Annotated in this window: 55 protein-coding genes and 5 pseudogenes (1 of these 60 running past the window's edge); 38 read left to right on the top strand and 22 right to left on the bottom strand. The window is 52.7% G+C overall.

All coding sequences use genetic code 11. The features are described 5' to 3' along the window. From JMI88_RS03245 to JMI88_RS03230, 4 genes and pseudogenes are all read left to right on the top strand, one after another. Nucleotides 1–106, top strand: partial view of a PAS domain S-box protein gene (locus tag JMI88_RS03245; RefSeq protein ID WP_201360301.1) — the 3' end only. 2138 nt of this gene lie to the left of the window's left edge; 106 of the gene's 2244 nt are visible here — the last part of the coding sequence; the start codon falls outside the window, past its left edge; it ends in the stop codon at nucleotides 104–106. A gap of 9 nt (nucleotides 107–115) precedes the next feature. Continuing rightward, entirely contained in the window at nucleotides 116–511 is a 396-nt protein-coding gene (locus JMI88_RS03240) for a response regulator (protein WP_201360300.1), read from the top strand. Between the two features lie 62 nt (nucleotides 512–573). Then, on the top strand, nucleotides 574–816 hold the full coding sequence (locus tag JMI88_RS03235; protein WP_201360299.1) for a DUF417 family protein: 243 nt from the start codon (nucleotides 574–576) through the stop codon (nucleotides 814–816). A 262-nt stretch (nucleotides 817–1078) separates the two neighbouring features. After that, nucleotides 1079–1900 (top strand): annotated as a pseudogene (locus JMI88_RS03230) (IS6 family transposase). A 134-nt stretch (nucleotides 1901–2034) separates the two neighbouring features. Here JMI88_RS03230 and JMI88_RS03225 read toward each other — a convergent pair. After that, nucleotides 2035–4695: a PAS domain-containing sensor histidine kinase gene (locus JMI88_RS03225; RefSeq protein WP_236022801.1), complete on the bottom strand. Its 2661-nt coding sequence runs from the start codon at nucleotides 4693–4695 to the stop codon at nucleotides 2035–2037. Between the two features lie 228 nt (nucleotides 4696–4923). On the opposite strand from JMI88_RS03225, the gene JMI88_RS03220 reads away from it, so the two are divergent. From JMI88_RS03220 to JMI88_RS03210, 3 genes are read left to right on the top strand one after another with little or no spacing between them, the layout of a single operon-like run. Continuing rightward, nucleotides 4924–5064, top strand: a complete 141-nt coding sequence (locus JMI88_RS03220) for a hypothetical protein (RefSeq protein ID WP_201360297.1) — start codon at nucleotides 4924–4926, stop codon at nucleotides 5062–5064. A 5-nt stretch (nucleotides 5065–5069) separates the two neighbouring features. Further along, entirely contained in the window at nucleotides 5070–5321 is a 252-nt protein-coding gene (locus JMI88_RS03215) for a hypothetical protein (RefSeq protein WP_201360296.1), read from the top strand. Beyond that, nucleotides 5284–5739: a transposase gene (locus JMI88_RS03210; protein ID WP_201360295.1), complete on the top strand. Its 456-nt coding sequence runs from the start codon at nucleotides 5284–5286 to the stop codon at nucleotides 5737–5739. The genes JMI88_RS03215 and JMI88_RS03210 overlap by 38 nt, the downstream gene beginning before the upstream one ends. Here the strand turns inward: JMI88_RS03210 and JMI88_RS03205 are convergent. After that, complete coding sequence (locus JMI88_RS03205; RefSeq protein ID WP_201360294.1) at nucleotides 5656–6594, bottom strand: NADP-dependent oxidoreductase; 939 nt, start codon at nucleotides 6592–6594, stop codon at nucleotides 5656–5658. The two genes, JMI88_RS03210 and JMI88_RS03205, sit on opposite strands and share 84 nt — an antisense overlap. Before the next feature lie 370 nt (nucleotides 6595–6964). Between JMI88_RS03205 and JMI88_RS03200 the strand changes: the two are divergent. After that, nucleotides 6965–7774 (top strand): annotated as a pseudogene (locus JMI88_RS03200) (IS6 family transposase). Between the two features lie 65 nt (nucleotides 7775–7839). Here the strand turns inward: JMI88_RS03200 and JMI88_RS03195 are convergent. Beyond that, nucleotides 7840–9273: a sensor histidine kinase gene (locus JMI88_RS03195; RefSeq protein WP_236022800.1), complete on the bottom strand. Its 1434-nt coding sequence runs from the start codon at nucleotides 9271–9273 to the stop codon at nucleotides 7840–7842. 337 nt (nucleotides 9274–9610) lie between these two features. Between JMI88_RS03195 and JMI88_RS03190 the strand changes: the two genes are divergently transcribed. From JMI88_RS03190 to JMI88_RS03165, 7 genes are all read left to right on the top strand, one after another. Then, nucleotides 9611–11089, top strand: coding sequence for an ABC transporter permease (locus tag JMI88_RS03190; protein WP_201360293.1), 1479 nt, complete (start codon nucleotides 9611–9613; stop codon nucleotides 11087–11089). 26 nt (nucleotides 11090–11115) lie between these two features. Beyond that, complete coding sequence (locus tag JMI88_RS03185) at nucleotides 11116–11883, top strand: ABC transporter ATP-binding protein (RefSeq protein WP_201360292.1); 768 nt, start codon at nucleotides 11116–11118, stop codon at nucleotides 11881–11883. A gap of 182 nt (nucleotides 11884–12065) precedes the next feature. Further along, nucleotides 12066–13532: a S41 family peptidase gene (locus JMI88_RS03180; protein ID WP_201360291.1), complete on the top strand. Its 1467-nt coding sequence runs from the start codon at nucleotides 12066–12068 to the stop codon at nucleotides 13530–13532. Nucleotides 13533–14143: 611 nt separating this feature from the next. Then, entirely contained in the window at nucleotides 14144–15070 is a 927-nt protein-coding gene (locus JMI88_RS39270; RefSeq protein ID WP_236022799.1) for a hypothetical protein, read from the top strand. After that, nucleotides 15048–16169 carry a hypothetical protein gene (locus tag JMI88_RS39265; protein WP_236022798.1) on the top strand — a complete coding sequence of 374 codons (1122 nt, stop codon included), beginning with the start codon at nucleotides 15048–15050 and terminating at the stop codon, nucleotides 16167–16169. Before JMI88_RS39270 ends, JMI88_RS39265 begins: the two co-directional genes overlap by 23 nt. Nucleotides 16170–16366: 197 nt before the next feature. Next, a protein-coding gene (locus JMI88_RS03170) for an ISNCY family transposase (protein ID WP_201360667.1) occupies nucleotides 16367–17844 on the top strand; the annotation gives its coding sequence in 2 pieces (ribosomal slippage) (nucleotides 16367–17282 and nucleotides 17282–17844; 1479 coding nt in all). Nucleotides 17845–18075: 231 nt separating this feature from the next. Next, a complete protein-coding gene (locus JMI88_RS03165; protein ID WP_201360290.1) occupies nucleotides 18076–18999 on the top strand; it encodes a nucleotidyltransferase domain-containing protein in 924 nt (307 codons plus the stop codon). Nucleotides 19000–19373: 374 nt separating this feature from the next. On the opposite strand, the gene JMI88_RS03160 is transcribed toward JMI88_RS03165, so the two are convergent. Together JMI88_RS03160 and JMI88_RS03155 are read right to left on the bottom strand one after the other, a co-directional pair. Continuing rightward, entirely contained in the window at nucleotides 19374–20075 is a 702-nt protein-coding gene (locus JMI88_RS03160) for a hypothetical protein (RefSeq protein ID WP_201360289.1), read from the bottom strand. Nucleotides 20076–21011: 936 nt separating this feature from the next. Further along, the gene (locus JMI88_RS03155) at nucleotides 21012–21506 is read right to left on the bottom strand and encodes a P-loop nucleotide/nucleoside kinase family protein (RefSeq protein ID WP_201360288.1); all 495 of its coding nucleotides are present in this window, start codon (nucleotides 21504–21506) and stop codon (nucleotides 21012–21014) included. Nucleotides 21507–21816: 310 nt separating this feature from the next. Between JMI88_RS03155 and JMI88_RS03150 the strand changes: the two genes are divergently transcribed. Then, on the top strand, nucleotides 21817–22122 hold the full coding sequence (locus tag JMI88_RS03150; protein WP_201360287.1) for a hypothetical protein: 306 nt from the start codon (nucleotides 21817–21819) through the stop codon (nucleotides 22120–22122). Nucleotides 22123–22681: 559 nt separating this feature from the next. Here JMI88_RS03150 and JMI88_RS03145 read toward each other — a convergent pair. Next, nucleotides 22682–22873 carry a hypothetical protein gene (locus JMI88_RS03145; protein ID WP_201360286.1) on the bottom strand — a complete coding sequence of 64 codons (192 nt, stop codon included), beginning with the start codon at nucleotides 22871–22873 and terminating at the stop codon, nucleotides 22682–22684. A gap of 253 nt (nucleotides 22874–23126) precedes the next feature. On the opposite strand from JMI88_RS03145, the gene JMI88_RS03140 reads away from it, so the two are divergent. Together JMI88_RS03140 and JMI88_RS03135 are read left to right on the top strand one after the other, a co-directional pair. Further along, entirely contained in the window at nucleotides 23127–23384 is a 258-nt protein-coding gene (locus JMI88_RS03140) for a hypothetical protein (RefSeq protein WP_201360285.1), read from the top strand. Between the two features lie 100 nt (nucleotides 23385–23484). Continuing rightward, nucleotides 23485–23628, top strand: coding sequence for a hypothetical protein (locus tag JMI88_RS03135; RefSeq protein WP_201360202.1), 144 nt, complete (start codon nucleotides 23485–23487; stop codon nucleotides 23626–23628). Between the two features lie 256 nt (nucleotides 23629–23884). Here the strand turns inward: JMI88_RS03135 and JMI88_RS03130 are convergent, their stop codons facing one another. From JMI88_RS03130 to JMI88_RS39255, 3 genes and pseudogenes are all read right to left on the bottom strand, one after another. Next, entirely contained in the window at nucleotides 23885–24070 is a 186-nt protein-coding gene (locus tag JMI88_RS03130) for a hypothetical protein (RefSeq protein ID WP_201360284.1), read from the bottom strand. Between the two features lie 649 nt (nucleotides 24071–24719). After that, the gene (locus JMI88_RS39260) at nucleotides 24720–25496 is read right to left on the bottom strand and encodes a recombinase zinc ribbon domain-containing protein (protein ID WP_236022820.1); all 777 of its coding nucleotides are present in this window, start codon (nucleotides 25494–25496) and stop codon (nucleotides 24720–24722) included. 147 nt (nucleotides 25497–25643) lie between these two features. Beyond that, nucleotides 25644–26470, bottom strand: a pseudogene (locus JMI88_RS39255) (recombinase family protein); the annotation flags it as partial. 68 nt (nucleotides 26471–26538) lie between these two features. Between JMI88_RS39255 and JMI88_RS03120 the strand changes: the two are divergent. The 4 genes from JMI88_RS03120 (at nucleotide 26539) to trpA (ending at nucleotide 30650) form a co-directional block, all read left to right on the top strand. After that, nucleotides 26539–27249: an IS6 family transposase gene (locus tag JMI88_RS03120; protein WP_201360283.1), complete on the top strand. Its 711-nt coding sequence runs from the start codon at nucleotides 26539–26541 to the stop codon at nucleotides 27247–27249. 429 nt (nucleotides 27250–27678) lie between these two features. Beyond that, on the top strand, nucleotides 27679–28644 hold the full coding sequence (locus tag JMI88_RS03115; protein ID WP_201360282.1) for a sugar-binding transcriptional regulator: 966 nt from the start codon (nucleotides 27679–27681) through the stop codon (nucleotides 28642–28644). 16 nt (nucleotides 28645–28660) lie between these two features. Further along, entirely contained in the window at nucleotides 28661–29917 is a 1257-nt protein-coding gene (gene trpB / locus JMI88_RS03110; RefSeq protein WP_201360281.1) for a tryptophan synthase subunit beta, read from the top strand. Next, nucleotides 29838–30650: a tryptophan synthase subunit alpha gene (gene trpA / locus JMI88_RS03105; RefSeq protein ID WP_201360280.1), complete on the top strand. Its 813-nt coding sequence runs from the start codon at nucleotides 29838–29840 to the stop codon at nucleotides 30648–30650. Before trpB ends, trpA begins: the two co-directional genes overlap by 80 nt. A gap of 201 nt (nucleotides 30651–30851) precedes the next feature. Here the strand turns inward: trpA and JMI88_RS03100 are convergent, their stop codons facing one another. Both JMI88_RS03100 and JMI88_RS03095 read right to left on the bottom strand, forming a co-directional pair. Beyond that, nucleotides 30852–31673, bottom strand: a complete 822-nt coding sequence (locus JMI88_RS03100; RefSeq protein WP_201360279.1) for an IS6 family transposase — start codon at nucleotides 31671–31673, stop codon at nucleotides 30852–30854. A gap of 117 nt (nucleotides 31674–31790) precedes the next feature. Further along, entirely contained in the window at nucleotides 31791–32144 is a 354-nt protein-coding gene (locus JMI88_RS03095; RefSeq protein ID WP_201360278.1) for a toll/interleukin-1 receptor domain-containing protein, read from the bottom strand. A 365-nt stretch (nucleotides 32145–32509) separates the two neighbouring features. Here JMI88_RS03095 and JMI88_RS03090 point away from each other — a divergent pair, with 365 nt between their 5' ends. The 5 genes from JMI88_RS03090 to JMI88_RS03075 all read left to right on the top strand — a co-directional run bounded on the left by JMI88_RS03090 (nucleotide 32510) and on the right by JMI88_RS03075 (nucleotide 33942). Beyond that, entirely contained in the window at nucleotides 32510–32668 is a 159-nt protein-coding gene (locus tag JMI88_RS03090; RefSeq protein ID WP_201360277.1) for a hypothetical protein, read from the top strand. 15 nt (nucleotides 32669–32683) lie between these two features. Next, nucleotides 32684–32917, top strand: coding sequence for a hypothetical protein (locus JMI88_RS39250; protein WP_236022796.1), 234 nt, complete (start codon nucleotides 32684–32686; stop codon nucleotides 32915–32917). After that, on the top strand, nucleotides 32806–33120 hold the full coding sequence (locus JMI88_RS40540; protein ID WP_373323757.1) for a hypothetical protein: 315 nt from the start codon (nucleotides 32806–32808) through the stop codon (nucleotides 33118–33120). The genes JMI88_RS39250 and JMI88_RS40540 overlap by 112 nt, the downstream gene beginning before the upstream one ends. Continuing rightward, nucleotides 33002–33499 carry a tetratricopeptide repeat protein gene (locus JMI88_RS03080; protein ID WP_201360275.1) on the top strand — a complete coding sequence of 166 codons (498 nt, stop codon included), beginning with the start codon at nucleotides 33002–33004 and terminating at the stop codon, nucleotides 33497–33499. Before JMI88_RS40540 ends, JMI88_RS03080 begins: the two co-directional genes overlap by 119 nt. Before the next feature lie 92 nt (nucleotides 33500–33591). Further along, nucleotides 33592–33942, top strand: coding sequence for a hypothetical protein (locus JMI88_RS03075; RefSeq protein WP_201360274.1), 351 nt, complete (start codon nucleotides 33592–33594; stop codon nucleotides 33940–33942). Nucleotides 33943–34034: 92 nt separating this feature from the next. Here JMI88_RS03075 and pepF read toward each other — a convergent pair whose 3' ends face one another. The 4 genes from pepF to JMI88_RS03055 all read right to left on the bottom strand — a co-directional run bounded on the left by pepF (nucleotide 34035) and on the right by JMI88_RS03055 (nucleotide 38897). Continuing rightward, nucleotides 34035–35852: an oligoendopeptidase F gene (pepF, locus tag JMI88_RS03070; RefSeq protein ID WP_236022795.1), complete on the bottom strand. Its 1818-nt coding sequence runs from the start codon at nucleotides 35850–35852 to the stop codon at nucleotides 34035–34037. Nucleotides 35853–36138: 286 nt separating this feature from the next. Next, nucleotides 36139–37029 carry a hypothetical protein gene (locus JMI88_RS03065; protein ID WP_201360272.1) on the bottom strand — a complete coding sequence of 297 codons (891 nt, stop codon included), beginning with the start codon at nucleotides 37027–37029 and terminating at the stop codon, nucleotides 36139–36141. 414 nt (nucleotides 37030–37443) lie between these two features. Then, nucleotides 37444–38307 (bottom strand): radical SAM protein, encoded by an 864-nt coding sequence (locus JMI88_RS03060; protein ID WP_236022819.1) that lies wholly within the window; start codon nucleotides 38305–38307, stop codon nucleotides 37444–37446. Nucleotides 38308–38678: 371 nt separating this feature from the next. Continuing rightward, the gene (locus JMI88_RS03055) at nucleotides 38679–38897 is read right to left on the bottom strand and encodes a hypothetical protein (protein WP_201360270.1); all 219 of its coding nucleotides are present in this window, start codon (nucleotides 38895–38897) and stop codon (nucleotides 38679–38681) included. A 699-nt stretch (nucleotides 38898–39596) separates the two neighbouring features. Between JMI88_RS03055 and JMI88_RS03050 the strand changes: the two genes are divergently transcribed. The 6 genes from JMI88_RS03050 to JMI88_RS03020 all read left to right on the top strand — a co-directional run bounded on the left by JMI88_RS03050 (nucleotide 39597) and on the right by JMI88_RS03020 (nucleotide 46392). Next, entirely contained in the window at nucleotides 39597–41483 is a 1887-nt protein-coding gene (locus JMI88_RS03050; RefSeq protein WP_201360269.1) for a RiPP maturation radical SAM C-methyltransferase, read from the top strand. A gap of 67 nt (nucleotides 41484–41550) precedes the next feature. After that, nucleotides 41551–42507, top strand: a complete 957-nt coding sequence (locus JMI88_RS03045; protein ID WP_201360268.1) for an aKG-HExxH-type peptide beta-hydroxylase — start codon at nucleotides 41551–41553, stop codon at nucleotides 42505–42507. A 672-nt stretch (nucleotides 42508–43179) separates the two neighbouring features. Next, on the top strand, nucleotides 43180–44049 hold the full coding sequence (locus JMI88_RS03035; RefSeq protein WP_201360266.1) for a hypothetical protein: 870 nt from the start codon (nucleotides 43180–43182) through the stop codon (nucleotides 44047–44049). 285 nt (nucleotides 44050–44334) lie between these two features. Next, a complete protein-coding gene (locus tag JMI88_RS03030) occupies nucleotides 44335–45714 on the top strand; it encodes a hypothetical protein (RefSeq protein ID WP_201360265.1) in 1380 nt (459 codons plus the stop codon). A 131-nt stretch (nucleotides 45715–45845) separates the two neighbouring features. Then, a complete protein-coding gene (locus tag JMI88_RS40535; protein WP_201360264.1) occupies nucleotides 45846–45971 on the top strand; it encodes a transposase in 126 nt (41 codons plus the stop codon). A 70-nt stretch (nucleotides 45972–46041) separates the two neighbouring features. Further along, a complete protein-coding gene (locus JMI88_RS03020) occupies nucleotides 46042–46392 on the top strand; it encodes a hypothetical protein (protein ID WP_201360263.1) in 351 nt (116 codons plus the stop codon). A 300-nt stretch (nucleotides 46393–46692) separates the two neighbouring features. Here JMI88_RS03020 and JMI88_RS03015 read toward each other — a convergent pair whose 3' ends face one another. Continuing rightward, entirely contained in the window at nucleotides 46693–46872 is a 180-nt protein-coding gene (locus tag JMI88_RS03015) for a helix-turn-helix domain-containing protein (protein WP_201360262.1), read from the bottom strand. A gap of 265 nt (nucleotides 46873–47137) precedes the next feature. On the opposite strand from JMI88_RS03015, the gene JMI88_RS03010 reads away from it, so the two are divergent. Beyond that, entirely contained in the window at nucleotides 47138–47437 is a 300-nt protein-coding gene (locus JMI88_RS03010; protein WP_201360261.1) for a hypothetical protein, read from the top strand. Nucleotides 47438–47577: 140 nt separating this feature from the next. On the opposite strand, the gene JMI88_RS03005 is transcribed toward JMI88_RS03010, so the two are convergent. Next, nucleotides 47578–48177 carry a phosphotransferase enzyme family protein gene (locus tag JMI88_RS03005; protein ID WP_201360260.1) on the bottom strand — a complete coding sequence of 200 codons (600 nt, stop codon included), beginning with the start codon at nucleotides 48175–48177 and terminating at the stop codon, nucleotides 47578–47580. 144 nt (nucleotides 48178–48321) lie between these two features. Here JMI88_RS03005 and JMI88_RS03000 point away from each other — a divergent pair, with 144 nt between their 5' ends. Further along, nucleotides 48322–49140 carry an IS6 family transposase gene (locus tag JMI88_RS03000; protein ID WP_201360666.1) on the top strand — a complete coding sequence of 273 codons (819 nt, stop codon included), beginning with the start codon at nucleotides 48322–48324 and terminating at the stop codon, nucleotides 49138–49140. A gap of 58 nt (nucleotides 49141–49198) precedes the next feature. Here JMI88_RS03000 and JMI88_RS02995 read toward each other — a convergent pair whose 3' ends face one another. Then, entirely contained in the window at nucleotides 49199–50200 is a 1002-nt protein-coding gene (locus JMI88_RS02995; protein WP_201360259.1) for a recombinase family protein, read from the bottom strand. Beyond that, nucleotides 50166–50447: a hypothetical protein gene (locus JMI88_RS02990; protein WP_201360258.1), complete on the bottom strand. Its 282-nt coding sequence runs from the start codon at nucleotides 50445–50447 to the stop codon at nucleotides 50166–50168. Before JMI88_RS02990 ends, JMI88_RS02995 begins: the two co-directional genes overlap by 35 nt. Before the next feature lie 348 nt (nucleotides 50448–50795). Between JMI88_RS02990 and JMI88_RS02985 the strand changes: the two genes are divergently transcribed. Then, complete coding sequence (locus JMI88_RS02985) at nucleotides 50796–52484, top strand: recombinase family protein (RefSeq protein ID WP_201360257.1); 1689 nt, start codon at nucleotides 50796–50798, stop codon at nucleotides 52482–52484. 86 nt (nucleotides 52485–52570) lie between these two features. After that, nucleotides 52571–52753: pseudogene (locus JMI88_RS02980) on the top strand (transposase); the annotation flags it as partial. A gap of 157 nt (nucleotides 52754–52910) precedes the next feature. On the opposite strand, the pseudogene JMI88_RS02975 reads toward JMI88_RS02980, so the two are convergent. Beyond that, nucleotides 52911–53204 (bottom strand): annotated as a pseudogene (locus JMI88_RS02975) (DDE-type integrase/transposase/recombinase); the annotation flags it as partial. Nucleotides 53205–53256: 52 nt separating this feature from the next. Then, nucleotides 53257–54240 carry an integrase core domain-containing protein gene (locus JMI88_RS02970; RefSeq protein WP_201360256.1) on the bottom strand — a complete coding sequence of 328 codons (984 nt, stop codon included), beginning with the start codon at nucleotides 54238–54240 and terminating at the stop codon, nucleotides 53257–53259. 103 nt (nucleotides 54241–54343) lie between these two features. On the opposite strand from JMI88_RS02970, the gene JMI88_RS02965 reads away from it, so the two are divergent. Continuing rightward, nucleotides 54344–56242 (top strand): hypothetical protein, encoded by a 1899-nt coding sequence (locus JMI88_RS02965; RefSeq protein WP_201360255.1) that lies wholly within the window; start codon nucleotides 54344–54346, stop codon nucleotides 56240–56242. A gap of 157 nt (nucleotides 56243–56399) precedes the next feature. Here the strand turns inward: JMI88_RS02965 and JMI88_RS02960 are convergent, their stop codons facing one another. Next, on the bottom strand, nucleotides 56400–56714 hold the full coding sequence (locus JMI88_RS02960; RefSeq protein WP_201360254.1) for a hypothetical protein: 315 nt from the start codon (nucleotides 56712–56714) through the stop codon (nucleotides 56400–56402). Nucleotides 56715–57255 lie beyond the last annotated feature (541 nt).

Here is a 57255-nt window from a genome sequence, read left to right as displayed (position 1 = left end):
TATTGTCGCGGAGATTGTGAAATACCATGGAGGATCCATCACGATGAAGAGCGAAATGGGAAAAGGATCGACGTTTCAGGTGACGCTTCCCCTGAAAAGAACATAAGGAGCGCATATGTATACGTTCCAACGACAGGCATGGAGTGATGTTCTTGCTGTCAAGCGTATTCTCATTGTCGAAGATGATCCCATCCTTGGCAATCTCCTGCTGGAAACGTTCCAGGAGGAGGCAATCTATCAAGGGCATCTTGCCCCGAGCGGCGAGATGGCGCTGAATATGCTGCAAACGATCACGCCTGATTTGTTTCTACTAGATTATCATCTCCCTGGGATGAATGGGCTGGAACTCGCCGACCAGTTGCAGCGTAGAGAAGGAGGTGAGCAAACACCCATCCTCCTGATGAGTGCCGATTTGCCACAAGAAAGCGGCGCCTTGGATCATCTCAGAACGCTCCAGAAACCCTTTGATCTGGAGACGCTGCTGCAATTGATCGCAAATCTTCTTGCATGAGAAGGACAATAGTTTTTTACCAGAAAGAGATGGTGATCGTATTCATCCCTTTCTGGTAAGTGATGGTGATCGTTGTCGCCATTCCCCTCATTGCAGGTGCATGGCTGCGTTACGTCGGCCTGCTTTGCCTGGTCTTGTTTACTGGAACACTGACCATTTTTGTGATTGCGCCAGCAGTGACCGGATTTCCCGCGCTCACCCTGTATGGTGAGTTTCTATTAAAGGATGTCGTGCTGGCTGCTGCCACCGTGAGCATCATAGCGATGGATGCAGCCAAACAAGCACACAATAATGAGAGCAGTTGACTACCTAACGCTTCATAGATGAGGATGTACCCTCGGGCAATTCGTCTGCGCTCTACCTGAAACTCATTGCTCTGCTGGATACGCCTCCTAATGCGCCGATCTTTCTAGATCAGAGAGCCATGATCCAGTATGTTAATACAAGAGCCTCCACCATGCTTGGGACAAGCAAGGGTTCTGTCAGAACTCAACCCCCATTTGGCACAGAGGCCCCATTTCTGGTATGCTGATCTCATCATTTTGATGGAACGAGGCACGTTGACCTATGAACTGTCCCTATTGTGCAGAAACGATGACTCAGAAACGAGCAAAGAAAACCAAACTGGGCTACACAACGTTCTTCTGCACTCAGTGCAGACATACGTTCAACGAACGAACCGGCACTCCTTTTAACTATCTGGAATTCCCGACGGACATTGTCCTGCTTGCAGTCATATGGCGACTCCGCTATAAGCTGAGCCTGCGTGACGTAGCTGAGATGTTTTTAGAGCGCGGCTTTCCGTTCACGCATGAAGCCATCCGAGACTGGGAAGCGCGGTTTGCGTCCTTGATAAAGGACCAATTACGTGTCAAGAGACAGGGGCAGGCCGGGAAATCCTGGTATGTCGATGAGACGTACATCAAAGTCCATGGGACGTGGTGCTATTTGTATCGGGCTATCGATCACGATGGTAATCTCGTTGATTCTATGTTGAGCGAGAAGCGAAATATGGAAGCGGCTCAGATGTTTTTCAAACAGGCAGTGGCTGTGGTTGGCTCTATTCCCGATCAGGTGACGACGGATGGTCATGCTTCCTATCCGCGTGCCATACGCGAGACGATGGGCAGCAATGTCCGGCATCGAACGAGCAAATATCTCAATAATCGGCTCGAACAAGATCATCGTGGCATCAAACAGCGCTAGTATCCGATGCGTGGTTTTGGAACCGTTGAAGCGGCAGCACGCTTCTGTTGTGCCTTCGATGAATTGCACAATTACCTCCGTCCTCGCCGCACCATGGGCGAAGTGGTCTCTCTCCGAGAACAACGACAGGCTTTTCTCCAGCGTCTTGCCGCTTTACAGATCGCAATACAAGCAGCTTCATAGGTCAACGAGCGAGAAGTGAGTATTCCATTCGCCCAGTATACTTTTCTGTAGCCTCAGTTCTGACAGAACCGGAAACGTTACCCCTGCTGCCGCCATCACCGACTCAGATGACGTGCATGGCGTGTTTTTCACGGTCAAGCATTCCTCGTGAGGGGAAGGGTGACCGTAAAGGTGGAGCCTTTCCCCACTTCGCTCTCCACGCTGATCGTTCCCCCATAATGTTTGACGATCTCGGCCACAATGTAGAGTCCCATGCCCAGCCCGGCGATCTCTCTCTGTCTGGGACCTGCGGCCCGATAGAAGCGTTCAAAAATCTTGTCGCGCTGCTCTCGCGGAATGCCCAGGCCATGATCGCGCACACGGATGGCGACCGCCTCTGGGGAGGCGTCGAGGTCAACCTCGACCGTCTTTGCATTGGGAGAATATTTGATGGCGTTGCTGAGCAGGTTAGTGAAGACCTGTCCGAGTCGGTCTCGATCCCCCATCAAGCTGATCTGCACGGCATCACGCAGGAGAATGGTATGGCCTGGATGAAGGGGCTGTAAGGTGTCGATGATCTCCCGCAGTAATACATCAAGATTCACCGGCCCCTGAACGTACTCCAATCTCCCTGCCTGCATCTTGGAGACATCCAGCAACTCTCCGATCAGGCGTTCCAGTTGTTTGATCGGCTCCTCCACCCTGGAAAGCTCTGTGGCAGCCTCGTGATGGGCTTGCTTTACGAGGCGTCTGCGCACCAGTTGGGTCTGCATCTTGACCGCAGTAAGCGGGGTCCGCAGTTCATGGCTGGCCATACTGAGAAAGGTATCCTTGCGTTGTTCAAGTTCCTTGCGCGCCGAATTATCGAGCACAAAGGCGATGGCCTGGCGTGGTTGATGCGGTAAGACGACCGCGCCCACAAGGGCCGGCAGGCGGCTGCCATCTTGACACACATACTCTTTCTCATAGGGCGTTAGCGACTGCTGGGTGGCCAGTTCCTGATGAGCCTCGAAGGTCCGATCCAGATACTCTGACGGCGTCATATGTCTCCAGTTCATGTTCCCGGCGCGCAGGTCTTCGCGGGTATAACCGGTCATGCGCAGATAGGTGTCGTTGGCATCCACGATCTGCTCACCTTCGATGATAGTGATCCCGATAATGTTGGAGTTCATCAGGGCGTTCGCGCGCTCCTGACTCTGGCGCAAGGCTTCCTCGATACGCACCTGGTCCTCGATGTCAGTGTTGGTCCCAAACCACTTGACGATCTGGCCAGCTTCGTCGCGCACCGGCATGGCGCGAACTAAGAACCAGCGATACTCCCCGGTCTGGCCATTTCTGAGACGCGCTTTGTGCTCAAACATTTCTCCCGTGTCCAGGGCATGCTGCCAGTGGGCTCGGTGGCCTTCCTGATCATCGGGATGGATGAACTGGATAAACGCCCAGCGGTCGCTTTGTATCTGCTGAGGTGTGAGCCCAGTGTAGTCACGCCAGCGCTGGTTCGTGTATTTGTACAGGCCGTCGGGTCGTTTCACCCACACCAGTTGTGGCACGGTCTCGGCCAGCACGCGCAAGTTCTCCCGGCTTTCTTTGAGTTGCTGCTCCGCCCGTTTCTGGTCCTCAATATCGGTGCTGGTGCCAAACCATTTGATGATCTGGCCTGCTTCATTACGCACCGGCAGGCCACGGGTTAAGAACCAGTGATACTCACCAGTCTGACGATTCTTGAGACGGTATTCGATCTCATAGGGTTCACCCGTTGCGAGTGTCTGACGCCGAAGTGCCAGCGTACGCTCAATATCCTCGGGATGCACAATCTGGTGCCAGCCATCATCTCGGATGTGCTCAAGTGTGGCCTGGGTATAGTCGCAATAGCGTTGATTCACGTAGTCAACGCGGCCGTCTGGTTGCGTTGTCCAGACGAGCTGTGGAACGGTTTCGGCCAGCATACGCCAGTTCTCCTCGCTGATTTTGATTCTCTCTTCGGCCTGTTTCTGCTCCTCGATATCAGTGTTGGTCCCAAACCACTTGACGATCTGGCCAGCTTCGTCGCGCACCGGCATGGCGCGTGTTAAGAACCAGCGATACTCCCCGGTCTGGCCATTTCTGAGACGCGCTTTGTGCTCAAACATTTCTCCCGTGTCCAGGGCATGCTGCCAGTGCGCTCGGTTGCTTTCCCGATCATCGGGATGGATGAACTGGAGATGAGGCCAGGGGTCGTTTTGCATGTGTTCAAGCATCAACCCGGTGTAGTCACGCCAGCGCTGGTTCGTGTATTTGTACAGGCCGTCGGGTCGTTTCACCCACACCAGTTGTGGCACGGTCTCGGCCAGCACGCGCAAGTCTTCCTCCAAGCGTTTCTGCTCGTCGATGTTGGTTGCAGTCCCAAACCACTTGACGATCTGGCCTGCGTCATCGCGCATCGGCATGCCGCGGGCTAAGAACCAGCGGTACGCGCCCGTTTGGCCCTCTCGAAAACGATATTCGACTTCATAGGGGTTCCCTGTTTCAACCGCATGATGCCAGACCATCAGGACGTGCTGAGAATCGTCAGGGTGCAAAAACTGGCTCCATTCCTCGCCCAAGGCCTGTTCAGGGGAGGCGCCGGTATAGTCATACCACCGTTGATTCGAATAGGTCACCGAGCCATCAGGTTGGGCGGTCCACACCTGGTGTGGCACGGTCTCGGCAAGGACACGAAAGTTCTCCTCGCAGGCTTTGAGCTGCTGCTCGGCACGTTTCTGCACAGCAATATGCTTGATGAGCGCCTTCCAGAGTGGAAGCGTGAGATGCCTGATCTGTTTTCCATTCAACATCATGCAGTAGCTATCCCTTTCATGTGGTCCCATCCCTGGAAGGAAGATGCTTCCCTGTTCTGATATCTCGAAACAGCATTGAGAAATGTGAGAAGACGCGGAACCTCCTTCTCCGTTCAACTCCTTTCAAGCCCTCTCGACAGAAGGGCTTGAGCAAGGGTATGCTTGCGCATAGGAACTGTCGGATCCGAAAGGCGACCGGAACGTTTGTTGCTCGAGGAGGAACCTCCCATGTGGGACGCAGGCATCGACTGGGCTGACGAAAAGCCCTACACTGTGGTTATCGATGATGTCGGCCATCAGCGTGGCACGTATTCCAAAGCACATCGCCGCTCTGCCTGCATCAAACCATTGCGCAATGCTCCGCAGTAGTTTGCTTGGCAATCCACACGCTCCACACCTTGGGCATTGGAGTACTATCAACGCAAGCGCTGGCCACTGCCAGCCTCACCGTGTTGCAACCGATTCGAGGAGGGGCCCGTTCCCTCTCGGATCTCAAGCTGCTGGCATTGCCGCGTCTGGCCGCTGAGAGGATCGGCGTGAAAGACCTGATTCGCCAACGCGGGCTGGTTCTGGAACAAGGAAGGCCAATTGATCAAAGCGCTTCGACTCTTGCGCGAGCCTATTGACCAATTGGAGAGCGACATCATCGCGATGGTTGAACAGACGCGCGAAGGGCAGATTCTGCTGTCGTTTCCAGGCTTTGGGCCAATCACGGCGGTGACGATCAGAGCGGCTATCGGCTCGATCCACCACTTCCCCTTGGCTTTGGCCCTCAATGCATACGTTGGTTGGGCGCCGGTGGTGGCTCAATCGGGAAGCACCTTGGATGCCTCCTACGTGACCCGCGGGGGAGCCAGGACGATAAAGCAGATCATGTTGCTGGCTGTCATGCAGGTCATCCGTACAGCACTCGTTGTGCCTGTCACAAGCATCATGCTCATCACCTCCTTTCCTCGTCCTCTACGCGTCGTCCTCTACGCGCAAAATGATTTTTCCGCGCGTGTGCCCTTGGAGGGCCTGCTCAAACGCCTGGGATGCCTCTGAGAGAGGGAAGACCCGCTCGGTGATTGGTCGGAGCTGGCCTGTATCTATCAGAGCGCCGATCTGGATCAGTTGCTCCCGATTGGGTTCAACGATAAACCACACGGACCGCACGCCATGCGCCTTGGCCTGTTCAGTTGAGGGTGGGCTGGCAACGGAGATGAGCATGCCTCCTTTTTTCACCACTGTCCAGGAGCGCTCCAATGTTTCGCCTCCTACCGTATCAAGAACAAGATCGACATCATGGACGACCTCCTCAAAGCGCGTGGTGGTATACTCAATGATCTCATCGGCTCCCAACGTGCGTAGGAATGCATGATTGCGTGCAGAGGCTGTCGCGATCACCGTGGCACCAGCCCACTTTGCCATTTGAACCGCCATGCTTCCCACGCCACCAGCGGCACCATGAATGAGAAGCGATTGCCCACTGGTAAGCCCTGCGTGCTCAAAAAGCGCTTGCCAGGCGGTCAGTCCAACCAGGGGGACTCCGGCTGCCTGGAGGTGCCCAAGGGTTCGTGGCTTGGGCGCCACATCAGTCGCGCGTGCGACAGTGTACTCCGCAGCCGCGCCATCCCGCCAAAATTCGGTGAGCGCATAGATAGCCTCTCCTACGGCGATACCAGTGACGCCGGACCCCACTTCAACGACCTCGCCAGAAACATCATGACCTGGTATGGGATGCTGACGTTCGATACCAGCCGGTGTTTTCCAGGTTTCCGGCCAGGTAGGTTCCTGCCACATCACACTGGTCGCATGGACCCGAATCAGGACTTCTCCCACTCCTGGCTGAGGTTTCGGTGCATCTTCGAACACAAATTGATCGGGTCCGCTCTGACTATAGAGGTGAATAGCTTTCATCTCTTACCTGTCTCCTTGTTCTTCCTCATGCTTCCAGCGCATTCCCAGGCTGATCTCGCCAGCAGGACCGACACATGACGCACGAAGTGCCGCAGGCGCTGAGAAGTCTTGAGCGAAAGGGGAGCTTCTGCATGGATATGTACCTGCATGGAGCTCCGAAGTGCTTTGCCTGGCAACAGTATAGAATGATAATGGTCTTGCTACAAGGGCCATTTTATAGGGAAAGTATGGAGCCATTTTGCTCTGCCAGGTTTTGGAACTGGTCTCTCTCTGGCGAGCGTGCCCTTGGCCGGAGAGGTGCGTTGGTTGTGTTGCAAAGATGACGCCAATGCGATAAGCTTGGGCTTATTTTCTGAAGAGAGGCCCTGTCATGGAAAATGCCAAACTGTTCAAATGGCGTCATTTTGAAGCGGAGATCATTTTGCTCTGTGTTCGTTGGTATCTTCGGTATGCTTTAAGCTACCGAGACCTGGAAGAGATGATGCGGGAGCGGGGCCTATCCATCGACCATACCACTATTTTTCGCTGGGTCCAGCACTATGCTCCAGAATTGGAAAAACGCTGTCGGCCTCACCTGAAAGCCTGGAATGATTCGTGGAAAGTCGATGAGACGTACATCAAGGTCAAGAAAGTCTAGATGTACCTCTATCGCGCAGTGGATTCTGAAGGAAACACGATCGAGTTTCTCTTGAGTCCAACACGGGATGCAGAGGCTACCAAACGCTTCTTCCTCAAAGCCTTGCAACGCACAACGTGTTCTCCCCCTCAAGACCGTTTGCCCCTGGAGCTCATGAAAGGTCCCTCAGTAGAGGTTGTGTCTCAGCCCACCGCTTCTGCTCGTTCTGAGGTCCGCAGGATGATCCCAAGAGTGATCAATGTCGATAAGAACGCAGCCTATCCCAAAGCAATTGCTGAGCTTAAAGCTGCTGGAGTGCTGCCTGAACACGTGGAATTGCGACAGGTGAAATACCTCAACAATCTGATCGAACAGGACCATCGGTTTATCAAACGGTTGACGAAGCCGGGGATGGGCTTTTTCTCGTTCGAGACAGCCTGGCGCACCTTGCAAGGATTCGAGATCATGAATATGCTGAGAAAAGGGCAAGTGCAAGGTGTAGCAAAAGGAGAGGTGAGAGACCAGGCAACATTGGTTGCCAAACTGTTTGGAGTGGCAGTTTAAGAAAGATTGCGAGGAACAATCACACCCAGTTTCTTCCTTTGCAATTTCTTGCAACACAACCCTTCTCAGGCATAGTTTTGCTCCCCCACGCTCGAAGAGGAAGAACTCATCAGCGAAGGAGGTGGGACTGGATGGCCTGATGTGGCAAGAGGAATACGGAACTCCAGTGTTGTGCCTTCTCCATCTGAACTGTTCACCGACAAGGCTCCCTCTAGCAGGTTGGCTCGCTCTTGCAGCCCCAGCAATCCATAATGACCGCTGAAGAGAGTCTGATTGGCAGGATCAAAGCCCTGACCATCGTCGTGCACTGTGATCGAGAGCCACCTTTCCACTACCCTTGCTTCTACACTCACCCGCCGGGCCTGGGCATGGCGTGCCACATTGCTTAACCCTTCGCCGATGACGCGCAGGACATGTTCGCAAGCGTGAGTCGGGGTGTGGATTAGATCGTCCAGCTGAGAGTGACACGCGATGCCGGTCATCTGGAAAAAATGTGCGATCTCTTCTTGGACTGACTCGACAAGCTGATCCACGCGAGGGGTTCTGTAACGCAGATCCGTAATGGCGTGACGCGCATCCTGCAGGGTAGTGCGCGCATAGGAGAGCATCTGACTGAGGACCTGTTGCACCTGCAGATAGTTCTTGCGATGCATCTGAGCAGAGATAACCTCCAACTGCATAATCATCCCGGCTATTCCCTGCGCCAGGGTATCATGCAGTTCGCGTGCTATGCGCTGGCGTTCGGTCAGTAGGGTCAGCGTTTCGATTTGTTTGGACGAGGCAGCGAGACTACTATACGCTCCTTGTAATTCCAGATGAGCCTGCTCGAGTTCTCTTTGAGCGCTCGATTGCTGCACATATAACAGCAGATATCCGAGCACGAAAAAGACGATCGTCGTCAAATCGGAAAAACTCCAGAAACTGAACCAGATAGTCGCCAGGTGCGTTCCAGAGAGAACGCCGAAAGGCAGGTTAATGCTGAGCGAGACAAAAAACAGCAGCAGGTAGCTCATACCAATCAGCAGCACCGGGACAGTGCGTTTGAGCATAGCTACTGCACACAGCGTCAGCACTAGATAGAAATTCAGTGTGAGATTTGGCTGCTCTACCACCCACTGCATTGCGACAACGAACAGACCCTGGCACAAGAAATACAGCCAGAAGAATCGGGGCCGCACCTTACCAGAAAGTCCTCTCCAGAGCAAGAAGCCATAAAACGCCACAAGCAGCAGGAAGATGAGGGTAGATGAGAAAGACAGTGGGGGCTCCAAGAAAAATCCACTTTGCAATTGCAGAGGAGGAGGCAAGTTCTTGGAACCGGTAGGCGAGGGAGAGAGTGTCATAATGTACACTCCGCTGTGGATCGTGTTCTGCACACTCCCCCCGTGAGTCAGGCCATCGTGCACAGTACTGCCCAGAAGCGCTCCAGTCACCGCCATGGCTACCCAGAGCAGGAGGAACCAGCGCAACGGCTCTTTCGTCAGAAATCTATTCTTCATGGGACGGTGTCTCCTTCCTCGATGATGGAACATCTTCAGATTCCACAGTATACCATCAATCGTGCCACCTGCCCTCCCGTAAATTACTACCGTAAAATGTGCAGCCTCCGCAGATATCTCTACAAGGTAATTTCCACGATGACAGCGGCCGCGCAGGCCGCTAGAGTAGAGAGTGCGAAAGAGCAGCGAACATGGTGGACCGAAAGGCTCATGAGTGATTTTCACACCTATCCTGGTCCACTTCCATTGCTATTCCACTTGACGACGACGCTTTCGCGTCTAGCTTGCGGCTCAGTCAAGCGGATCCGAAGTCCCCGCAGATAAGGAGTTCTTGCACATGAAACTTTTCAAACGCAGCATTAGGAATGTGCTGCGCCATCCACTCAGATTGATCCTGGTCGTCGCCCTTCTTAGTACGAGTCTGATGTTTGTTGCCACTATGGTCAGTTTGAGCACCAACGCACAACAATCACTCAACAAGGTCCATCAACAGCTTGGCACAGCGATCACTATTCGCTCCGCGACGAGCAACAATGCTCAATCCTCTAACGGAAATGGCACGAGCAACAGTGGCACCCAATCAACCGGCCAGTCAAGCGGCCCAATACCCGGCACGCCTACAATAAACGGCACCCAATCAACCGGCCTATCCGGCACGCCTACAATAAACGGCACCCAATCAACCGGCCCGACCCCGACAGCCACATCCACAAGTGACAACCAGCAAGGCGGCCTGGAAGTAGCAGCCCCGACGCCTGTCCCGAACAGCACGATTCAACAAGTCAAGGGGATACCGGGTGTTGCCAGCACCGAGGAAAGCCTGTTCCGTCCCTATACAGATGGCATCCTGAAAGGCACCTCGATCGACTCCCCCAGCGGCAAACTCGATAATACTGCCATCACCGTGCATGCTATCTCTCAAGGAGCAAGCCACTTTACCCTGTCAGAGGGGGCCATCCCGACACTTGTTGCAGGACGCGCCGTCCAGGACAGTGACGCCCATGCCTATGTAGCCATGATGAGCCAAGCACTGGCACAAACCAATCATCTCAAGCTTGGCTCAACCTTCACCTTAAAAGGCAAGACGTTCACCCTGATTGGGCTGTATACGGTAACAGATCAATTCTCGGCAAGTTCGATCATTATCCCTCTGGCGACGATGCAGCAGGTGTTCGGCATCGGTGGCGTCGATGCCATTACCGCCTATGCGACGAGCTACGAGCAGGTGGACGCAGTGGCAGACCGGTTAAGTCAGGCGCTGGGGCAGCAGTACGATATCAAGGCGAAGGGAACAGAATACGATGCGGTCTTTCTCGCGATTGGTGCTACCCAGAATGCGATCCGCTTGGCATTAATCATTTCGATTGGGATCTCCATTATCGTAACCATCTTCGCCGTGCTCATGATGGTGCGCGAACGGACCGCCGAGATTGCCATCCTCAAAACGATTGGAGCGTCCCACATGCAGGTGCTCCGGCAATTCTGGACGGAAATCATCACTCTGAGCCTCATTGCCGCAGCTCTGGCAGCGCTCCTGCTCGCGACGCTCGGACCGATTATCTCTCAGATGTTCGATTTCTCACTGCCATCTATAACCACTGGAACCTTTACGAATATAAAGAACGGGTCGGTGATCACCAGAACTCCTGTCGACCCAGTGACTAAGACGATTCACCTGGCAATAGCCTCGCTGAACGTCCAGACCTTCCTGCTTATTCTGGGATTGGGCATCGGGCTGGCATTGCTGACAAGTCTGATACCGACCTGGTTCGTCTCCCATATCAAACCCGCCGAGGTTTTGAGAAAAGCCAGTTAGCCCTCTTGAGAAAGGAAACAGATCTTATGGACACAGAACGCTTTCCCGTAAACCCATCACAGGCCAACCCAACACAGCCAGCAGCGACAGTGATCGCCAGGGGGCTAAGCAAAACCTTTCGAGCAGCAGGCGAGGGGATCAAAGCAGTAGATGAGGTTAGCTTTACGTTCACTGAGGGGCAATTGGTTGCGATCCTGGGGCCCAGCGGATGTGGAAAATCCACACTACTCTACCTGCTGGGTGGATTGGATCAGCCTACATCGGGAGAACTTACCATCGATGGAGTGGATATAACCAAGCTCTCAGGAGGACAGGAGCACCAATTCAGGAGGCAAAAGCTCGGATTTGTCTTTCAATCTTTCCACCTACTGGCAGGTCTGACAGTGCTGGAAAACGTGATGCTCCCCATGGAACTGAGCGGGAAAATAGCTGGCGCGACGATGGAACAGCGAGCACGCATGTTGCTCAAACAAGTAGGGATCGATGGTGACCGCCACCGCCATCACCCAGGCAAGCTGTCCGGCGGACAAAAACAGCGCGTTGCGATCGCTCGGGCGTTGGCCAATGATCCCAGAGTCATTCTGGCTGACGAACCAACCGGAAACCTGGATTCGCGCACTGGCAAGATGATTATCGAGCTCTTGAAACAGCTCGCGGAGCAAGGGAAAACGGTAATCGTGGTGACACACGATCACAGTATCGCAAAAGTGGCAGATATGCGCCTGGAAATGCAGGACGGAAGGATCGCAAGCATGAATAACTCCGAGAGCAAGGAAGAACGGCAATCGTGGTGACACACGATCACAGTATCGCAAAAGTGGCAGATATGCGCCTGGAAACGCAGGACGGAAGGATCGCAAGCATGAATAGCTCCGCGCCTTCCGTCACCAGCAGGCCATTTCCCCGAGCAATAGAATCACAGGATATGTTGTTTGATTGTAATCTTGTTGATTGTGCAAAAAAAGGAGAGGACACCGTGAGGGCACAACAAGGCCATCTCCCTTTCTGGAGGATGCATTTCCTGCTCGGCTTTCTCCTGGGTCTCTGTGTGCTCAGCTCCTGCGCCTTTGGTGGAGCAGGGATGAACACCAGCGGGAAAGCGCAAGCACCAGGTCAGAAGCCAGAGGGGTGTCATTCCCTAACTGGACAAAGGCCCCCTTCCCTCAAGCTCACAACGCTTACCACCATTGAGCAAGCGTACTGGTGCCTCTTTGATCATTATGTGGCTGGCAAGACTCTTGATGATCGCCTCCTACTGAATGGGGCATTGAGTGGATTCACTCAAGAGCTACTCCGCAGGGGCATGGACCAACCCACGGCGATGTCACCGGCGCTCAACGGCGACCGACAGGCCGATTGGCAAGCCTTCAGCGCAATGTACCAGCGAGTGAGCGCTGCCTTGCCTCAGGATACCAACCTCCAACAGAATCTCGCTGCAGCAGCGATGCAGGGAATGGTGCAAAGCCTGAACAATGACCATACTCACTGGGTCAGACCAGTTCAGCTTCCTGATGCCCTCAGGAAACAGTTTCCCCATGGGGCAATCTACGGATTGGGCATCATTACTTCTGCAAGTGGGGTTGATTCTCCCCTACCTGAGGCACAAGCTCCGCTCTTCCTGATCTCCGTAGACCCGGGGTCTCCCGCGGCTCTGCAGGGATTACGACCCGGCGATGTCATCACTGCTGTCAATGGGATCGCTCCGTTTGCTGATAACCAGCTCAATCCAGGCGTCCTGTCCTGGCTCTCCCAGGCACCTTCACAGGGGATCCAGGTAACACTCACGCGTCCTTCGACGAAAAAGAGCTGGACAGTTGACCTCAAACCGACAGCGTACGTCCCACCAATGGGGGTCACTGCACGTGTGCTTGCCAACTCAATAGCCTTTGTGCGTTTGTCCGGTTTTGTGCCGAATACTGCAGATCAAGTGACGCAGGCCATCCAGGGATTGCACCTGGGTGACAACCTGCGCGGGATTATTCTTGATCTGCGTTCCAATAGCGGAGGCGCTCCAGAGGGAGTTGCTGGATTGCTGGGTGCGTTCGTCCATAACAAAATCTGGAGCTATGACCTCAACCGCGATGGCAAGCGCATAGCGAATCATACGAATGACACCGTCCCCTTGCTGCATCAGCCGCTTGTTGTGCTCACTGACCGCAGATGTGTTTCTGCGTGTGATGCCTTTACCGGGGCAGTACGAGACCTGGGACTCGGGAAGATCGTTGGAACCAGAACCGGGGGAAAGGTCTCGGGCCCTGCAGGGCTGTATGTACTCAATGACGGGAGTTCTCTCATAATCCCCTCCCTGAGCGAAGTGGGAGCACAGGGAGAACTCATTGATGGGATTGGGGTAGCACCCAATTATGAGCTTCCTTTGACCGCAAAAGACCTATCCGCCGGGCGCGATCCTGAGCTTGAGAAGGCAATGAGTTTGCTGCATTAAAATTTTCGCCCTACCTCAGGAGGGGGAGTGACAAGGGTATAAATGCCTTGAGCACCTTTCCCAATCTATGTTCATAGACATCCTACCGGGGCGATGTCCAGGAGAAACAGGCGAGGCTATCGATTCTCGCCTGTTTCTCCTTCCTGGTTATGGAGATGTCAAGTACCACCAGCTAAAGCACGATGGCTTGTCCCTAACCCGCAAGGGTTGAGACAAGAGGCTGCTTGACGGCAGCCCGTGAGATAGTGTGAAGTAGGCGGCTAACGCGTTGCCTTACGGTACGTTTTCATCCGCCCTTCCCAAAAGGACGTGCGCGATTTCCGCGCATCCAGCTTTCCAGCAAGAGCGGAATTACTCTTCCGTTCGTGAGCGTGATACCGGTGCCCTTTTTAAAGAGCGTCCGCATGTAAATCGTCATGGCAGGTACGGCAAGGGGTTTTGCAAGTAGCAAACACACAAACTGGCACGGAGATAACTTAACGAGATACTAGCAAGTGAGTGATATAAGCACAAACAGACAAAAGAGGGAAACCCCTTGTAATATGAGAAAAAATGTGTCTCCTTAGAAGAAGAAAACAATTCAACCTACTTCTAAGGAGAATACAGGTAGTATGACACATTCATCCGTCCATCTGCAGATTGCGCCAGAAGATCAGCCTTCCATTCCCAACTGGTTTGCAGAAGTCGCTATCGTGGCACAGGTCTTCACCACCTCGGGTGTCCTCACACGCATTGAGGAGCAGGTGCGTTTTGCACGGGCCAGATTTGGCATTTATGAGCTCATAGATTTTGTCGCCGTGCTCATTGGCTATGCCGTCAGCGCAGAACCAACTTTGCTGACATTTTCTGAGCGACTCACTCCGTTTGCTTCGGCCTTTATGGCCCTCTTTGGTCGCACGCATCTTCCCCATCGCTCCACTTTGAGCCGCTACCTGGCAGCATTGGATCAGCCCACCGTCGAAGCGTTGCGCGCGCTATTCCTCGATGACCTGGTTCTGCGAACCGCCCAGACCTTTCCCCCAGGTGGCTTGTGGGATCGTCTGGGTCAGCACTGGCTGGTGGTCGATGTCGATGCCACCAAACACGCGGCCAGGCAACGGGCGCTTCCCTCGCTTCCCGAGCTTCCTGAGGCGCATCGACGCTACGCGCGGGTGTGTGCTCCTGGCTATCTTGGGCGCAAACGTGGGGAGGTGGCGCGTAGCCGAACCACTGTGCTACAAGCCCACTCCCATCACTGGCTGGGGACCTTCGCAGGGGCAGGCAATGGGGACTATCAAGCGGAATTGAAGCGTGCCTGTCAAACCATCATCACCTATGCAGGCTGGCTCTGTATGCCTCTGGCGCACATCCTGATTCGTCTGGACGGCTTGTATGGGACGCTCGCCACGCTCACGCCCCTGCTCACATCTGGGCTCGGCGTCCTTGTCCGCTGCAAAGACTACGGCTTGCTTGATCTGCCTGCTGTGGCGGCCCGCCTCACCCAGCCCCCAGACGCCCAGACGGTTCATCCGGAGAGTGGAGCTGCGCGATCTCTTTGATTGTCCCCAACTCTCCCTGTGTCCTGACGGGCCTCCCCTCCGTTTGCTGGTGGCTACCCATCCCACCACCTCCACCGCCAAACCACCCATTGGCATCCTGCGCGATGGGATCGTGTATGAACTGTTTCTCACCACGGCCCCTGCCGAGGCGTTCACCTGTCCCGATGTGCTGGATCTCTATCTGCATCGAGGGCCATTTGAAACGGTGCTCTCCGATGAAGATCAGGAGCAGGCTACCGATCGCTGGTGTTCTTGCAGCCCTTGGGGCCAGGAGTTCTGGCAAATCTTGAACCAATGGCTGTGGAATCTGCGTCTGGATTTGGGGCAACAGCTCTCTGCGGTTCCTGTGCGTCTGACCGAATGTGCGGCCGCTGTCGAGCCATCATCCGTCGCGACCAGCTCCCTTGCTGCCGAGCCCGCTCTGACATTAGCAGCCGGGCCGACCAACGAACCGGTTCGCTATGGCCCTCCCCGCTGGGCGCGCCGCTCGTTCACCAAAGGGTTTGCTGGCTCTGATTTTGTGTTGCAACCCGATGGCACCTTGCGTTGTCCAGCGGGCCATCCCCTCACGCCCCACGAGCGTAGGCCTGAGCGGCATGGGTCCGTACGTATCGTCTATGGAGCTCGGATTACCCATTGTCGTCCTTGCCCTCTGCGCGCTCAGTGTCTGGAATCTCCCACGACGCGCAAACCACGACAGGTCAGTGCCGTGCTCTGGCCCATGGACGTCTCTGCATCTGTTGCCGATCGATCAGCTCCTGCCACCGCTGATCCTCCCGGGGGCAAACGTCCTGCTGCTCTGGCTCCGGTCCTGTGGGGCGATTGGCCTCGTAGCCAGCTTCGTCGGAGCTTGGTTCGTCTGCTGCGGAGGCAAACCGTCGAGGTGACTGGACACACACTTCCATCGGAAGAAGGTCGGCGTGCCAGCAGTGATATGGTGTACACCCGAGCCGAGCGTGCCCATTGGCGGCTCAGTTGGCAGCAGCGCTTGGCTCGCAATGCCCGTCCTGCTTCGGCGCCGTTGCTCACGGTTAGGATCTCTGGACTTCCTGCTGCTTTTGCTCAGTATCTGGGGGCGAGCCTGGTCATCGCGGCGTAACCATTTTCTGCCCTGTTTGTTGGTTTTTTTCGCTGAGTGGCAAACTGGGGTTGAAGGGAGGTGTAGCCTAGAAGGAGAAAGCGTGTGAGAATCCCGAGAGGAGAAAGCAGATGGCTCGCCGAACGCCGCGCCCCGAAGCGACGCAGAAAAGAATCCTCATCCCGTTGAAAGAGTACTGCGACCAGTGTGGTCAGCCGCTGTCGGTGTCCAACCACGGCCATCGCAGCGTGGCCACGTTATCTGGCCAATGGAGATTGACGCTGGTCATCCGTCACTGTATCCAGCCAGGCTGCCCCAACTACCATCAACGTCAGCGCCCGGAAGAAGAAGGGCGCTGGGCACTGCCGCATGGCGAGTTTGGGCTGGACATCATTGCCCTGATCGGCCAATGGCGTTTCCGAGAGCACCGCAGCGTGCTGGAAATGCATCAAGCCTTACAGGCGCGTGGGGTGACCATTGCGCTGCGCAGTGTCACCCACTTGATGCATCGCTATGAAGAGTTGGTGGCCTTACACATCGCCGATCACGAACGCCTCAAGGCTCGACTCCAGAAACAAGGTCGCGTCGTCCTGGCCCTGGACGGCTTGCAGCCCGATGTCGGGCATGAAGTGCTCTGGATCGTGCGCGACTGCCTCTCTGAAGAAATCTTGTTGGCGCGCCCGTTGCTCAGCAGTACTCAGGGGGACATCACGGCTCTCCTCCAGGAAGTCAAGCAAGTGCTGGAGCCGTGGAAGGTGCCGGTCAAAGGGATCATCTCCGATGGCGAAGACACCATCGGCAGCGCGGTAGCCTTTGTCTTCCCCAACGTGCCTCATCAGCGCTGTCAGTTTCACTACTTGAAGGATGCCACAGCGCCGCTCTACGAGGCGGATCGGCATGCCAAAGCCGAGTTGAAGAAGCAGTTGCGCGGTGTCCGTCCGATCGAACGAGCGCTCGAAGAGTACCCCACACCGGAAAACGAGGCGATTCGAGGCTATTGTCTGGCCGTGCGGGCCTCCTTGACGGATGATGGACGTTCACCTCTGGATGCGCCAGGTCTGCGCTTGTACGAGCGGGTCACCCAGATCTGTGACTCCATGAGGCGGGTGGAGGAAAAAAAAGGTTGCTCCCAGCGTTAAAGCAGCTCTCCCAACTGCTCAACAAAGGGCTGCGGGCGACGGCCTCCCAGCTGGTGCGCCAAGCGGGCCAGATTCTGGCCAACCAGGAACAGCAGACCGGAGCGCAGGTGCGCATACGCTATCTCGCCTTCGTGAAACAGATGCAGGAGCAACAAGCTGACCTGGGGCGGCTGGGGGAGGCCATCGCCCATTTTTGTCAGATTATCCACAATTTCGCGCCAGGGTTGTTCCAGTGCTATGATGTGGATGGCTTGCCCTGCACCAACAATGCGCTCGAAGAGTGCTTTGGCGTGGCACGCCTGCATGAACGACGCGCCACGGGTCGGCGTGGCGCGATTCCTGGCGTGGTCATCCGTGGCTCGGTGCGGGTTGTCGCCGCTGTGACCAGCAAACAGCACCTCTTTTCGGCTGAGGAACTGCAACCTCGCGATTATCTGCAGTGGCGCCAGTTGCGTGCCCAACTCCAGCAGCGAGAAGAATGTCGTCGGCAGCAGTTCCGCTTTCGCAAAGACCCTGCGCGCTATCTGGCCGCTTTAGAAGCTCAACTTCTCACGTGAAGATTGCCACTCAGCCTTTTTTTTCTGCTCTTCTCTGCTCCACGCTCCCTCTGTATTCATATTTATCTATGTGCTCTTGTGTTTCCTTCTCTCATCCTTGGTTTCCTGTCCTGAAAGGATGTTTCCCATCTTTTTTTTGCTTACTTGTTTTTATCTCGTTGCGCATCCCGTGGGTGTATAATGGGGGCAGGCATTTGTCTCCACAAAGCGTGGTGTAAGGAGGACACAACGATGCAAATTCGTACCATTGGCAAGCCGTCAATTGACCATGTGCTCTCGCAAATAGTGGAACGTTACGAGGCGCAATTTCCAGGGCGTCTACGGGCCTGCTATCTGACAGGCAGCTATGCAGAAGGCAACGCGGTTGAGTGGAGCGATATTGATGTGTATGTTCTCTTTAAAGACGCGTTTGTTTCCGAGAAGGAGGCTGCCCAGGCGGAGCAACTGGAGCGCTCCTTAGCTTCCCTGACTCCTCTGCGTCTGGATCTCCATGCCGGCAGCGAGCAGTCTCAGGACAGCCTGCCTGGTTTTCTGAGAGCGGCGATCAAGAATACGAGTGTGCTGTTGTATGGCGAAGATACCAGGGAGCACATGAGCCTGCCTGGGAGGGAGGAATATACGCGAGATGCGGCGGGAACAGCGCTGCAATTTCTCCTCTGGCTGCACCAGGTAGAGAATGTCACGTATCCACTTGCCTATCCTGATCCTGACGGAGCGTTTTTTGGCTATGATCAACTCCAATCTGATCGAGCCGATGCTCGCCCTGGCCTTGGCATACGCATGTTGGTGGAGACCGCCTGCCGCATGGGGACCGCGCTGCTCGCCTTCAAAACGGATTGCTCTGTCTCGACGAAAAGGGAGAGCGTGCAGACCTATCGCGAACTGATCAACGACGAATGGGCCTCTTTCCTGGAAGCCATGTTTGAGAAAGGCAAATTGTGCTGGAGCTATAACCTGCCAGAGAACGAAGAGGAACGCGCTGAACTGCGAGTGTTATGTGAACGCATGCTCCCTTTTGAGAATCACTATCTTCGTGCCTATCGCGCCTATCTGCTTGCCCAACTAGGCTCCAACAACGAGGCAGCCAAGCAATTTGCTTTGCAGGGGTTAAAGCAGGTTATTTACCCTGAAGAAGCTGGAGACAAGCTTTATTGAAGTCAACGTCTTCATCCGTCGGGCCGAAAAACGGTGCATATGGTGCATATTTGAGGCAGGCCTGGACGGTTGCGGCGACCTTCTCCCGGTTGGTGCTGACAGAAAGACGGGATAAAGACTCGCCTGACGGGGATAAAGACCTTGAAACAAGGTCAGTCCTTGAGTCGCGTGGTTGACGCATAACTTCGCCCGTTTCGAGGCCCGACGCATAAAAGCCCGTTTCAGCGAAGTTATGATATTAATGACACATATAATCGTTAAATTTGTGCTCATATAGTTGTGTTTTTTCGTGAAGATCACACCGATAGGCCAACTGTAGAAAAATTCTTCGCGTACGTTGAACATGCAGGGGATATGAACCTCCTCCATGTCGTCTACCAGGTCTGTCTGGGGTCAAATGGCTTTGTCTGTTCTGCGGGCAACAGCAGGTGTTGCGTACAGACAGCACGATAGCGATCATGCGGACGCAACCCTTCGGGCAGAAGATCAGGTAAGGTCTCCATGTCAAATGCTCTGTTGTCACGGACATCATAGATTTGACTATTGCGGGCGACACGTCCGCATTTTGGATCGCGTTCACCATTCACTGGATATGCACACTTGGCCGTACAAACGACCACTTTTGCGCCATATCTACGGGCATCTACCACCAGGCCAAACTGATTGCCGCTTGCTCCTTGATCAAGTCCTGCCGCATACACTCGCTCAATACCAGCCAAAGCCCACCATCCCATGATTTCACGATAGAGACCTGATATTGGCCGCCGCTGATGATCAAAGCCAAACATGAACCACTCTTCCAGAAAAAGCGTCTTGATGCCGCGCAGCACAAGCTCCTCAACCGGAATATCACCAAGCGATTCTACCGTTGTACAATTTGGAGTGAGAGCCGCGTTGGCACTCACGACATAGCCACGAGGAGCTATAACCACGTCTCGAACATCTACTCCCGGTCTATATGCCTCATAAGGAATACCGAGGTGCGTAAGTTCGCCCATCTTGCCATAGAGTCGCGTCGTTTTACCAGCACCCATAGGCCCAGTATAAACGGTTACTTCCGGCAATACCCTCATCATTGATAAGAACCTGACTACTCAAAATTCAGAGCTTTCGCATCTGTTATCTGCAAAATGGCGAAGTCTTTACAGTAGAACCATAAGAAAATGCAGCTCTATCAATGTTGCGATCCGTCAGACTGCCTCTTTCTCCATGATAAACGGAGCTACTGATCAAAACCCGCACGCGTAGTATATCACCTTAAAGGTGAAATGCCTACCTGTGCTGACTATTTCGGTTATCCTTTCTAAAACATGTCAATCTTTGCTCACGTCATATCACATGGACAATCAAAAATAGCAGTACAAGTGAATTAAACGAGCATCCACTATTTTCGGACTTACACTGGGATCGCGCCGCGGGAGACGGATTTCGGGGTACTACAATACAATGGACCTTGAAACACTTTATTGTGTGATGTGCGCATCGTGAGCAAGCTCGTTGGGAGAGGATGATGTGATCAGGTGGCTTTTTCGATGCATCAGAGGAAGTGTACGAGAGTGATACGGCAGGGTAGGGCGCGAGTGTGCGATGCCACGCCAGCTGAGAGTGGGCGTCTCGTGTCTGGTATCGATGTTTCCTGTCGAGTACCCAGTAAAAGAGACACCATTATAAGGAAATCAAAGGAGCACCGTGCAACTGATGATCTTGAGCATAGTGCAAGGGTGAACAATTTCCTACGCCCTCGTGAGGACGTAACGTATTGTAAAAATTGATCCATGAGCTTGGTGCAGGCCAGGTAGAAGTGTGAGGAGGGAGCAGACACGAGGAGGATCGTGCTGCTCCCGATGGGTACGGCAAGAGCGGTGGGGCATCAGGGGAAAGGGGTGTGGTGAGTCGTGATATTCGAAGCGTTTGGAATGGCCAGTGGTGGAGTTGCCGAGTCTGTATCGAGTGGAGAGGGTATGTTCCAGGTGTCTCTTTTCCCAGAGTCCGAGGTGGCGAAAGAACAGTTGTTAGCGGTAGATGGTGTAGGCGTCGAATAGTCGTAGCTCGTGCTCATCATCATCAGGACGCTGAAAGAGGTGCCAATACCGCTCAAGCTCCTGCCTGGTAATGGGCACTGCGCCGGGAGCCAGGGTGTCGTTTCTATACTCCAGCCTGCGCCAAAGTTCGTCAAAAGGGACGTCGAAAACGTGCATTTCTGTTCGGGCGTTGGATCGTTTGGCGTCTGCTCGTTTTTGACTGCGTTCAGATTGCTGCCAGAGGCCATCTTCTAGGATGACATCCTGACCGCTACGGAGGAGCGTAAGTGCCAATTGATAGAGTCGAGCCTGAAGTTTTTCGTGGAACTCTTCATTGCTATGATCGATTCCTAACTGCTCTTGCCACTCGTCAGTACAGATGCGAATGCCCTTACCTGCTTGCTCAAGCCTTTTTGCGAGTGTTGTTTTACCGGAACCGGGCAGGCCACAGAACAGGGTGAGTGTTGGTTGAGCGTGTAATTTCATGAGTGTATCTCCAGACAAAAACCGGTCCTTCTCGGGCCATCCAGAGCCAGTCACCACACTCTGGCTGTTGGTACGCTTCTTCCTTTTTTATGTTTCTTTGAAAAGTATGAGGTTATAGGGCTTTAGTCTAATGACTTCGACAGGTATATGTCAAGGGAGCCTTGGCGAGGTGTCGCGCCGCACGAGATGGGTGGGAGATCGGCCGCCACACTTTGGCCGAAGCACATTGCAAAGGCAAAGAAAACCTGCAATAATTGGAGAATGAGCATATGTTGTGTGATATATCGTTTTTGTATGGGAGGAATGAGGAATGAATGAGCCCATCTGGCAGACGCAGGAAGTGATACGCCGACTCAAAGAGGACGAAGGGTGGGAGTGGGAAGGGAGCGCTGGCCAGCTGCTGAGTGTCATGTGGCAACGCATCAAAGGCAGGCACCGGTGCTGCTTCCGTGGAGAGCACGAAGAGCAAGCGGCCGGGAAAGGATGTGTTGGAAGGCAGTGGCGTGGGGTGAAAATGTGTTGCCTGTTCACAAATAAGAACCGAGCCTGGAAAGAGATGTCCAAAACGTTCCGTTTTTCCTGGCGCAGCTGGTATGTGGAAGAGTGGAGCAGGTGAGGGTTCGGTGAAAGCACCTTTCACCGAACCCTCACCTGCTCCACTCTTCCAATTCATGATATTGAGGGAATGTGCCACCTGTATCCTGACAAATGTAACGGATCGCAGCGGCTGATGCTTCTTTCCTCGTTTTGGCGTAGCGCTTGATACGCTTGTCAGTGGATGATTTCAGGCGTGCGACGAAGCGCCCATCTTGACGTTCATAGATGGTGCCATCCCCATAATCATTTTTCCGTTTTGAGTATGCTCGCGGAACGATGCTGCACGTGGATCAGATACATGGGAATATCGAACTCTTGTAGATACTGCATCAGGGGTCGATAATACTGGTGACATTCCTACATGCTGGCCTCAAGGCGAGGCAAGGCAGGTCTGGAAACACGCTATTCCGGCGCGCAAAACAGACATCTATGAGGGAAATACTTGTCGAGGGAACAGAACATCCTATCAGCGTCCGCGATGAGAGGAAGCTGTCCCTCTGACGAGATAGGAGAGTCATACACGCATCCCGTGGGAACTGGCTCACCAAAAATCAGGAAGAGCTGGAATTACGTCGGCATTAAGAGTTGGAGGGTGTGTCAAAGACCTTGGTTATCGAAATGTCGCTTACGCTAGGTTTGTCTGTGGAGCGAGTTCCGCCGTGGATTTGCTTTAGATCATCATCCGTCAGTTCGGTCAAGGCTTTGCGTTTTTTCTCTGGAATAGTTGTCTGTTGCGCCTGGATCTGTGTATCTTTTTGTTTCTTAGCCATGTTTGAAGATCCTACCTTTCTTAGAGTATTTCTAGAGCGTTTAATAATTCTATCTAACTTTGCCAACTTTCTATAAAGTATATTCACTTTTTAAGGCTTTGTCTATGAACTAATGCACAGTTGCCAGGGCTAGTGCAAAATTTTTTCGCTCCCTTAACTGGCTAGCCGAACCAAGCGAGCAGAATCGTCCGATGGTTCTGCCGCGTTTTATGCTGGCCTCCCGCTTCAACAGATGAAGTATCAGGAAGTGCGGATGCAATTTGGCGTGGTCATGCAAGATGCAAGCATCCTCAGCGGCTCTATTCGCCAGAATATTGCGTTCAACGGTCTCAGTATGATTATTGATCATGTGATCAAAGCAGCTCAACTCGCAGCTGTGCACGATGATGTGATGCGCATGCCCATGGAATATGAAACCTTCGTTTCCGAGGGAGGAACGGGCTTATCGAGCGGCCAGCGTATTGCTCTGGCTCGCGCTATTGCCACCGCGCGCCGTTCTCCTGTTGGATGAAGTGATCAGTAGCCTGGATGTGGTGACGGAAGCAACTGTTGATCATAACCTGCGTCGCTTTCTCTGCACGCAAATTCTAGTCGCTCATTGACTGAGCACTATGCGCAATGCAGATCTGATTCTGGTGCTTGATCAGGGCCAGATTGTTGAACGCGGGACCCACCAACAACTACTACGTCAAAATGGTTTCTATGCTCACCTGATTCTGAGCCAGGTGGAGAGTGGAGAGATCCGCCCTTCGTAAGAGGCGTTTTCTCTCAGTCAACTTATGAACTGATGTATGGCTTTCATTGCAGGAAGAGGTTGTTATGCACTCGCGTGTTGATGTGCTTCAGACGTCATCTCTGTGTGAAGAAGGAAAAATCCTAAACGTTGGGCGGAGCATCCTGTTCGGTAGTGCAGGCGGCTGGCGAAAACGGGATGAGTACCAGCAACCTGCACCACTGAGGCGCTGCCGCTTCACCTGGGCGCTTGAGGTGAGCGCCAGCCATTGTGCCTACTTAAGTTGTGGTCTGTACTTTAGGAACGTGTATGCCTGTAGAGCAGGCATCGAAAAGCTTATCGGTTCCTTTTCCTCCCTGGACCTTCTCCAGGTCGGCATCCGTCAGTTCGACCACTCCCTTGCGCTTTCCCTCTGGGAGCGTCTGCTGTAACTGGCGCCGCGTGTTCGTTTGTTTCTTGTTCATGCTTGATGTTCCTGCCTTTCTTAGGATATCTCTAGAGCGTTTAGTAATTCTATCCACTTTTGCCAGTTTTCTATAATTCTATCTACTTTTTGAGGCCCTGTCTATGAACCAATGCACAGACCAGGGCTATTTAATTTTCCAACCAGAAGTCCTGAAAAGGACAAAAAAAGGATGGGTTCCTAGTACAGTGATCTTAGACAAAAAACGTCACGAAACGAGGAATCATCCTACGATGAACTATATCATGTTGCATGAAGCGAGGGAACTGGCTGGGTGGAGTAAGGAAGGAGAAGCCCTTTCGATTTATCAAGAACTCCATAGCATTGAAGATCGACGAAAACCAAAGGGAAAGCGATACAGTCTCGCGCTGGTGTTACCTGTGTCCTGTTTGCCAAGCTGGCAGGAGAAACCACGCTGCAAGGCATTGCTGAAGGTATTGTCAACTTGACGGTGTGTTCTCCATCACTACAGCTATGTGCTGGCAGTGGCTTGCGATGAACCTGTGGAAATCATGACCCCTGAGGGACGCCAGCGCATGACGATGGCACAAGCCCAGACTCGCTTTCTGCAAGCACACGATTGGCAGTGCCTTTCGATGGGTGAAGGAACCAAAGGACCACGTTGGCTCGACTGGGCAGTTCTGCCCATACTATATCGATGTGAGGACGATCAAGAGCACTGGTTGCTCATTCGCCGCAATCCGACCGACTCCACCGACAAAAGGTATTACGTTGTCTCCGGACCAGAGGGGACAACCCTTCCCGTGATGGTGAAAGCCATTGGAGCAAGGTGGGGGATCGAAATAGTCTAATCGCAAATGGCAAAAACGAATCTGCTCACTCTTGGGAGAGAGGGGGATCACGTAGCGGATCTCCACCTCTTCTCCCGTAACCACGACACGATCAACCAGCAACTCAATGAGTTGTCGTTTCTGCTCAAAAGTAGCCTGGGCTAATCCTTGCTGCACGCGTTCGCAGAAGGCATCAATGGATTGAACGCGTGCTGCTAACTCATCACGGTGTCCGACGCTCGCCTCCAACTGGCGAACCTGTTCCGCAAGAGATTGCAGCCGTTGTTCTAGTTCCTGATACCGTCGCTTGTACTCTTCCAGTTGGAGGACCTCGGCTAGGTACGCGTCAGTGAGGCGCTCCCTTTGCTGTTCCAGGCTCATGCGGGCTTTACGCAAATTCTCACGCCGTGTATGCAGTTCTTGGGGAAGCCACTGCCCTCCTTGCGCCCGTTGGAGTGCAGCGACAATGTGCTCAGGGTGCATGAGAATCTCACACACATCCTGCCACACCAGCTCGTCAAGTTGTTGTGCTGGAATGGAGCGCGAGAGACACTTCTCGTCGCGGCAGGAGTAGATCGGAGCTTTCTTGCCGCGACAGGTGTAGTAGGCGTATCCTCCCTCACGGTTGCGGCCCATGCACGCCAGACGGCAAACGCCGCAACTCACCAGTGCCCGTAGCAGATACTGATGCGCCGTATTGTTGCGGCGAGCGAACTGCTGGTTGTGAGCCAATTTTGCCTGAACCAGGTCAAATTGCTCCTGACTCACGATGGCTGGCACCTGGGCCACGGCGATCCACTCTTCGGGCGGAGTGTGCGGATGGCCCCCGTGGTCTCGCCCAACAGGAGCCAAGGGAGAGTGGCGTTGGCGAGAAGGAGTGCGACGAGTCCGACCAAGATAGACCGTTCCGGTATACGCCGGATTGGAAACAATTCCCCGCACACTCGCCTGATTCCAACGAGGCCGCCCGTAGGGACTGGGCACGCCTTGGGCCATTAACTGTCGGGTGACGCCCATCAGACTCTGCCCTTCCTGGATGAAGCTGGCAAACATCTCTGCGACGACTGCTGCCTCCATTGGCTCCAAACGGACACCAGCCGGATCTCGCGGGCGCTCTGGATCGACGCGGTAGCCGTAAGGGGGACGCGTCCAGGGAAGTAAACCACCGGCCCGGTACTTCTGCCACCGACCACGCCGCATGCGCTCAGTAATCAAGCTTCGCTCATATTCGGCTACGGCTCCTCGGATCTGGAGCAGCAATTGATCGTGAGGAGTATCGCTTTTTGGCTGATCGAGGAACTCCACCTGGCATCCACCTCGCTCGAACTCTTCAATGAGGAGCACCTGGTGAACATACTGCGAGCCAGCCGCGAAGGCTCCGTGATGAGCAAACGATCAAAGGCAGCGGCGCTGATGTGGTCTCGCAGGCGATCAAGGCCGGGGCGACGTAAACTTGCTCCGCTGTAGCCATCATCCCGAAAAATGTGGTCGTCGCACCAGGGCCAGTTGTGTGTCTGGCTATGGAGACGAAGTTGTTCCAATTGTTGCTCAATGGTCTGTGCTTGCGCCTGCCGTTGCGTAGAGACACGGACATAGATCGCCACTTTCATTGCGCGGCTGTGTTGCAAAAAGAAAACTGATCTGTCAAAATAGTGAGAAAAGAAGAAGAGAACCAGTCATGGCAGAGCAGCACCCTTTCAAATGGCGTCATTTTGAAGCCGAGATCATTCTCCTCTGCGTGCGCTGGTATCTCCGTTATTCATTGAGCTACCGGGATCTGGAGGAGATGATGCTGGAACGGGGTTTGCACGTGGACCACACCACGATTTATCGCTGGGTTCAAAGGTATGCTCCTGAGTTGGAAAAGCGCTGTCGCCCGCATCTCAAGGGAACAACTGACTCGTGGCGGGTGGATGAGACGTATGTAAAGATCAAAGGTGTGTGGATGTACCTGTACCGTGCAGTGGATTCTCAAGGGAAGACTCTGGAGTTCCATCTGAGCGCTACTCGTGATGCAGAAGCCGTCAAGCAATTTTTCGCGAAAGCCCTTGGTGCCTCCCATACGGTGACTCCTCGCGTGATTACGGTCGATAAAAACGCAGCCTATCCCAAAGCCTTTCACGAACTGAGAGCAGCAGGAACGCTTGCCATTGCTTGTGAACTGCGACAAAGCAAGTATCTCAACAATCTGGTCGAACAGGATCACCGCTTTATCAAGCGACGCGTCAAGCCTGGGTTGGGCTTCTTTTCGTTCAAGACTGCATGGCGAACCTTACAGGGATATGAGGTGATGCATATGATCAGGAAAGGACAGATGAAAGACGTGGATAAAGGGGATATCCTCAGTCAGGTAGCCCTTGTTTCCAGCTTGTTTGGAGTGGCTGCCTAAGCTGAACCAGAAAGACCAATCCGTCGTTGCTTCTCTTCCTGATTTTTTGCAACACAGCCCGCTGTAGCGCCTCATTTTGCTCGTGCTTAGAGATGCGAACATACCCAATCTTCGTAGAACCTCTGCTTTTAGTGTCACTTACTCATCTCGATAGGGCTCAAACTGATACTTTGATTATGGCACGTTTTTTGAGACCGTCCTAGCCATAAAATCATGCTTGCGGAGGTGATACGTTTCGCCACTGGAAAAACTGGTCTGAAAGTATCAGAAAACGGTCGTTATCTGAGACCTTCGCTCACAGCTTTTTGTGCCAACGGACCTTCGTATTGCTGTCCCAGAGACTGGCGAGAAATCGAAAGAAATGCTATCATGGGGATGTACAATATTTCAAGACATGTACATTTGTGCATTCATACCTGGGAGAAAAAAATGACCGAGATGCAGAACGAAAGGAGACGACTACTGGTTAAAATCAGTCGGCTTTATTATGAAGATGGACTCAATCAACAGGATATTGCCAAACGCCTGGGTATTTCACGACCTCACGTGAGTCGCATGCTCGCTACAGCAAAGGCCGAGGGGATCGTCAACATCACGATCAATAATCCTTATTCACGAGAGCAGGACATTGAGCAGGAACTCGTTGAGACATTTGGCGTTCTCGACGCTTTTGTCGTCAGCATGGAAGAAGGTTCTGAACAAAGATCTCTCCATCAACTCGGGCGAAATTGTGCAGCGCTTCTCGAATCTGTGCTCAAGGATCACGATATCGTAGGGGTTATGGCCGGGCGCACGATCGCTGCTGTTGCCGCTGAATTAGAGTATTTTGAGCGAGATGCGTTACAGTTTACTCCCCTGGTTGGTGGCTGGGGGTCTACTGGATCAGCGTGGCATGCAAACTCGAATACGATGATGTTTGCCGAAAAGCTGAAATCGACCTACTGGCTTCTCCATGCGCCCGCAGTTGTTGCCTCACAGGAAACCAGAGAGCTTTTGATGAAGGAGCCGGAGATAGCCAGTGTGCTTGAGATTGCTCGGAAGAGTACTGTGGCAGTTGTCGGCATTGGGCAGGTCTCAAACGAGGCAACGATTGTCCAAACCGGCTACTTTGGAGACGCGGATTTGAACGATGTCATCCAAAAAGGAGCTGTGGCAAACGTATGCGCGTCATTTCTCAATGGAGAAGGAGAGAGCATCGCTTTTTCAGCACAAACGAGAATGATTGGCATTGACATACCAGAGTTGAGACAACATACCAATGTCATCGCTGTTGCTGGTGGTCAGGACAAAGTCGAAGCAATCACAGCGACGCTGCGCGGAAAATGGATTGATATTCTTGTGACAGACCTTGAGACGGCGCAACGGGTTTTAGCGTTCCACAAGCGCCGCAGCTAACAGGGAGGGGAAACAATTGAGCGTTGATGGTTACTATGGACCATATGGAGGAATGTTTATTCCTGAGATTTTGTACCCTGCTTTTCACGAATTACAAGAAACGTTCGCTGAAATACAACAGGATACTGTGTTCTGGCAGAGCTATCAGGAGAGCCTGGCAAACTTTTCCGGTCGCCCAACGCCACTCACCTACGCCGCGAGATTGACTGAGTATTTTGGCGGACCCAGGATTTACCTGAAGCGAGAGGACTTGAATCACTCAGGCGCTCATAAGCTGAATAATGCTTTGGGGCAAGCGATGCTCGCGAAACGAATGAAGAAAACACGTGTCATTGCCGAAACCGGCGCCGGGCAGCATGGAGTTGCCACTGCTATTGTGGCGGCGAAGTTTGGCTTACATGCGACCGTGTACATGGGGAGTGAAGATGTAGAACGCCAGTATGCGAATGTTTTTTGGATGAAACGCTTCGGCGCGGACGTGATTCCGGTGGAAGACGGTTCTCGCACCCTCAAAGATGCGATAAATGAGGCGCTCCGGGATTGGGCTTCGAATTTTGAAACAACCCATTACGTGTTAGGAACCGCATCAGGCCCTCATCCTTTTCCAGCGCTGGTGGCTTTTTTTCAATCGATCATTGGCAAGGAGGCAAGGGAACAACTCCTTCAATTGGAAGGCAAGCTCCCTAAACGTGTCTATGCCTGTGTGGGAGGAGGTTCAAATGCGCTGGGAGTCTTTCAAGCGTTCATGCCCGATGACGAAGTTGAACTTATTGGGGTAGAAGCTGGAGGAGAAGGACCGATAACCGGAAAACATGCTGCCCGAATCGCGTACGGGCAGGGCAGGATCGGTATCGCCCAGGGGTACAAATCCTTCTTTCTCCAGAATGAAGACGGACAAATGGTAGACACTTATAGTATTGCAGCCGGACTCGACTATACAGGGGTGTCACCTCTTATCGCCCATTTAGCAGAGCGTCAGCGAGTGCGCGTTGAAGCGGCTACTAATGAGGAAGTCCTTCAGGCTCTCCAGCTTGTCATGACCAGAGAAGGCATTATTCCTGCACTTGAATCAGCCCATGCTTTTGCAGGAGCTTTTCGGGAAATCAAACAGTGCTCGCAGGACGATTGTGTCATCATCAATCTCTCGGGCAGGGGTGATAAAGATATTTTTACCATAGCGGAAGGATTAGGCGATGAAGGATGGAAAGCTTTTATCCAGCGGAAAAGCACGCAGTATCAGCAAACTCGCTCAAGAGATTCTGGAAAAGCGTAAAAGGAAGCCTATTTTACTGATGGCGCATCAAATTGTAGGCTATCCCGATTTCGAGGTGAATTATGAAATGATTCGTCTGTTCCAGGAATGTGGAGTGGACCTGGTGGAGTTACAGATTCCTTTCTCTGAACCAATTGCGGATGGTCCGCTGTTCCTGAAGGCCAATCAGAAAGCCCTGGAACGAGGAGTGACTGTGGAGCAGTGTCTGGATTTTGCCCAAAAAGTCACGAGAGATTTTGCTCTTCCTTGTCTTTTCATGACCTATTACAACATTTTACTCCAATATGGAGTCCAGCGGTTTGTTGAAACGGCCAAGTCGATTGGAATCCGCGGGCTGATCGTGCCCGATGCATTCCCCGAGGAGAGCGAGGAATACTTCGCTGCCTGCAAGCAAGAGCAGGTCGATCCTATTCTCGTGGTCACTCCCTATACACCGGTCAATCGCTTAGAGTATCTGGCGAAGAAGGCGGAAGGATTCTGGTATTGCGCGGCGCGAAAAGGCGTAACCGGGTTCAAAACGTCTTTTGGTGAGGCGACAACAGACTTTCTCTCCCGCTGCCGTCAGTATGCATCCACTCCCATTGCAGTTGGGTTTGGCGTTCAGCGTCCAGAGGATGTTCGCTATCTCGTCAATAAAAGTGACATTGCCATTGTAGGAAGCACATTACTCAACGTATTGGAAGCTGAAGGAACTCCAGGTGTCAGGGAATTTTTGCTTTCTCTCAGGCCTTGAGCCCATGAGAGCGGCTGCCATCTGGCGCACCATTTAGGGACCTGTGAGATCAGTTCGCTGTATCCCATTGTTGGTACGCTAAATGGATCTCTATGAGGAATCACGAAATGGTTTGGTGCGTGAAAAGAAAACCGGTTCTGTCAGAACTGAGAACACCAAGGTGCGCAAGACCTTCAACGTTTCTCAGAACCATTAGCAAAACTATGCGACTGCACCCATCAGTCCTTGCAAAGCGGCCAGTCGCTCACAGAATATCCGTCGTTGTTGGGCCAGCGGTAGTGTTTCCCTTGTTGGAGAACGATAACGGAAATACTGACGTAATTCATCAAAGGCACGGCAGAAACGGGCTGCCGATTCAAAGCTTTCGAAACCACGCATCGGATAATAGCGTTGTTTGATGCCTCGGTGGTCTTGTTCGAGCTGGTTGTTGAGATACACATTGGTCCGATGCACCACATCATTTCCCATTATCTCGCGTATGGCATGCGGATAAGAGCGATGTCCGTCTGTTGTGACCGTCTCTGGAGTATGACCGACTACCGCGACGGCTTGCTTAAAGAACGGTTTGGCAGCATCCATGTTCCTCTTTTCACTCAGCCGTGAATCAACCAGATTGCCATCTCGATCAATGGCCCGATAGAGATAGCACCACTTCCCATGCACTTTGACGTAGGTTTCATCGACATACCACGAGGTTCCTACTTGGCCTCGCCGTTTGGTCCGCAAGTGGTCCGCGATCAAGGGAGCAAACCGCTCTTCCCGGTCTCGAACCGTTTCATGCGTCAACACAAAGCCGCGCTCTAAAAATAACTCGGTGACATCCCACAAGCTCAGTTTGTAGCGCAATCGCCACAAGACCACAAGCAGGACGATGTCCGTGGGAAATGCTAGATAGTTGAATGGGGTACCAGTTCGTTCGTTAAAGCTATGTTGACACGGAGAGCAAAAGAACGTTGCGTAGCCCAGTTTGGTTTTCTTCGCTCGCTTCTTGGTCGTGGCGGCAGCACAATAGGGGCAGTTCATCGGTCAACACTCCTGTTCCATCCTGTTTTCATGGGATGAGCATAGCAGAAGTGTGAGTGCTCTGCCAAGAGGATGGTTTGAGTTCTGACAGAACCCTTTCCCTTACTGCTGATGGGATTATTTAGATGCGATTGCCCTGAACAAGACGGGGATCACGATGGCTTTCTTAGCTTCATGCCGTTCCAGTGCGCGTCGCATCTCTCTCCCATAGCAATAGTCAGAAGCCAAGAAATCGGGGCTGATAAGAAACAGGATGACCGATGCAGCGTTGAGCTGATCATCAATGGCCTGTGCCCATTCGACCCTGGGCTGTATGCGCCGGTCGTGCCAGGAGGAGATGATCCCCTGTCGCCTCAGCGGGCTCAGGTGCTTTTCCAATTCATCTCGAAGCGCTTCATCCTCGCGCGCGTACGAGTAGAACAGCGTTACAGGCAAGGCGGTTGCTTGCTGCTCATCTATAAGAAACGCCACAATCCTTTCACATGCATTGAAATTCATTGCTGTATAGTAACAAACAAGTATACCACAAAAATGGTTATTTTCGCCTTTTTCAGGCCTCCTTTATTCATAACTCATGAATAATCCTTCTCCTTATATTAACGCCGGTGAAAAAACGCCGATCTCCATAACGCCGACAATGCATTGCGCCGACCCCTTTTGACCAAGAAAAACACCGCTGTTTTTCTTTCAATCAAGAGCACAAAAATGGCGATTTCCGATCAAAAATGAACCGGCGCTGACAGCTCGAAGTGATTCGCGAGTATGCGATCAAACAATTGCGAACAGCCGGGGAAGCGGACCTCTAACAGCGGCGCCATGCCGAGTAGTATGCGGAGTTGGCCGAGGAAGCGGAGCGCGTAGGACCATCTCAGGGGAGCCGTGAAGCACGCCTCGAGTCGGAATCGGCCAATGGACATGCGACGCTCGACTTTGCCTATAAGCGAGGTGAGGTGGCGCTCGGCCTGCGGCTGGCTGCGTGTTTTGGACTGTTCTGATTGAAAGGCAGTCAGATGAGCGAGGGGAGCATGTGGCTGGAACGCTTGCTTACGCTGGACGAGGCTACTAAGGCGCAGACGGTCCCGCCGCCGTGCGCAGTAGAGCATACTATAATGCCGCGCGCCTGGGCATGCATCTGGGCAGGAATGAGCGCGCAGAAGCTTTCGCCAGAGAGGCACTGGCATTGGCAAGGCGGACGGGAGACCAATTCGAAATCACCCACGTGCTTGCCACGCTCGGTTCCATAGCGCTGGCCTCGGAAAAGGAAGACGAGGCCAGCGCCTACTACACAGGAAGTTACGCCATGACCAAACGGGCAGATGATGCGGAAGATGCGCGTCCCATTGGACTTTGCCCTGCTGAACCTCGGCGAGTTGGCGCGCAAACGCGGGGAACTTGCACGTGCCACCGCGTTGTTGGAAGAAGCTTTCGCCAGGACGCGTGCCCTTGATATAACCTGGAGTATTGCCAACATCCTCACCCTGCGGGCCATCTTGCTCGCCAGGAGCAGAACTATGAGCGTGCAAAAAGCGTTACCGGAGAGCCTGACGGTCTACCAGCGGCCGGGCAATGCCACCTATACCGCCTGGTGTCTGGAAGGCATCGCCGCCGTGGCTTGTGCGCAAGGGAACTATCAGCCTGCAACCAGGCTGTGTGCCACCACAACTGTACTGCGTGTCGCGGTACAGACTCCACTCCCCTCGGCAGAACAGGATGACATCGACCAGGTGGTCATGACTGCGCGAGCTGAACGAGATGAAAGGACCTTCACAGAGGAGTGGAAGATCGGCTCAACCCTGACGCAAGATGACGCTATCTCCTACGCCTGATAGGACCGCTGCTTTGAGCAGCTCAAAAGGGAGGGCAACACGCGCCCTTTTAACAGAACAGCCAGCCCGGCCCGATTACCACGAGGAGCAAAATGTGCAGCACTATTCAGTTGAGTGCTGCGTATTCCTGTCGTACAGGTTCGACGTTCAAAAAGCCCTGTGAACCTCCCAAGCATGCATTTTGGCTCAACATTGCTGAAATCGAATTAAGTGTGCTGGCTCGGCAGGACGTGGCCCACAATATCGCCACTGTTGAGGAACTCTGTCGGCAGGTACAGAGCTGGCAAGATCATTGCAACCAGCATGTGGGCACCGTCAACTGGCCATTCCGCACGGCGGACGCACGCATCAAACGCAAGCGGCTCTATCCAGTGCAGCAGCTTGATGCTCGGCCTCCTGAACCCATCGTGCGACAACTTGACTTAGGTGAAGCAGTCATGTAGAAAGCTTTCCATCACCACGTTCAATGTGAATGTGGGTGTCTATATTTTTCCGTTTACCTGTCATAGTTCTCGTACCACTCTTCATTCACTATCTACTTTACCAGATACGGGACAAGTTGTTCTAGTTGTGACAAATGTGCCTCGCAAAGGGCTAACGCCCTGCGTACGGTCTCATGTAACGTTATATCGACCCCCGCCTTCTTCAAGAGGTCAATGCTGTAGTCACTACTGCCTGAACAGAGTAGCTCAATGTAGCGCGTAGCGGCGGGCTTTCCATCTCGCAGGAGCTGTTGTACTAGAGCAGAAGCTGCAGAAAAGCCCGTGGCATATTGATAGACATAGAAGGTGCGGTAGAAATGAGGAATACGTGCCCACTCAATATCGATCAATTCATCCACAATGACCTCTGCCCCATAGTATTTCTCGTTGAGTGTGTGGTACAACGAACAGAGTATATCTGCTGTCAACCGTCCATCCTGCTCTGCATGACGATGAATCTGTCGCTCAAACTCCGCGAACATGGCTTGCCTGAAAAGTATTCCCCGGAACCTTTCTAGCGAATGGTTCAGGATCGCCAGACGCTTAGTAGGATCAGAAGTCGTTTTGAATAGATGCTCGGTTAGCAAACATTCATTCAAGGTCGATGCTACTTCCGCCAGGAAAGTGGTAGGCGCACTATAGACATAGGGCTGGTGGGCGCAGCTATAAAAGGCATGGAGAGCATGTCCGAGTTCGTGCGCCAGGGTGTACATACTATCATAATCATTCTGAAAATTTAAGAAGACAAACGGGTGACTCCTATACGCTACACTACTATATGCCCCGCTGCTTTTGCCTGCCGTCTCATAGACATCAATCCAGCGCCCTTTGATTGCTGACTCGAGATTGCTAACATAATGCTCTCCTAGCGGTGCTAATGCTTCAAGAATCGTATCACAAGCCTGCTGGTAGCTGATCTTTTGCTGATGAAGAGGTGTCATAATAGGAACATATAAATCATACATGTGTAATGTGTCGAGCTCCAGCAGACGCTTCCGCAATTTCATATACCTATTGAGGAGTGGAATATGCTCATTGACAATATCGATCATATTATCGTAAACGCAAAGGGGAATATTATAGCGCGCAAGAGCGTGTTGACAGCAAGAATCATACCCCCGCTGTCTAGCATAAAAGATATTGCTCTTGACTTTAGATGACAATACAGCGGCCATAGCATGCCGATGGTTGTGAAATGCACCGTGCATTTTCTCAAACGCCTGCTGACGGATACGAGAGTCGGCACTTTGTCGATAGAGTTGATAGTTTCCTTTCGTTAAGAGGACCTGTCTGCCAGCCTCATCTGTAATCGTGGGTAGGTGTAAATCGCTGGTACTCATAATAGTGAAAATAGTTTCTGAAGCGTCAGTGGTTTTGCCGAGTTCAACGAGGACAGCCTCTACTTCGGATGAGCGCACATGGAGACGCCTCCGATTCACATCGTGCAGTTGATGTGCGTAGATTTGCAGACCCGGCGTCTCCACTAGAAAATGGTTCACCGTCGTTTGCGGTAACGCTAGTATTTCTGGTTCAATAGAAGAAGCAATCGTGACAATACGGGCATACAATTGCATAGAACGATCGACCATTCGGTGATACTGGCGCCTTGTGTTGTCCTCGTCCCTGCGCATAGAGGCGTAGACAAGGAGGCGTTCGACTTCTGCAAACAACTCATCGCGCGTGCGTAAAACCGCGAACAACGTCTGTCCACTCTGAGTGAGCATCCTATTGAGGACCTCAAATTCGGGGATGTGCTTCTCAAGCGCCTGAAAATTGCGCTCCCAATCCTCATCATATGAAAAGATGCTCTCAAGGTCCCACGTATATTCTCTGGAGACCTCACTTCGTTTTGGCACAGGGAGTGGAATCACACTGCTTCTCCTCACGCACAGTTTACGCTCCTTACACCGCCTCTCAGGAGAGCATGCACAGGGAGGAACTGTCAAGTCAATACGTGGAGTCGATGAGACCATCAAGCCACGGTGGACCTGCGTCGTTTTTTGACTGCCTATCGACTCTGTTGTACTGCCCGGGCAAGCTCCTCTCTCCGACTCTCCTGCCTCGCTCCTCCCCCGCTGCCAAACTCAAGCAGCCACGGAAGGTTTTTGAGCAGCGCTAAACACCTCGCTTCTCCATGGGAAATGCAGAAAAGTCGAGCTAAGAACTTGCCGCCGCAGTAGTCCCTGGAGGTGGTAACGGGAACGGGTTATCATTCTTTAGTCCAGTTGGAGTCCCCACAGGAAAGTACGCTTGCAGAAGGGTCTTAAATTGCTGGAAAACATCCCCCGACGCTGTTGAACCGGCCCGCAATTTTATCAGATTAGCGTAGGTTTGTGCGAGTGTCGGTGCTCCCGCCTGAATGATCTCCTTCCAGGTGAATCCTAGTTGGTAATGCAGATAATTCAGAAATAAGACTGAACATCCGGTTGAAATTGGATGCCTATCTGTAGGATCGCTCACATTCACGAAATCCGGGCGAGATGGTGTATTCAACCATACAGCGGCGGTGGCGAAGATGCCCAGCTCTGCCGGATAAAGTTCGGCTGCTAGAACCCGAGAAAGTCCCTCGCCAGCACTCGATTCGCAATCCCAGCCACTGGCCTGTGCAGCAGAGAACACTTCGATGATTTCAGCAGCAAGCGCGAAGGGAGTAGCGTCAATATCCAGGCCGGGTTTGGTTATCGCTTGACAGTAAATATCCGTGGATTTACAATCTGCATGCCACGCGCCCGTGATTTCCGAGGCAATGATAACGTTGCAAGGGAAACCTGGCGGAGTAATGTTTCCAAAGTAATCTGAGAGAGTTTTATAGTCCCTCTCGCATGTTTCTAAGACCCTATTGGCAAGCGCCTCACCAGCAGAGTTCAGGTTCGGATTGTAATATACCTGGAAGTTTGGGGTATTACCATGCAATGTTGCAGGATAGCGAAATGGACCAGCTAGTCCTGCTCCGTCGGGCTCTGGATCAATGAGTTGCCCCCAGGTGTCCAAAGGAACCTCGCCGAAGCGGTCATCTGTCTGATCAGAAGGCAGAGGCTCAATATCCATGTTTAGCTCCTTTTCACTTCTATGAGATCACTTCCTGGCTCTTTGTCAATCAACCCGTTGTTCAGCTTTTGCCGTAACACCAGCAACAACGAGAACCCCTCCGGCTTCCGGAGGAAGATGCATGGCTTAGATTGGATTCAGCGCCTTCTCACGTAGTACTTGACGACGCAATTGCGTTTCTTCGATTGAAACTCCCATGCGAGAGCGTATATGGGCAAACAGTCGCAGCAAATCAGCGCACCAGATACTCGGATTATCGAAGTCCCGCTGTTTTGAATAACGGTGAGGAAGATACCCTCCACCACAAGTGTCCCGCTCTGGACAGGAAGTGCAAGCCTCAGGCAGAGGCATCCCTGTGAATATCGCATGTGTGTGAAGAGCACTTGCCTGCATAATATCGCGAAAATCAGCGTATTACACATTTAGCGTTGTACTGGTCATACCTTCCGAACACACACGCAAAACGTCAAGTCCCTCAATTCTACCGTCCGTCTCCACAAAAATAAAATGGAAGGGATTATTCCCTAGAGAGTCAGTTAAGCTATCACCTCCCATAATGAGTCTGGCAATATTCCAAAAATCCCTTATCCGCACGTCTAGAGTGCCGTTGAACCACCAATCATCGAAAATAGGAATGAGAAAGTCAGCACAAGGAGTCGGGCCGTAACGCTCGCGAATCGGCCCGATAGTGTCATGCGTAAAATCAGGAAGAATATAGCTGATGCTCTTGCACCCCAATGATAGGAAATGATGATGAATGGCAAGTGGATCAGCCCCGAGTTGAATGACCGATAAGACGCCAAACGCCACATGTTCCTCTCGCAATACATTCAAACCCTGCACCACATTTTCATAAGAACCTTGCCCTTTGTGATCTACTCGATAGGCGTTATGTAACTCCTCAGGGCCATCCATACTGATACCAACTCGCACCTGATGTTTCAACAACACCCTTGCCCATGCCCGGTTAAGCAGTGTCCCATTGGTCTGAAGCATGAAGCGAACTTCTACTACCTCCTCCAATGATTGACGCGCTTTCGTACACCAGGCATCGAAACGTTTCACTCCAACCAAGGAAGGCTCCCCTCCATGAAACAGGAGTGTGATCGATTTCTGTCCAGAAAATAAGCAGTGCCGACGGATACGCTCCAACGAAGCCTCAAAAACCGCCTCAGACATAATAGCCGGGCGCTGCTTCCAGGTAGCGTCCGCTTTGTTGTATACATAACAATAGGAGCAATTGAGGTTGCATCGTGATGCAACCTTCAGAACAACCATATTGAGGGCACTTTCAGACGCATCCATTGTGCATGACCTCTCCGGTAGCATAGACGTATAAGTTCAGCTCACCTATGAAGGGGATATATCTTTAGTAGCAAGACGATGTGCCAACGCGAAAAAGAGTGCCAATATACTACAGTAACATCAAGAGATTATGTCCGCGAACTTCTCTGGTTGTCTTTCTAGAGAGCATTTGCATGCCGATATATCGGCATGCAAATGCTCTCTGGGCAAAAATTACCATATTAGAGAAGACTAAACTGTATATATGGTAAGAGAGCCCGATGATGAGGCTACGTTGCGTTCCATGACGGTGCGCATCTCACCGGTAACTGCCGTGCCGATTGGCATGAGCAAAAGTCATCATCTTATAGTTCAGGTGCCGAAGTAAATGCTACTTCTCCCTTGGCAAAGACACTACTTAACCCAGCACCTTGAGGCTGTGCAGCAAGTTCCTTATCCAACGCAGCCTTTAAGGCTTGTTGAACACGTTCTATGGCATCCTGATCAAGACCCGTACCCTGGAGATTGACCTGAATCGATGTAGCATCTGGGGTGTTACCTTGCTGAGGATCTTGAGTAGACATACTGGCTCTCCTTCCTTTTTCGGGCCAAAAAGTCCCCGTACATACAAAGTGATTGGGAATACTGACAGGTATGAATCTAAATTAATCGACAACGACGCTTAAGAGAAATGGTGTGGTGAGGGATGGAAAGATGGTTTCATCTCTTTCATGCTCCTCTTACATATGTATCTTCCTACAAATTTCTACAGCTATCGCACAACATATTAAATCCAACGCATATTTAATAACATAAAAATTGTATTGTGCCAATATCATGCTATAATCAAAACATCACTTGACAAAACTGAAGTTTTATGTATAATTTTAAATTATGATATGAGTCCAACTTGAATAGAAGTCATTGTAGTACTTTTATTACAATGGTGCAGTTATTATTTCCCTCACCGTATAGACATAGTTTCGCATGATATTCTACTCTTAAAGTACAAAATTGAGCATAGACATGGCTCGATACCTTTTCCCAAAAGGACTTTGCGGTTCGCCTACGCACCTGAATAAACCAGAGGAACCATTGCAGGACATCCGGTGAAATGAAAGGTATCACCAGGCCGAAGGAGAACTACTAGATCACAGCTCATGGATGTGCAGCTCTCTCCTTTTTTCGTGATATGGCAGCTTCCCTTGATCTCGTTCGCAGCGTGGTAGCATTAGTCGCAGAAATTACGCTGCTTTATTTAGTATTGCTACAGCGAGGGAACCATGCAAGCAGAAATATCGAATTTCCAGTCATCAAATCCCATCACTAGATTCCGTGTCGCTCTTGTCTGTATGCCATTTCTCACTTTTCAGCGACCATCTATCCAGATTGGCCTGCTCACTTCCATTGCAGAGCAAGCCGGATTTTCCACTGATGCCCATCATCTCAACCTGGACCTGGCCGCTCGGATTACTCCTGAAGTCTATGAAGGCCTCTGTGATCATCGCGGCCGTATGACCAGTGAATGGCTCTTCTCGATTGCAGCATTTGGGCAGGATGTATCTGCAGATGACGCCGCGTACTTCAGGGCATTTCCTCAAGAAACCGAGTGGCTTAAGGAAATTGGCAAGGATACTGGCTATCTCAGTACCCTGCGTCACGAGATTCTGCCGCGCTATATTGAGGACTGCCTAGCAAGTGTGGATTGGGGACGTTACCTGGTTGTAGGCTTCAGTTCCACCCATCAACAGCATGTAGCTTGTCTAGCCCTTGCTCGTCGCATCAAGGAGTGCTACCCGGAGGTACAAATCGTCTTCGGCGGCGCTAATCTAGAGGATGAGATGGGGCCAGAGTACGTCCGGGCATTCCCATTTATTGACTATGCAGTAGTAGGTGAGGGCGACATTGTCTTTCCTGCTCTTCTGCGTTGTCTGGCAGCGCATGAACAGCCGAAGAACCTTCCCGGCCTTGTGAGAAGAGTAAACGGAGGCGTTCAGTTCTATGGTCAGGCGACGCCAGTTCGCAATATGGATGCACTACCCGTGCCAAACTACGACGAGTATTTCGAGCGCACCAGACGCCTTGGCCTGAAACCTTATGGGATTCTTCCGTTTGAGACTTCTCGCGGCTGCTGGTGGGGACAAAAGCATCATTGTACTTTTTGTGGACTCAATGGACTCGGCATAACCTATCGAGCTAAAAGCCCCAGGCATGTCTTGACTGAACTCTCAGAACTCACCCGCAAGCACCGTATCAGCCTTTTTGGAGCGACCGATAATATTCTCGACATGAAGTATGTGAAGAATTTTTTCACGGTGATTTCAGAAGCAAAGACCGATTACCAGTTTTTCTATGAGGTCAAAGCCAATCTTTCCCGCGAACAAATTCAGACGCTCTACCGTGGCGGTCTCCGGTGGATTCAGCCCGGTATCGAGAGTATGAGCAGCCGTGTACTCCAATTAATGCGAAAAGGGAGTACCATGCTTCAAAACGTGCGGTTGCTCAAGTGGTGTTGCTACTACAAGATTCGCGTCAGCTGGAACCTCATCTGGGGCTTTCCCGGAGAGACGAAGGAAGACTATCGGCAAGAACTGGAGGTACTGAAGCTGCTTCCTCACTTGCAGCCACCAGGAGGTGCCAGCCGTATCTGGCTAGAACGGTTCTCTCCATATTTCACTGAACAGGGAGCGTTCCCTATTCATGACGTGCGACCGGAGGCAAGCTATAGCTACGTCTACCCTGCCTATGTGGAACTCGACAAAATCGCTTACTTTTTCGACTACCAGATGGAGAATACCACCAAAGATGATGTGCATTCTGAAACGTGCGAGTGGGTGAGAGAGTGGCGGCGGCGATGGGAAGCCGGCTCATCTTATACCTTGACCTATAGGCGAACCGATGATGCCTTGTTTATCGATGATAATCGTGGGATAGACAAGATGATACCATTTGTTTTTGAAGGCCCATTGGCTCTCATTTATGAGTACTGTAGCGAAACCATGCGTACCGTTCCGCAAGTGGTAGAATATCTAGGCAGTTTACCAGATGGGCAACAATTTCCACAAAATGAGATACGAGGGGCCTTGGATGTATTTTGCCAGGCAGGTCTCATGTTGAGTGAGGAAGGTAAGTACTTCAGTCTCGCCATACCTGCTAATCCTAACTGGTAGATCATCAGATAAACCCGAGGTGAAGTATTTTTCCACATAGAAGAAGTCTGCCAACAGGAGTGATCATATGAGTTGGGAGGATCGTCTGTACCGGGTTTTTTCGTGTCCCCAGGAAAACTTTTCCAACGATTTTTTAGAAATAATAACTGTCACTTACGCGCAAGAACTCTGTCGGCATTTCCTTGCGCGGTTCGGAGAAGATCTGCAGCGCAGAAGTAACGGGCTACTTGCCTTTTTGGAAACATGGCTGGAGCACGAAAAAGCCACGTTCGATACCGTTTGGAATCTGGCCTTTGGGGAAGTGAAGCAGGTACTTCTACCAGGTAGCCAAAACGATCACGTACGCACTGCAGCGGCACTTGCTTTGCAACTACAGTATTCTAATAACCAATTAACGAACGAATGGAGCATACAACTTACTGCGCCAACACGACTAAAGTGGGGGAGATGGCTCCTGCCAACTGCGGACTGGCTCACTGTCTCAAGTGAGGGCAGACAGGTGACTATTCGATTACGTTATCAAGGTAAAGAAAGGCAAGTGGCATTTCGGCAAGGCGACGAGGGTTGGAAAGGTGAAAACATTGAACAGATGCCACAGATCAACGCCGGCCAGCGACGTATAGACGTACTCCATCTCAATGCACTCAACTATTCGGCATTTGATGATATTATCCACAGCTTCGCACAGGATCTCACGCCAGATGAGGTATCAGCTAGGTGTCAGGCCACCATTATGCTGCTCCACGATTACGCCGACATCTATTTGCCCTGGGTGGAGCGTGTCGTCCGTTACATTATCCCATTGCAGAGCGAGAACGATTTCGTCTTCAGCAGTAGTTATGCAGATCGACCAGGAGTAGTGACTATCTCTTTCCCCGCTCGGCTTGCAGCCCTGGCAGAAATGCTGGTCCATGAGGCGACGCACCAGTATTTTCACTTACTTTCTAGCGTTGGCAACGTTGACGATGGCTCGGACGCCACTCTGTATTATTCCCCCTATAAAACGGCAAGGACGGCCCATTAGAGCTATCCTCCTTGCCTATCACGCCTTTGCAAACGTTCTTTTATTTTATCGTCTGTGTCAAGAAAAAGGTCTTTCTGATGATAGATATTGCTGTCAGCAAGAAAAGAACTTGCTTCCTCAATTGAAGCAGTTGGAGGACTCATTGCATACAACTCGAGCGCTTACTCCGCTGGGACTTGCGCTTTGGAAACCGTTGGCAGAACGCGTGCATTAAATATGCACTCCTATGAACTCAGTTCGTGATGGTCGCAGAAACCCTGGTTCCGCGTTCGTTAAAGCTCACCTCACATTTGCTCACGGGCAGGTTGTGTAATTGCTGCTCGGGTGAATGAAATCTGAACTGGCACGATCGAGAAAAAGATAGGAAAAAGCGAGGTCCCCCTTCGTCTACTCTATAGAGGTATTATGAACTTAACAAATGTGACGTAACAGATTCGGATTCATCCATTCATCTCTATTTGAAACCTCGTCAGCACATCCCTTACGTAGAATGGCACACGCAATGGCAGAAAAAATCGCGCGTTTTTGCATCATGAATTCATCGTTTCCAGCCTATTCTTGGCATGTTACCAACGGAAAAGACCTCATTTTTCTGCCAATCTCATAATCGCTATTTGTAAATGATGTCTTGACGAGGTTTCTCTATTTCAGCAGTAAGCAAGGGAGCACTCTATGGCTGGTGAAGGCACACTGCTTTTCGTTAATGAAGAGCTTTCTTCCGTTCCTATTACGTCGCTTTTCCACAAGAGAGATTCGCTCTGGCTTCATCTAAGCGATCTTCCCATTGAGAATGGTCATACTGTACACGGTAGCGACTATGAAGAACCATTGCCGATCTCACAGAATGGCACTTTACAAAGCGGTGTGCACTATCCCTCATCTATCGACCCGGTGGTACGTTGCTATCTCCTGCGGTATCGACTCTATATAGCGACCGGTCGCTATATAGAGTCGCCTAAATATCGGGGCACAAACGATGACCCGATCGGATATCCGGCATGGGTGGTAACACTTGATCTGGATGCAGTCGCGCCACAAGCAAGCGGTTTCGCGCTGCGCGGGATCGATCATCAGGCCGTGGTACGTATCAGCTCTCAAATGTTGGTATACGATAGGAATGAGAAACCAATCGCGGTACCTGCTCCCACGCGCATGCAGGATGGTACGGCAATAGACGATTTCGTAAGGAATCGGGGCAACACCGACGCGAGTACCAATGGGATGATGCACCTGCGAATCGCCGAAGTCGATGCCGCTCCTCTCTTCTATTATGGTTATGACAAATGTGAACTAACGGATTGTGATTGGGGAGTAATAAACGTACCCTTTACCGCAAGTAAATCATCAGGTACCTACCAGTTTAGCTTCAAACCAACACCATTCAGTTCGCCAGCAACCTCTTTACGGCGCCTGTTTTTGATCACCTATGCCCCCGCCCCGGTGAGCAGCCTGCAGAGTCTAGGATTGTTAACGTTCTACAGACACGAAATCGATGATTTTTTATTCTTACATTTGATTTTAGTGATGTGCGTGAACTTGTGAGATTGCTTCACTTACTTTCAGAGCAATTAATTCCGATGACCGATGGAGGTTTACATCTCGGGTCGGTTTTCTTCTATCCGTGATTGTTTCTAATATGACACTGTGTCGTCCAGGTCTCTGTGGCTGGCGGAGAGAGCCTTTTTAGCATGAAGCGCGTTAAGCGGACTTCAGATACTAGATCTGCCGTACAAGTAATAGCATATGGGTAGTTTGGAGAGGCTTCATCCTATGGAATGTACATGAAGACCATGTAGAATGCAGTTTGCAGGAAGCAGGAGGTTACAAGTGACAGATCAACAAGTCCCTACACCTCAACAGTCTGGCGTTACACCTCAAAAGTTTGGAGAGGATGGGAAAAGCACGAAAAAAAAGAACTCGTATCCCGCCGCGCTAGTACTCACTGGAAGCACCATTCCGGTCACCATTGCAGCGGCGATACTCACCGCAATCCTCTACTTCTCACCGATACCGCAACCGTTATACAGTTTGATACCCTGGGTACCTCACAGCTGGATAGCCATCCTCGCTGGCTTTGCAATCACTCTTCTTCTGTGGTTGCTATCCTCTCTACCTTTCAGGCGCATCACTACATTCGATAATGCCAATGCGCTGAGTAGTCACCACATCAAGAGCCATGAGCGCGCCTTGCGAGCCAGTTACGATGCATTAAAAAAGGCTCAGAGCAACTGCCCTTCTCAATGTGAGAGTAGTTTAAAAAAAGTAGATGCCTGTCTCAATGCTATTGATGAGGAATTGGCTCACGATGATTTGCGCTGGGTGGCGGGAACGGGGTACCTCAATGCATGGAATCTCATTCATCGTGCAGAGGAAGCTATGATTGATATCGCGCCGCGCATTGAAGTGATCAGGGAAGCTTACCATGATGAGCTAAGTCTCCAGGGCTCCTCCATTGACTCACGAAACGCTACCCTCACGAAACTCAGAATGGCTGTCAAGAATCTGAGCCCATCGGCGATACAATATATGGATATTACTCCTCCACCTGACAATAAGGGTAATCCCACAGTTAAAGATAATGGTTCGAGCAATGATGAAGCTACAGATCCTATAAAAGAGCAGGAGCGAGAGGCGCGAAATGCAATACATAATGTCAAACAGACTATCAATGAATTTCGTGATGGTCTGTGGGAAGGGCTAGTTCGTATGCGCAATCAGCTCACAGGGGTAACACTCTATACCGGGCTACTTACATACGTACTGCTCTGTACTGCTATTGTCGCAGGAGCAGTACCTTCTTCGATCGAGGCGGCAACCATCTATTATCTGGTGGGTGCGATGGTTGGACTCTTTGGCCGGCTGTATACCGAAGCGCAAGCAAACCAAGCCATCAGCGACTATGGCCTTACCTTCGCGCGCATCGTCGTTACGCCTATTCTCTCCGGTATGGCTGCTGTTGGCGGTGTTTTGGTTGTTGCGGTGTTTTCTTTCGCGCTCGTCAAAGCATCGACGGTCCCAAGCTCCTCTATACTGAGTGAGATTTACAATCTCGGCAGTAATTTACAAGGCATCATCGTAGCAGCGATTTTCGGCCTGACACCCAACTTGCTCATCAGCATACTCCAGCAGAAAGCTGATGATTTCCAGACTCAACTCAAAAATAGCAGCGCTACAGATCAAGCAAAAAATGAAAGTACGACCCAGTGACTCGCGATCGTGGTGCGTCAACCTGGTTTGAAATGTACCATACGAGCGTTCCTCACATTTGTAGAGGAGTGGGACCTTCGGATATAGCATTCTAGAGAAAGAGGAGAGGGATCATACAGAAATCGCAGAAAATGTATAGGCCAGAATGTAAACGAGAAGCGGGGCAGCTTGTTTGGACCAGTGGAAAGCCGATTACCCATGTGGCCCGCGAACTGGGCATGTCCAACACATCCATCTATCAGTGGCGCAAGGCGTAAGCTGAGCACGAGGCGGAGCCAAGCCTATTGGATTTACCGTGGCCAGGCACAACAGGTCCATACAGTCCAAGTGCCCATTGCCTCCGAAGAAATACAAGAAGCCTGGAGAGAGATCCGTCGCCAGGAACAGCTTCAGCATGCTCTACTTCAGGCGGAAGCTCGCCGTCAAGAAGAAAAACGCGTGTACCAGCAGCAGCAACAAAGCAGCAGCGAGCGTAATCCGGCCGATGAACAGAAGCAACCATCGACGCCTCCAGCAAAGCGAAACTCCAAGAAAAACACGAACTCAACAGGAACACGAAAGTCAACGACAACTGGGGCTAAAAAGGCGGTCGTGGCTCCATCTGTTCAGCCCTCCTCTCCCCCACGACCATCGATTCCCATTCCTGATCCAGATGACGATGAACCCGATCGCCTGTAACCACCATGATGAAGACTGCAACTTCTCTGAACTTGGCTGTTTCAGCGACTTCTCTCCGATGTGGCGGAAACAGCCTCTTACCTCCTTTTGTTTGATTCAACGCTACCTAATTCGGTACCAAATACCTGTGGCTATGGACCTGGGCGAGAACACATGATCCAATGTCGCGTATTCGATCAGTCTACGCATTCCTTCACAGGAGGTTGCCGAATGAATACGGGTAAAGGTGTCTGCAGCAAACACATCAATAATGCTCTGATTAGAGGGTCTTGTCAGGGTGCTATGGCGGAATAGATTATTTTAGAGCTTCTCGCCAACAATCTGTTCAAGCACTTTCTTGTGAATACGATATTGGTTGCGAGCCCCAATTACCGGCAGGCGAATGGCTTCCAGGGCTCCACTCACAATCCAACGGCGAACCGTTGTATCATCAGCTCGCAAAACAGCAGCTACTTCAGCAACGGTAAGATATTCAAACATACATCACCCTTTCCATGTAAACATTAAAACGGCTTCTAGAAAGAACAATACCTTTTGAAGAACAAAAAGAGGAAATATTTTCAGCGCAAAAAATGCCCATCCATTTATCCACAGCAATCAAGAGGTTCTGCACAACTCACCCACAAAACCGGGAGCAAAGCTGTGGATAAATATCTCGTCAAAACGCATGTTGTTCCAGTACACTGTGGGGAGAAACATGATTATCCTGATCCCGTTATCATCATTAGAAACAGGAGAACGAACCATGTCTTCCACCATGGGGCTCACCCCGCGCAGCGCACTTCGCCACCGTCCAATTGATCGCTCATTGACAGACATTCCACCCTGGGTTCGTGCTTCTCAAACGCTTCGTCAGCACAGACATCGACAGCAATTTCCAGGCCAAACGATGCTGTTCCGTTTCCTCGCACGTTTCCCATCCGCCTCACTCGCCACTCTGGTGAGTCTGGGTATGGCTATCATGCTCCTGCTCATTCTCGTCGGGCAGTGGATCACCAGTTGGGGAACCGTGGTTGCCTTTTCTCGGGTTGGTTTTCAACAATAAGTCATATGACCGCATCAGTGCCCAGAGGAGTGCTTGTAAGAATATCAGGTGCAGTGCCTTCAATTTTTTTGACTTTCTCTCTCAAAGGAGAACGAGCGTAATTCCTTGAAATGGGCATCAAAATAGTCATCACTGCCAAACTATTGAAACCCGTACAGAGGCCCTTTTTCTAAATTTATGGCCATGAAATACACCATTAACAGAATATGCATCGTTGGGATGATCGCTAAGGTCTCATCTGTCACTTGTCGCTTTTCACGATAGCCCTCAAGAAAAGAGAGCCACACCTGTTGTCTTTCCTCATCTGTCCTTTCCTGACCCATCGCACTGCCATAGGCACCTGCCAGATCAAACACTCTCCAGCCTGGTCCACACAGATCGAAATCAAACCAAGTGACGCGATCACCGGCAAGCGTAGCATTCGCACTAAAGGCATCTCCATGAATTGGTCCCCAATCAAGGTGACTGCTGATAGGATCAGCGAATCGCATGCGGATCTCTGTGACAAGAGAGAGAAGATACTTCCAGTCTTCAAGGCGATGATTGAGAAAAGGCTGAAGCAGCGCAAGAGACCGATCAAGAAGATACTTCAGATCAAGAGGAGGTCGCTCATGGACACTGCCAAAGGTATCAGCAGCTGTATGAAACATGGCTAGACTTCGCCCAAAATGAATGCTTTGCGCTGCATTTCCCAGCGGAAAGGGCTCAGGAACACGGCCTGGAGCTGCAGTAAAAAGCACGACGTATCGCCTTCCTTCAGGAACCGAGATCGGCGTGATCAACAGACCATCTGTAGGTTCTGTCAGAACTCAGAATATGATGTGGCATGGAAGCTACTCATGGCGTATACTTTTGAGAAACAAACACCTGATGAGGAGCGCCCCATGAATTGTCCCCATTGTACATCTTCCTCCGCAAAAGAACAGCGCAAGAAAACCATCCTCGGGTACAAGACATTTCGCTGCACAGCCTGCAAACACCTTTTTAATGAACGCACCGGCACTCCTTTCAATTTTCTCGAATATCCTACGGATATCGTTCTTCTTGTCGTTATCTGGCGATTGCGCTACAAACGTAGCCTTCGCGATGTAGCGGAGATGTTTTTGGAGCGTGGGTGGTCTTTCACGCACGAGACGGTCAGGGATTGGGAAGCTCGATGTGCGCCACTGCTTGCGGACCACTTGCGTGTCAAACGACGAGGCCGGCCTGGAATCTCCTGGCACGTTGACGAGACCTATGTAAAGGTTCAGGGAAAGTGGTGCTACTTGTATCGTGCCATTGATCAGGACGGCAATTTGGTTGACTCAATGCTCAGCCAGAAGCGAGATATGGACGCCGCCAAGCGTTTTTTCCAGCAAGCCCTCCAGACGGTCGGTCATGCTCCAGAGCGAGTGATCACGAATGGGCACCGTTCGTACCCACGTGCGATCCGCGAGGTCCTTGGCAAGGACGTTCTCCATCGATGGAACCATTATCTCAACAATCGACGAGAGCAAGACCACCGTGGCATTAAACAGCGCTACTACCCCATGCGTGGGTTTGGAAGCTTTCCATCGGCATCGCGCTTCTGTCGGGCCTTTGATGAAGTGCGTCAGTTTTTCCGGATTCGTACGACCATAAAACAACCTGTTTCCCTGCAACAGCGACGCGAGATGTTTCGCCAGCGATTGGTGGCTCTGCAGGCCCTGGTGCAGGTGGCCTAACAGACAAAAAAGGTTGGGGCGAGAAGCGGCCAACGCATTTTGTTTGTTTCCTCTATTCTCAGTTCTGACACATCCCAGCCCCTTGGCGGGCCACACCCCGACTGCCGTCTCGCTGCCAGTTCTGACGCAATTGTTCCTGTGTCTGCATGTACTCCCTCCAACTGACATAGGCCGGATGATGCGCCTGGATCAGCACCGGCCACTGATCTTGTGGGCGCAGGTGAGCCCGCGCTTTGCCGGTCTTGGGCGAGCGCTGTTCGCTCCGATACTCCCATCGGCCGTACACATATGCCCCTGCATAAGCCGGATTCTCCAGGATGCGTACGACCACACTCAACGTTGGCTTCTTCCAGACCAGTGTCCCATACGCGTCCTTGCCGACCACTCGTGTGGGGAGATCGAGGCCGTACTGCTTCAGTTCACGCACCACCTGCCGCGCCACGCCCAGGCGGCGGAATGCCTCAAACAGATAGGCCAACCGTTTGCGGACTTGCTGATCGGGATCCAGGTCCCAAGCGCCATCGGGTGCCCGGACATAGCCGACTGGTAAGGGGAACTGCAAGAACCCTTTCCGGGCCTTGTTCCAACGTCCCTCGTACAGACGGGTCCGCAGGGTAAAAAGTTCCGCTTCCGAAAGGGTGCCCTTCACGCCAAGCAAGAGGCGGTCATTGGGATCGCGGGGGTCGTAGATCGTGCTCTCATCGGCCAGTAAGGTATGGCTCAGGCCACACAACTCAATCAACTGAGACCAATCGCTGGAGTTGCGAGCCAAGCGAGAGGCTTCGAGCATCAACACCATCCCCACCTGACCCAGACTCACTTCTGCAACGAGACGCTGAAAACCGGGACGCGTGGTGGCGCTGCTGCCCGAGTGTCCCTGGTCCTCATCGATGACGGCAATCGCCGTAGGTGACCAGCCCAGTTCACGGGCGCGTTCTTGCAACCGGTACTGCCGCTCGGTGCTCTCTTGATGTTCATGGACTTGCCACAGGGTGGATTGACGCACGTAGACGTACGCCATCCGTTCATGATGGGTCGTGGTGATGTGCACTGTACTCATGGATTTCCTCCTGCACTCGTGCAGCCTGGACGTGGCGCTGTGCTAACTGGGCAAACAAAACGACGAGTGCCTGGGCAGATGATCCCTGCCAACATTTCCTCTGGTTTGTCGCTGCTCTCTCCGCATCTGGTGAAGAGGCCTGCTCGGCATTCGGGCAACGCGGAGGTGGCGGATCAGGTTCATCACGAATCCTCTCTATGGGCGTGCGAATCTGGCGAGAAACAATCTGAGCGAGCACGCGAATCATTGTGGCCTCCTTTCTCTCCTTTCCGAGGAGATTGAGGTTTTCCTGCATGATACCGCACAAATCGAATCAACTCGACCAAGACTTGCGGGGTCAGCAGCACTGGGTATGGTTGCATCGTGGGTTCGTGGGGGAGCACAGAAGGAATGGGAAGGTCCGTCCAGTGCCAGGGCAAGGCGAGGAAAAGACCATTCTGACAGTGGAGGACGACCCAGGGGGCCTCTTGGCGCCAGAAGATACGGCAGATGCGCCCCCTTTGCCCGCAGGCAGAACTTTCCTCTGCCAGAATCGTGGCACCAGCTCCCTGAAATGCAACATATGGTGCGATGTGTTCTGGGGTTAAAAGGAACCATGTCAGAAGCAGAACTTCATGTGTTGAAACAACGCATGTACCAGGGCCGTTTGAACAAGGCTCGGCGCGGTGAACTGCAGTTTGCTCTCCCTGTCGGTTATGTCTGGGGCCCGTCTGGCGAAATTCAGTTTGACCCAGATGAACAGGTACAGCAGGTCGTCCGGCTCATTTTCCGCACATTTGAAGAGCTGGGCACACTCGGCGGGCTTGTGCGCTATCTGGCTTCTCACCAGATCCAGATGGGCATTCGTGTCCGTGAGGGGCCTGGGAAAGGAGAACTGGTCTGGCGCCGTCCGAATCGAGCAACGGTACAGATGATGCTCAAACATCCCCTCTATGCAGGTTCCTACGTGTACGGACGACGGCAGGAAGATCCGCGTCGCAAACAGCTGGAGCGACCACGCACTGGTCGCGTAGTGATGCCTACGGACGAGTGGCTGGTTCTTCTGTCTCACCGCTGCCCAGCCTACATTCCTCTCGAACAATATGAACGCAACCAGGCGAGACTGCAAGCAAACCGCGCCCGCGCTGATGCCATGGGAGGAGCGCGGAATGGGTCTGCCCTCTTAGCCGGGTTGGTCGTGTGTGCCCGGTGTGGCTGTCGCTTGAATGTCCATTACGACAATGGCGGAGACCATCTTCACACCTATGAATGTATCGAGCGTTGGACGCACTACGGGGAACCCAAATGTCAACATCTTGCGGGTCCATGCCTCGATGCTTTCGTGTGCCAGCAGGTGCTTGCCGCCCTGGAGCCAGCCGCCTTAGAGTTATCGCTCACGGCCACTGAACGGGTGGAGCAGGAGCGTGCTGAGTTGGATCGGCTCTGGCAACAGCGGCGAGAACGGGCGGTCTACGAAGCCGAGCGGGCAGCTCGTCAGTATCATGCGGTCGAACCTGAGCATCGGCTTGTGGCCCGAACACTGGAACATGCATGGGAAGAGAAATTGGCGATTCAGCAACAGCTGGAGGAGGAATATCATCGGTTTGTCCAACACAAGCCGCGTGTGCTTTCGGATACTGAGCGGGAGGCGATTCGTCACCTGGCGACGGATATTCCCGCGCTCTGGTCGGCCCCAACTACTACAGGAGCCGATCGCAAAGAGATCATTCGCCAGGTGGTTGAGCGAGTCATGGTGGATGTGCAGGGCAACAGTGAGCGCGTGAAGGTACGCATTGAGTGGGTGGATGGAGGTCACACCGAGGGTGTCGTGCTTCGACCAGTTGGTAAGCTGAGCGAGTTGAGTACCTATCCGCAGATCTGCGACCAAGTCCAGGAGCTGACAGAGGCTGGCTGGACAGCCGTTGCGATTGCTCAGGCGTTGAATGCCGCTGGCTTTCGCTCTCCCCGTTCCACCACTGGCTTTCGCGCAGAAACGATCACGCAGTTGCAACGCCAGCTAGGGGTGAAAGCGCCACGCCCGCGTGTTCGGTCCCATGATGGGTTCCTGCCTGATGAATGGTGGCCAACTGAACTGGCTCACCGACTTCACATCCCACGTGGGACATTCTCTCACTGGATTCGTCAAGGGGTAGTCCGGACGCGCCAACTCGATGAACCCTTGCACCGCTGGATCGTGTGGGCTGATGAAGCGGAACAGGAACGGCTTCGGGCGTATCATCAGCGCGCGATTGGAGACGATTTCCACCGCCGCTGGACAGATACACCACGTGCCCAACAACCTTGATGAGGATATCATACCAGCGAAACACGAAAGGAAAGAACAATGGCAGCCAGTCAGAAACAGAAAACGGCATTGGGGGGTAGTGTGACTGGGTTATCGAAAGAACGTTTGCGTGGATAGGGCGCTACCGGCGTATGAGTAAGGATTATGAATACTTGACGAGAACCAGTGAAAGTATGGTGCATCTGATCATGATCCGATTGATGGTCAGAAGGCTTGCCGGAGCATCTGAAGGCGCCCGAGAGAAGCTCCAACGACTTCGTGCCGCTTGAGGAGCCTTTTCGGACACCCTCTAGTGCCCCGTCAATCTTGCTTTGCAACATTGCCTGTTGAAGCGGAGACCTTCTTTCTCTCAAGCGAGGGATAGAGGGTTGTGTTGCAAAAACGAGGAAGAAAAAAATGGAACGTGAGCGACCCTCTTCACTGTTCTTAGGCCACCGCTCCAAAGAGCTTGGCGATCAGTGCGACCTGCCCTCCCACATCCCCTTTGGCCACGCCTTGGAATTGTCCTTTCCGCAGCATGTTCATCATCTCGAATCCTTGGAGTGTTCGCCAGGCCGTCTCGAACGAGAAAAAGCCCATCCCTGGCTTGGTCAGCCGTTTGATGAACCGATGGTCTTGTTCGATCAGATTGTTGAGGTATTTCACCTGCCGCAATGCCACATGTTCAGGCAGGACTCCAGCGGCTTTCAAGTTGGCAACAGCCTTGAGATAGGCTGTATGCAGTTGGTCCCTCGTCTCCCGGTCAGATCGAGCACCTTGTGTCCCTGCCCTTTCAGGATGAGCTAAGCGCGCGAACCCGCTGTCGCCGCTCTTGCAAAGATCGAAGACGATGTTCGGCTCGCGCCTGTTCTTGGATCTGTTGCACATACTCCGCAAACGGGAGCGCGCTTTTTGACCAAGCAGGCACGGGCAGTACTTTGAGGATCTGCCCCTCGCCCAACAAAACCAATGTCGCTTCCGCTGCATTCAGATGGACCGTGATGAGTTGTCCGCGCCATGCCTTCCCCACATAATACCGCTTCAGGTCTAACTTGATCCGTCCAGCGGCATCCACGCGACGACGGAAGACCTGTTGTGGTTCATGGTGCAGCCAGGCCAAGGGGTCTACCGCAGTCGGCAAGGCTGGTAAAGGGGATGTTTCGCGCAATTGCTCTGCTGGAGGCCGATCCAGCAGAGCACGTCCCTGGTGCGGGCGCTCGTGATTGTAGAAGGTCTCAAAGGTGGTGAGAGCTTGCTGGGTCTGCCCGGCTGTGCTGGGACGTTCGACCTGTAGACATTCTTGCTTGAGTGTGCGATGAAACCGCTCGACATACGCGTTTTGTTCAGGATGCTGCGGATCACAGACATACATGTCGATATTCAGACAACTCCCAAAGCGCAACAAGGCCGAACAAAAATCACTGCCTTGGGGACTGCCGACAAAGCGGGGATCGCGGTCCAAGGTGATCTGCTGGGGCACGCCCCAGCGTTGCATGGCATGGACCAACGCTTCAATGACCGTCTCGGCCGTAAAGTCATGGCGCACCTCGGCATGCAGCCAATACGACGAGCCTTGATCAACCACATTGAAGATTTCCAGGCGGTGCTGCTGCTTGCCTTCGGGTTCGATGTCAGCGCTGCCCACATCTTTGAAGCCAATCTGCCACTGCCGCAACGGCTCCACTGGCTCCCGTGGCTCATGGTGGGGCTGCTGCCGGGGAACAATATACCTGAAGAGGCATAAATAGCGATAGATCGTACTGCTTGCCGGTCCCACGAGTTGCGCAACGAGCTAAGCCCAAGTAGCGCTCACCCCGAAAAATGTGCCTCCCTACGAAAGGAAATGGAAAAAACAACTCGCCTTTCCGTAAGGAGGACTCATGACCAGTATCGCGTATTCTTCGATCAACATCCAGTCCTGTGCTCAATCGGCTCCAGCGCAGCCCTGTTGGTTCGGCGAACTCACCGTGATCGTGCATCACATGCAGCGTCACGGCGTGCTTGCCGCCATTGAAGAGCAGGTGCGCTTTGCGCGTCGGCGTTTCGGCCACTACGACGTGATTGATTTTGTCGCCGTGCTCTTTGGCTACGCCATCAGCGGTGAGCGCACCCTCGAAGCCTTTTACGAACAGATGACTCCCTGGGCCAGCCCCTTCATGGCGCTCTTCGGGCGCGATCGCCTGCCTGCTCGTTCGACCCTGAGTCGCTTTCTCGCCTCCCTCGACCAGGCTCCCGTTGAAGCTTTGCGCACCCAGTTCCTCGCTGATCTGCTGGCTCGCCCTCTGACCAGCGAAGAACTGCCAGGTGGGTTGTGGGACCGGCAAGGGGACCATCTGCTGGTCTTTGATGTGGATGGCACCCGAGAGGCGGCTCGCCAACGAGCCTTGCCGCAGACGGCGGATCGGCCCGCCCCAGTCCGACGACTCCAGCAGCTCTGTGCACCAGGCTACACGGGACGCAAGCGGGGGGAAGTGGTCCGCAGCCGAACGACCATCCTGCAAGCCCATACCCATCACTGGTTGGCCAGCTTTGGCAACCCGGGCAATGGCCAGTACCGTCTCGAGTTGCGTCGGGCGCTGACGGCCATCGAGACCTATGCTCAGGCGATCCATCTGCCTCCTTCACGCCTGCTCGTGCGCCTTGACGGTCAATATGGCACCAGAGCGGTCCTCACTGATCTGGGAGAGATGCGCTACGTCACACGTGGCAAAGACTATCACCTCCTGGATCAAGCCGAGATCCAGGCACGCCTTTGCCTGCCCCCCGATCAGCCGTTCACGCTGCCAGAAAGCGGGATGGTGCGCACGCTCTACGATTGCCCAAATCTGCCCCTGGACGGCGGCGGGAAGCGCTACCGGATCATTGTGGCCACCCACCCGGCAGGCACCACGAAAAGTCGGATTGGCATCACCCGTGATGGCGTGGTCTACGAGCTCTTCTTCACCAATCTGGCACCGACAGCTTTCACGGCGGCAGATGTCATGGCGCTCTATCTGCATCGTGGTTCCTTTGAGCCAGCCCTGTGGGATGAAGATCTCGAGCAGGACCCTGATCGTTGGTGTAGCCATGCCCCCTGGGGGCAAGAAGCCTGGCAAATCATCAGTCAATGGATCTGGAATCTGCGTCTGGAACTGGGTCAGCAGTTGCTTGCCGAGCCGGTCCGCACCACGGAGTTTGCGCCAGCCCACCAGGAGCAGGCGCCTGGTTCTGCTTCCGGCTATGCTCCCGCCACCGCCGCCTCGTCCTGGAAAGCGGGTCGTTTCTCAGGCAAGGACTTTGCGCGCCAGCCCGATGGGACCTTACGTTGTCCTGCGGGAGCGTCACTGGTGCTGCAAGAACGGCGCCCGGAGGCCAATGGGAGTCTGCGCCTGGTCTATGGAGCCAGTATTCGCAATTGTCGTCCCTGCCCGTTGCGAGAGCAGTGTCAGTGGGAGGGACATGCCACCGCGAAGCCGCGCCAGGTGAGTCTCCTGTTGCATCCCCGGGCGATCGGCGAAGAGCCGCTGCTGTGGCGGGATTGGAGTCGCAGGCGCTCGCGTCGAGCCTGCATCCAGTTGGTCCGTTATCAACGCCTGGATGTGGCGGTTCATCCTGCGCTTGTGCCTCCCTGCGACGCATCGTCGGGTGTGCTTTCTCGCGCCCAACGGGCGCATATGCGGCTGACCTTTCACGAACGGCGGGCTCGCAATGAACGGACCCCAACTGCGGCACTGGTAAGGATCACGCTCTTCGGCATTCCCGAGGCCTTTGCTGCGTTTCTCGGTCTTGAGAGCATGTAACGTTCGATCTCTGTCACCACGATGCTGTGCGTTCTCGGCGGAACGGCCAAGCATTCCGTGTGGAATTCCTGTGGCCTTTTTTCCTGGTTTCCCCGCTTTCACACTTCTTTTCGGTCATTTTTCTGCCAGGAAGCGTCATCTCCTCTCGGCTTTTATCTCATCTACGAGTGATAAACTCTTCTACAGGCTCATTGCGCAACTCGTGGGCCGGTGGTGTGTAGGTCGCTTCTCCTGCATGCACCTGCCGTCGCAAATCCGTCCGAATCGTGCGTGGACCGGCTACCCGATGCAACTGCTCCGCAAGCTGTTCTCGCAGCGTCACAATCTGCAGAATCTCATCAGGAGAGAGGGAAGGTGATGGGGTTTTGCGGGCACAGGAGCAACCTTGTAAGATCACATAGACCTCCTCGAAAGGGGCATTGAGATAGGGACGCAGGCGCCGTCTCCAGTTTTTGACCCAACTTTCCGACATCCCTGTCTCCTTGACCAATTGCGCTTGCTTCCACTCCGGATGACGTTGTAACAGACTATACAACAAGAGGCGTTTGGGATAGGATGGATGCAGTGCGCTTGCTTACTGCCGGAGAGTTGCTTGAAGAGCAACACGTAAGCAGTCGTGTTAGGGGGTAAGTGGCATGCGTTTGAAAGTGGCAATTTCAGAGGTGTGAAGCCCACTGACAATGTACCGATTGACCTAGCCAGGGGAAAACAAAGGGCTACCCCTGCGGCCTATGTTGACGAGAGGAACCTTCGTCTGAAGCGTCGTTATCCTAGAGGGGTGAAACTGGCTGATACACCCTGACCAAAATGGTAAGGCGACGGCCTAAACGCTTGCATCTCGTTTGGGACTGCTTCCTGGCTCGCCCGGCGTAAAGAAGGCAACTACGGGTCGCTATGACACTTTCCGGTGGGAAGACAAGGAACTCTCATACCGCTTGACCGAAAGGAAGCGAAAATGCCAGCTTGCGGGAGAGAGGACGGAGGCGGCGTAGTAGTCAAATGCTCCTCTGTAA

Source organism: Dictyobacter formicarum, from assembly GCF_016587435.1.
Note: the sequence above shows the minus strand (reverse complement) of the source record. Positions and strands in the feature narration are given on the sequence as shown.

Excerpts from the sequence above, each read along its gene's own strand:
- JMI88_RS03060 (WP_236022819.1), bottom strand. The coding sequence starts at position 38,307 with ATGGTTGTTCTGAAGGTTGCATCACGATGCAACCTCAATTGCTCCTAT.
- JMI88_RS03120 (WP_201360283.1), top strand. The coding sequence starts at position 26,539 with ATGGCAGAGCAGCACCCTTTCAAATGGCGTCATTTTGAAGCCGAGATC.
- JMI88_RS03075 (WP_201360274.1), top strand. The coding sequence starts at position 33,592 with ATGTGCAGCACTATTCAGTTGAGTGCTGCGTATTCCTGTCGTACAGGT.
- JMI88_RS03045 (WP_201360268.1), top strand. The coding sequence starts at position 41,551 with ATGAGTTGGGAGGATCGTCTGTACCGGGTTTTTTCGTGTCCCCAGGAA.
- JMI88_RS02990 (WP_201360258.1), bottom strand. The coding sequence starts at position 50,447 with ATGATTCGCGTGCTCGCTCAGATTGTTTCTCGCCAGATTCGCACGCCC.
- JMI88_RS02960 (WP_201360254.1), bottom strand. The coding sequence starts at position 56,714 with ATGTCGGAAAGTTGGGTCAAAAACTGGAGACGGCGCCTGCGTCCCTAT.
- JMI88_RS03160 (WP_201360289.1), bottom strand. The coding sequence starts at position 20,075 with ATGATGAGGGTATTGCCGGAAGTAACCGTTTATACTGGGCCTATGGGT.
- JMI88_RS03135 (WP_201360202.1), top strand. The coding sequence starts at position 23,485 with ATGCGCAATGCAGATCTGATTCTGGTGCTTGATCAGGGCCAGATTGTT.
- JMI88_RS02985 (WP_201360257.1), top strand. The coding sequence starts at position 50,796 with ATGTCAGAAGCAGAACTTCATGTGTTGAAACAACGCATGTACCAGGGC.
- JMI88_RS03145 (WP_201360286.1), bottom strand. The coding sequence starts at position 22,873 with ATGGCTAAGAAACAAAAAGATACACAGATCCAGGCGCAACAGACAACT.
- JMI88_RS39270 (WP_236022799.1), top strand. The coding sequence starts at position 14,144 with ATGACACATTCATCCGTCCATCTGCAGATTGCGCCAGAAGATCAGCCT.
- JMI88_RS03055 (WP_201360270.1), bottom strand. The coding sequence starts at position 38,897 with ATGTCTACTCAAGATCCTCAGCAAGGTAACACCCCAGATGCTACATCG.
- JMI88_RS03035 (WP_201360266.1), top strand. The coding sequence starts at position 43,180 with ATGGCTGGTGAAGGCACACTGCTTTTCGTTAATGAAGAGCTTTCTTCC.
- JMI88_RS03150 (WP_201360287.1), top strand. The coding sequence starts at position 21,817 with ATGAATGAGCCCATCTGGCAGACGCAGGAAGTGATACGCCGACTCAAA.
- JMI88_RS02995 (WP_201360259.1), bottom strand. The coding sequence starts at position 50,200 with ATGAGTACAGTGCACATCACCACGACCCATCATGAACGGATGGCGTAC.
- JMI88_RS03015 (WP_201360262.1), bottom strand. The coding sequence starts at position 46,872 with ATGTTTGAATATCTTACCGTTGCTGAAGTAGCTGCTGTTTTGCGAGCT.
- JMI88_RS03100 (WP_201360279.1), bottom strand. The coding sequence starts at position 31,673 with ATGAACTGCCCCTATTGTGCTGCCGCCACGACCAAGAAGCGAGCGAAG.
- JMI88_RS03235 (WP_201360299.1), top strand. The coding sequence starts at position 574 with ATGGTGATCGTTGTCGCCATTCCCCTCATTGCAGGTGCATGGCTGCGT.
- JMI88_RS03000 (WP_201360666.1), top strand. The coding sequence starts at position 48,322 with ATGAATTGTCCCCATTGTACATCTTCCTCCGCAAAAGAACAGCGCAAG.
- JMI88_RS03050 (WP_201360269.1), top strand. The coding sequence starts at position 39,597 with ATGCAAGCAGAAATATCGAATTTCCAGTCATCAAATCCCATCACTAGA.
- JMI88_RS03140 (WP_201360285.1), top strand. The coding sequence starts at position 23,127 with ATGCAATTTGGCGTGGTCATGCAAGATGCAAGCATCCTCAGCGGCTCT.
- JMI88_RS03225 (WP_236022801.1), bottom strand. The coding sequence starts at position 4,695 with ATGATGTTGAATGGAAAACAGATCAGGCATCTCACGCTTCCACTCTGG.
- JMI88_RS03220 (WP_201360297.1), top strand. The coding sequence starts at position 4,924 with ATGTGGGACGCAGGCATCGACTGGGCTGACGAAAAGCCCTACACTGTG.
- JMI88_RS03155 (WP_201360288.1), bottom strand. The coding sequence starts at position 21,506 with ATGAAATTACACGCTCAACCAACACTCACCCTGTTCTGTGGCCTGCCC.
- JMI88_RS03080 (WP_201360275.1), top strand. The coding sequence starts at position 33,002 with ATGCGCGTCCCATTGGACTTTGCCCTGCTGAACCTCGGCGAGTTGGCG.
- JMI88_RS40535 (WP_201360264.1), top strand. The coding sequence starts at position 45,846 with ATGTATAGGCCAGAATGTAAACGAGAAGCGGGGCAGCTTGTTTGGACC.
- JMI88_RS02965 (WP_201360255.1), top strand. The coding sequence starts at position 54,344 with ATGACCAGTATCGCGTATTCTTCGATCAACATCCAGTCCTGTGCTCAA.
- JMI88_RS03190 (WP_201360293.1), top strand. The coding sequence starts at position 9,611 with ATGAAACTTTTCAAACGCAGCATTAGGAATGTGCTGCGCCATCCACTC.
- JMI88_RS03065 (WP_201360272.1), bottom strand. The coding sequence starts at position 37,029 with ATGGATATTGAGCCTCTGCCTTCTGATCAGACAGATGACCGCTTCGGC.
- JMI88_RS39250 (WP_236022796.1), top strand. The coding sequence starts at position 32,684 with ATGAGCGAGGGGAGCATGTGGCTGGAACGCTTGCTTACGCTGGACGAG.
- JMI88_RS03205 (WP_201360294.1), bottom strand. The coding sequence starts at position 6,594 with ATGAAAGCTATTCACCTCTATAGTCAGAGCGGACCCGATCAATTTGTG.
- JMI88_RS03185 (WP_201360292.1), top strand. The coding sequence starts at position 11,116 with ATGGACACAGAACGCTTTCCCGTAAACCCATCACAGGCCAACCCAACA.
- JMI88_RS03130 (WP_201360284.1), bottom strand. The coding sequence starts at position 24,070 with ATGAACAAGAAACAAACGAACACGCGGCGCCAGTTACAGCAGACGCTC.
- JMI88_RS03010 (WP_201360261.1), top strand. The coding sequence starts at position 47,138 with ATGTCTTCCACCATGGGGCTCACCCCGCGCAGCGCACTTCGCCACCGT.
- JMI88_RS03240 (WP_201360300.1), top strand. The coding sequence starts at position 116 with ATGTATACGTTCCAACGACAGGCATGGAGTGATGTTCTTGCTGTCAAG.
- JMI88_RS39260 (WP_236022820.1), bottom strand. The coding sequence starts at position 25,496 with ATGGGCCGCAACCGTGAGGGAGGATACGCCTACTACACCTGTCGCGGC.
- JMI88_RS03195 (WP_236022800.1), bottom strand. The coding sequence starts at position 9,273 with ATGAAGAATAGATTTCTGACGAAAGAGCCGTTGCGCTGGTTCCTCCTG.
- JMI88_RS03115 (WP_201360282.1), top strand. The coding sequence starts at position 27,679 with ATGACCGAGATGCAGAACGAAAGGAGACGACTACTGGTTAAAATCAGT.
- JMI88_RS03165 (WP_201360290.1), top strand. The coding sequence starts at position 18,076 with ATGCAAATTCGTACCATTGGCAAGCCGTCAATTGACCATGTGCTCTCG.
- trpA (WP_201360280.1), top strand. The coding sequence starts at position 29,838 with ATGAAGGATGGAAAGCTTTTATCCAGCGGAAAAGCACGCAGTATCAGC.